Source organism: Pseudomonas chlororaphis (genome assembly GCA_001023535.1).
GTDB lineage: Bacteria > Pseudomonadota > Gammaproteobacteria > Pseudomonadales > Pseudomonadaceae > Aquipseudomonas > Aquipseudomonas chlororaphis_E.
The window spans coordinates 5751563-5809233 of the sequence record CP011020.1 but is presented as its reverse complement, the minus strand read 5'-3'; the positions used below and the strand labels follow the sequence as shown (position 1 = coordinate 5809233).

The window sequence follows — 57671 nt, the reverse complement described above, 5'->3', positions numbered from 1 at the left end:
GCGACAGTTGCGGTGATCGTCGGCCAACTGGGCATGGGCATGCTGATCGACAACTTCGGCTGGCTGGGCAACCCGGCCATCGAGTTGTCCGGCAGCCGGATGTTGGCCATGGTCTGCCTGGCACTGGCGCTGGTGTTCATGTATCGCAGCAGCGCGCGGCAGGCCTGAGCGCCTCAGTCGGGTTCGACGTCCAGTTGCAGGCTGTCGTCGGCCAGGCGCTCGGTGCGTCGGACGATGCCGCTGATGCGCCGGCCCTCGGCGCTGAACACCACGATCTGAGCCTTGTGCAGGTCCTCCGGCAGCGGCGGCCTGACGTGCAGCGCGAACCAGGGTGGTTCGCCGTCGTCGAGGCGCTTGACGTCGAGCTGGCACTCGATGGTTTTGGTTTCGCGGCCAAACAGGGTGTCCAGACCGTAGTCAAGGTGAGTGCTGTCGGCGGCGGCAGGGGCATTGGGCATCGCAGTCTCCTGGATGGGTACGCTGGGATGATGTTCAAGTGATCCCCCGGGCAATGGAAAATTCCATCGCAGTGAGGTCGGCGGGGCTGTGAGGGCTAGCCGGGATCGATGCCCGCGTCGCAACGCCCTCCACAGACGCGAGGATCAGGACCTGGGCACCCCGTGCTCCCAGGTCGACCAGTGCTTGACGATGTCCTGCACCAGCGGGTTGCCGGTGCGGAACAGGTTTTCCAAGGCAGGGACGAACGCGCCCTGGTCGGCGTACTTGAGCAGGTTGTCCACTTCATTGCCGCCGGGCTCGGGTCGATCGAAGTCGGAGCCGGCGCGCAGCACTGCGAGCCGATTGATGTCCACCCGACCCTCACGACTGGCCCGCAACAAGGCCTCGTAGGTGGAGTTGTCTTCCTGCTGGGTGGTGCAATACACGCCTTTGTTATCGGTGAGCAGGCGGGTCCAGACTTCGGCCCGTTCGCTCAGGCGCGTCCCGGAAAACCAGGTGTTGCCCGCCAGCGTGTCGCAGCGGGTCACCACCGGTGGCTGGTTGGCCGGAGCGTAGGGGTATTTCACGCGCCAGGCTGCCGACGCCTCGCTTTCCGTCAGGCTCACGTTCTGGCTGAGGGCAAAGGCCTTGGCTTGCAGCGCGGGGTTGAGTTCGAAGACTTCGGTCTTGTAGTCCAGCGGCGGCTTTTCGTTGGGACCCTTGGTGTTGATGCCCAGGTAGCCGGTGGGCCAGTCCTTGGGCACGTCCCGCGAGTCGAGCTCCCACTGGGTGCCAAATTCCACCAGGTAATGGGCCCAGGCGGTCGTGCCCAGGGTGCCGTGATGCGGGTTGATCCCAGCGATCCCGGCCACCAGGAAATAACTCTTGCGCAGGTCGACGCGGGGCGACAGGGCCAGGGCCAATGTCGAGGCGGCGGCGTTGGTCTGGCCCATGCCGGTGATCATCAGACAGACCCGTTCGGTGTTGCAACGGATCGTCGGGTACTCGGCCGACAGCCCGGGGATGCGGATTTCATCCTTGAGCGCCAGGCGCTCGATCCAGTTTTGTGCCTCGGGGGCAAACATCGTGATCAGCATGACCTTGGGCTGCAGCGGCGGGGCTGCTCCGGCGGTCGTGCTGAACAGGGCGGCCGTTGCCAGGCCGAATGGAACACACAGGCGATTGATCATGCTTTCGTGACCTCCGTGGAATCGAAACAGATGCTTTTGTGGGCAGGTATCGGATCAGAATTGATAGCCAACCCCCGCGTAATACCCCCAGCCATCGGATCGGGCGCGGAAGCTGCCTTCGCCAAAATCAAGCTCGCTGCCGTCCTGCCAGTTGCCCCCGTTGTGGAAATAGCGGCCCACCAGGGTAAAGCGCAAGTGCGTGAACGAGTACAGCAGGACATTGGTGGCGACCGTGGCGTTGGCGGTGCGCGCCGGGTTGTCCTTGTGCAGGTCCGAACCGAAGTCGAAATTGGTGAAGCCGATGTAGGTCAGCGAAGCGCCGTTGCTGAACTGGCTGATCGGCACGATGTACTTGAGCTGGGCGCGGTAGCCGTCCCAGGAATACTCATTGCTGGCGCCGTAGTTTTCCCATTGGTAGCGAGCATAGAGGTTAGCCGACAGGTTGACCCTCGAATGGGTGTCGATGTCGGTGCCCAGGCCGCTGTACAAGGTGTTGGCGCGATTGGCGCTGTTGCTGCCGTGATCGTAGATCCAGTCGAACGCCACGTACCATTCCTTGAACGGTCCGATGGCCAGGCTGCGTCCGGCCAGGATATCGATGGAAATGCGCGGCTCATGCTCCATGAACACCGGCGAGCCATGGTCCCACACGCCTTTGTCGTGGCTGTTGCCGATGGTGAAGAGCTTCGGGATGTCGACGTAGCCGTACAGTTCGAACGGGCCCTTGCGACCGAAATATTCGTACTCCAGGTACACGTCGTCGGTGGGTTGTGGGCCGAAGCTGATGTCTTTGCTGCCAATGATCGTCAGGTCCTGGTTGTACCAGTCTGACAGGTAGACGCCTTTTTTCGGCGGGGTGGCCTCGGGGCTGAGGGCTTCGCCCTGGGCGGACGTTTCGTTCGTCTGCGCCAGGGTAGTAGTGCTGAGTAGTCCGGTAACGGCGGTCAGTAGCAGGCAGGCTGCCCAAGGACCGGGCGAGGTGCAACGCCGGGAAGTGTGGTGCATGGAAAATCCTTGTCCGAGCGGGCCGAAGCCCGTGTTCCGTGATTGAAGAAACCGTCGTCGTTTCGCGGCGAGCGACTGGCTTCGCAAACGTTTGCATATCCTGTACCAGATTTTCGTACAGGCTTGAAAAACAAAGGGAACGGCCGTTTTTTCTGGCCTTTTGGTCAATCTTCATGCCGTGGTCACCGTGCCGCCATTTGAAGAGGCACCAAAGGGTGGCAGGCCCTGTTGCCTGGCACTCATCGTGTGCGGCGCTGGGGCACGGGGGATGCTGGTAGACTCGGTCACCTTGACTGACAAGAGGTATGCCCATGAGCGAGCCTATTCGCCTGACCCAGTACAGCCACGGTGCTGGCTGCGGCTGCAAGATTTCGCCCCAGGTACTGGAAGTGATCCTGGCCGGCAGCGGTGCGCAGAACCTCGACCCCAACCTGTGGGTCGGCAATGCGTCCAGGGATGACGCCGCGGTATACGCCATCGACGAAACCCGCGGGGTCGTCTCGACCACCGATTTCTTCATGCCGATTGTCGATGACCCTTTCGATTTCGGACGCATCGCCGCCACCAATGCCATCAGCGACATCTACGCCATGGGCGGTGATCCGCTGATGGCTATCGCGATTCTCGGCTGGCCCGTGAACGTGCTGGCCCCGGAAATCGCCCGGGAGGTGATTCGCGGCGGGCGTTCGGTGTGTGACGAGGCGGGCATTCCCCTGGCGGGCGGGCATTCGATCGATGCACCGGAGCCGATCTTCGGCCTGGCGGTCACCGGCCTGGTGCAAAAGCGCCATATGAAACGCAACGACACCGCCACTGCGGGGTGCCGCTTGTACCTGACCAAGCCCCTGGGCATCGGCATCCTCACCACCGCTGAAAAGAAGGGCAAGCTGCGGGCCGCCGACGTTGGCCTGGCCCGTGACTGGATGTGCACCCTGAACAAGCCTGGCAGCCGTTTCGGCAAGCTCGATGGCGTAACGGCGATGACCGACGTCACCGGCTTCGGCCTGCTCGGGCATCTGGTGGAAATGGCCGATGGCAGCCAGGTGACGGCGCGCATCCGCTATGACGCGGTGCCGCGCCTGTCGAGCGTCGAGTATTACCTCGACCTGGGCTGTGTGCCGGGCGGCACGTTGCGCAACTACGACAGCTACGCCAGCCGGGTGGGCCGGGTCCAGGAGTTGCACAAGCGGGTCTTGTGCGACCCACAGACCAGTGGCGGGCTGCTGATCGCCGTCACCGCGCAGGGCGAAGCGGAGTTTCTGCGGGTCGCCGCGGAGCTCGGCCTGGCGCTGGAGCCGATTGGCGAACTGGTCGAGCGACAGACCCACGCGGTCGAGGTGTCATGATGGCCGATGACATCACCGATTACCGCGACATCTTCCTCAACGACCGGCCCATGATGGACACCCGGGCGCCCATCGAATTTATCAAGGGGGCCTTCCCCGGCGTGGTCAACTTGCCGCTGATGACCGACAGCGAGCGGCAACGCGTCGGTACTTGCTACAAGCAGCAAGGGCAGCAGGCGGCGATCGTGCTGGGTCATCAGCTGGTGTCCGGCCAGACCAAGGCACAACGCATCCAGGCCTGGGCCGAGTTTGCCCACACGCATCGCGAGGGTCTTCTGTACTGCTTTCGCGGCGGCTTGCGTTCGCAGATCGTCCAGCAGTGGCTCAAGGACGAAGCGGGCATCGAGTACCCCAGGGTGGCCGGCGGCTACAAGGCCATGCGCACGTTCCTGCTGGAGACGGTCGAGCAGGCGGTCAGCCAGTGCGACCTGGTGTTGCTGGGGGGCATGACCGGCACCGGCAAGACCGACGTGCTGGCCCAGCTGGAAAACAGCCTTGACCTGGAAGGCCATGCCAACCATCGCGGTTCGAGTTTCGGCAAGCGCGCCACTGGGCAGCCGTCCAACATCGATTTCGAGAACCGCCTGGCGGTGGACGTGTTGAAAAAGCGCGCGGCGGGCATCGAGCACTTCGTGCTGGAAGATGAGAACCGCATGATCGGCAGTTGCGCCTTGCCCCTGTCATTGTTCCAGCGCATGCAGCAGGTGCCGATGGTCTGGTTGCAAGACAGCGTTGAGCGGCGGGTCGAGCGGATCCTGCGGGACTACATCGTCAACCTGTGCGCCGAGTTCGTCGCGGTCCAGGGCGAACAGGGGTTCTCAGCGTTTGCCGAGCGGCTGCTGGCGAGCCTGGGCAACATCCAGAAGCGCCTGGGGGGCGACCGTCACCGGCGCTTGATGGGCATCCTGGAAGCTGCCCTGGCGGAGCAGGCTCGCAGCGGCGCGGTCGACCTGCATCGGGATTGGATCGAAGGCCTGCTGCGTGAGTACTACGACCCGATGTACGTGTACCAGCGGGAAAAGAAGGGCCTGCGCATCGAGTTTGCGGGTGATCAGCCGGCGGTGCTGGAGTATTTGCGGGAGCGGGCGGCGAGCGTGGGTCAGCCTCAACCGTGAATTTCACCGCAACCCCATGTGGGAGCGGGCTTGCTCGCGAAAGCGGTGTGTCAGCTCGCATCTCTTTTGAATGTGTCGACGCCTTCGCGAGCAAGCCCGCTCCCACAGGGTTTGTGGCTGTCCGGCATTCAGGTGCCAGCCTGCTAGAGCACCACCGCCCCAATCAACCCGCAAACAATCCCCACCACCATGGTCAGCAGCGCCACGGTCACCAGCACGCGGGCATCGAAGTCCTTGCGCAGCATCAACAGCGACGGCAGGCTGATGCTCGGCAGGGTCATCAGCAACGCGACGGCGGGGCCGGTGCCCATGCCGAGGGTCATCATGGTCTGCACGATCGGGATTTCCGCCGCGGTAGGAATCACGAACAGCGTGCCGACAATGGCCAGCGGTACCAGCCACACCAGGCTGTCGGCCATGGCGCCGTCGACGTGGGGGAACAGCCAGACCCGCGCCGCGCCCAGCACCAGCACTGCCAGCACGTAGATCGGGATGGTGCTCCAGAACAACTGCCACAAGGTCCGGCCCCAACGGATCAGGAACGGCTGCGCATCCACCGTGCTGGCTTCGGCCACCGCTTCCACGGCGGCTTCGGGCAGGGCCTCGGGGCGGGCAATGCGCTGGGCTACCATCGACACGCCGAACACCAGCACGATACCGGCCACCAGACGCAGGGCGGTGAAACCCCAGCCCAGCACGAAGCCCATGAACACCAGCGTCGCCGGGTTGAGGACCGGGTTGCCGATCCAGAAGGCCAGTGCCGCGCCCACCGAAACGTTCTGCCGACGCAGGCCGGCCGCCACTGGCGCGGCGCAGCACGAGCACATCATGCCGGGCAGCGCGAACAGCCCACCGCGCAAGGTCGAGGCAAAGCCGGCCCGGCCGAACAGGCGCAGCAACCAGTCACGGGGGATCAACACTTGCAGCAGGGAGCCGAGGATCACCGCCAGCACCGCCGCCTTCCAGATGGCCAGGAAGTACACCTGGGCGTAGGCCAGGGCCGCTGTCAGCGGCGCGGTCTGGGCATCATTGAGGATCGAGCCGCCGATGCTGTGGTTGTCGGCGGCGACAAAGGCCTTGAGGTAGTAGGGCGACCACTTGACGTAATAGAGGCCGACGCAGGCCACCAGCAGGAATAGGGCAGGCTTGCACCAGAACGACCAGCCCCGGTGAGCAGCGGCAGAGGATGAAGACATGGAGAAAATCCGGGTAGCGGGAGAATGGCTGCATCATACCCCGCGGCACTGACTCCCGCCGAGCGCAACGTCCTCCCGTCGGTCAGGACCTGACGCCCCCGCCACCGCGGCTGATGCCTCAGGTCGGGCAGGTTTCCTGGCCGTTATCCAGGCCTTGCTTGTAGGTCCGGCTGGAGAGGCTGGCCTTGCCGTTGTGCCAGGTCAGGGTCAGCACATACAACGAATCGAAATCCCCGGATTCCCAGTCTTCGGTAATGGTCTGCTTCTTGCCGACGGCCTCGCCGGCGACCTTGTTGATCAGCTCCGGCAGGTAGCCATGGGACCAGGCGGTGTAGATGGTGGCGTTGTGGTACTTGTCGTGCAGCAACTCATCCGCCAGGTCACTGGTGTCGTTGGCCGAATAATTGATGTTCACCGGCAGCCCGAGCTTGATGGCGCTGGGGCTGATGGTCATCAGCGGGCGAATGTAGCTGTAGGAGTTATCCAGTTCGCCCTCTTCGACGTTGCGGGTCGGGTTGGCCGCGAACACATAGTCGGCCTTGCCGAATTTTTCCGGCAGCAGGGTGGCCAGGTCGATGGCCCGGTTGAGGCCCTGGCAATTGAGTTGGCCCAGGCCGCCGGCCGGTTTTTCGGCATGGCGCAGGAACACCAGGGTCTGGACACCGTCGACTGGCTGGGCGCGACTGACGCTGGACTCCAGCGACAGCGCCAGGCCGCAGACCACCAGTAAGGTCGGCAGCAGCAGCCACGAACGGTGCTGCAGGCGCTTGGCGAAATTCAGTGGGTTCATCATCGGATCGATTCTTCAGTCTTCTTTGAGTCAGGCTGACAAACCCTGGCACCACGAGGCGGATGGCCTCGGGTGTTTTCCTTGTCATGACGCCGCCTCGGTTCCCTTAAGGGCATTGCTCAGAGTCCATTGAGGCCCTTTGGTTCGATCCTGCGGCCGGTTCCTTCCCAGCGATGCACTGAACATTAGCGACAGGATGTTGCGAAATTAAGAACAGCGCAGGGCCCGATCACGCCTATGAGGTCTTTCCGGATTTGGATTATCCTCGCTCATCCATTCTTCTCGGAACCTGCGACCATGGCTGACCTGAATCCATTTCCCATCACCCGCAAATGGCCCGCTCAATACCCTGAGTGGATCCAGCTCTATTCGCTGCCGACCCCCAACGGCGTGAAAGTCTCGATCATGCTCGAAGAGATCGGCCTGCCGTACGAGCCTCATAAAGTGGACTTCGGCAGCAATGATCAGTTATCCCCCGAGTTCCTGTCCCTGAACCCCAACAACAAGATTCCGGCGATTCTCGACCCCCACGGGCCGGGGGATAAGCCGCTGGCGCTGTTCGAGTCGGGGGCGATCCTGATCTACCTGGCGGACAAGAGCGGCCAGTTGCTGGCCCAGGACTCGGCGGCGCGCTACGAGACGATCCAGTGGCTGATGTTCCAGATGGGCGGGATCGGGCCGATGTTCGGGCAGCTGGGGTTCTTCAACAAGTTCGCCGGCAAGGACTACGAGGACAAGCGCCCCCGTGACCGTTACGTCGAGGAAAGCAAACGCCTGCTCAAAGTGCTCGACGGGCGCCTGCAAGGACGCGACTGGATCATGGGCGAGCGCTACACCATCGCCGACATCGCGACCTTTCCATGGGTGCGCAACCTGATCGGCTTCTACGAGGCCGGTGACCTGGTGGGCATCCAGCACTTTCCCAACGTGACGCGGGTATTGGAGCGCTTCCTGGCGCGACCGGCGGTGGTTCGTGGGCTGAAGATTCCGGAATGAGCGGCTGATGACGCCCGGGCAGTGCTGGGGTGATTTGCATCAATGGCACGTTGGCCCTGTAGAGCGATTATTGCCCGGCCGGTAACACTCTGTTTTCCAGCCGGCGTTTGTGCCCGGGTCGACCAGGGCATAAGCTTTGCCCCCTGTGATCGAGCCCCCAATTGCCCAGGAGTCCCATGTCCAGCCAGTTCCCCGAAGCACGTCCACGCCGTCTGCGTCGCAATGCCAGCTTGCGCAGCCTGTTCCAGGAAACCGAGTTCACCCTGAACGACCTGGTGCTGCCGATTTTCGTCGAAGAGGAAATTGACGACTTCGTGCCGATCAAGAGCATGCCGGGCGTGGTGCGCATCCCTGAATCGAAACTGGCCAGCGAGATCGAACGCTACGCCCGGGCCGGCATCAAGGCCGTGATGACCTTTGGCGTCTCCCACCACCTGGACGGCGACGGCAGCGATACCTGGAGCGAGCGTGGCCTGGTGTCGCGCATGGCCGGCATCTGCAAGGACGCCGTGCCGGAAATGATCGTGATGTCCGATACCTGCTTTTGCGAGTACACCGATCATGGCCATTGTGGCGTCCTGCACGGGCACGAAGTGGACAATGACCGGACCTTGGTCAACCTGGGCAAGCAGGCCGTGGCAGCGGCCCGCGCCGGCGCCGATGTGATCGCCCCGTCGGCGGCCATGGACGGCCAGGTCCAGGCCATCCGCAGGGCCCTGGACGAAGCCGGTTTCAGCCAGACGGCGATCATGGCTTACTCGACCAAATTCGCCTCGGCGCTGTATGGGCCGTTCCGCGAAGCCGGCGGCAGCGCCTTGAAGGGCGACCGCAAGAGCTACCAGATGAACCCGATGAACCGCCGCGAAGCCCTGCGCGAATCGCTGCTCGATGAGCAGGAAGGGGCCGATGCGTTGATGGTCAAGCCGGCCGGTGCCTACCTGGACATCATCCGCGACATCCGCCAGGCGTCGAACCTGCCGCTGTCGGCTTATCAGGTCAGTGGCGAATACGCGATGATCAAGTTCGCCGCCCAGGCCGGCGCCATCGACGAAGCCCGGGTGGTCCGTGAAAGCCTGGGGGCGATCAAGCGAGCAGGGGCCGACCTGATCTTCACCTATTTTGCGATGGACCTGGCGTCAAGCGGGATCTGACCACGGATCCAGAGTGAAAACACCTGCGGGAGCGAGCTTGCTCGCGAAGGCGTCGGCACATCCCGCCAGGGTGCAACCGGTCGATTCCGAGGGGAGGGTGTGGTGACCCGTCGTCCCGAGCGAGCGAACGTAGCCTCGTCCGGCATTTGGTCGTATGGTGGCTGCGGACCAACGGACCTCATGGGGCAACATGCAACTCAGTCGATGGATGATCAGCCTTGTCGCATTACTGGCCCTGGCCGGTTGCGGCAGTCGCCAAGCCCAGGAGCCTGAACGCCAACCGGACGAGGTCAAACGGCAGATCGTGCGGTTGCTGCCGTCAAAGACCGCGGATCGCGAAGGGTGGGCCAATGACATCTATGTGGCCTTCTCGGCCCAGCAGATCTCGACCACGACGCAGAATATCTGTGCAGTCCTGGCGGTGACCGAGCAGGAATCAACCTTCCAGGCCGACCCCAGCGTGCCGGGGCTGGGCAAGATCGCCCGGGAAGAGATCGATCGCCGCGCAGCGAAGATGCACATTCCCAGGCTGTTGATCAGCGGTGCGCTTGAGCTGCGCTCGCCCAACGGCAAAAGCTACGCCGACCGGCTCAACGCGGTGCGCAGTGAGAAGGCGTTGAGCGAGATCTTCGATGATTTCATCGGCATGGTGCCGCTGGGCAAGACGCTGTTCGACGGCTTCAACCCGGTGCACACCGGTGGGCCGATGCAGGTCAGCATCGCCTTTGCCCAGGCCAATGCCCGCAATTACCCCTACACGGTGGATGGCTCGATTCGTCGCGAAGTGTTCAGCCGTCGCGGCGGCCTGTATTTCGGCATCGCCCATCTGTTGGGCTATCCGGTGAGCTACACCGAGCCGCTGTACCGTTTCGCCGATTTCAATGCCGGGTGGTACGCCAGTCGCAATGCGGCGTTCCAGCATGCGGTGAGTCGGGCGTCGGGCATTTCCCTGGCGCTGGACGGTGATCTGATCCTGCATGACGCCATCATGCCGGGTAGCACGGAGCTGGCGGTACGCACGCTGGGCAAGTCGTTGGGAATGCGCAACCCGACCATTCGCGATCAACTGGAGCTGGGGGACAGCCTGGCGTTCGAGGACAGCAAGCTCTACAAGCGGGTGTTCGAGCTGGCCGAAAGTGCGGAAGGCAAGCCGTTGCCGCGGGCGGTGTTGCCGGGGATCGTGCTCAAGAGCCCGAAGATCACACGCACGTTGACGACGGCGTGGTTTGCCAAGCGGGTGGATGAGCGTTATCAGCGGTGTATGGCGCGGGCGTCGGGGCGGTAGCGATGACGCGAGGTCGATGGCGGGGCTTGGGTATTTGAGAAGAGACCGTGGCGAGGGTGCTTGCTCGCGGTTATTGTCGGGGGCTGCGTTGCAGCCCAGCGGGAGCAAGCTCCCTCGCCACGGTGGGTGTTGCATTGTCTGGGGCCTGGGTTGCATGGGCCTCCTTCATGCGCGGTTCTCGATCAGGCGATCGGAACCACCTTCGGCGACACGGCGTTCCAGCAGGCGATCGGAACCACCTTCGGCGACGCGGCGTTCCAGCAGGCGATCAGCACCACCTTCGGCGACGCGGCGTTCCAGCAGGCGATCGGCGCCACCTTCGGCGACACGGCGTTCCAGCAGGCGATCGGCACCGCCTTCGGCAACGCGGCGTTCCAGCAGGCGATCGGAACCACCCTCGGCGACGCGGCGTTCCAGCAGGCGATCGGCACCGCCTTCGGCAACGCGTTTTTCGATCAGGCGATCGGAGCCGCCTTCGGCGACAACAGGTTGGGCGGTGGCGGCGAATACGTTGGCGGCCAGGACCGAGAAAGCAAGGCTGAGGATGATTTGGCGTTTCATGAGGGTGTGCTCCGGGGGTGCAGTGGTTGGTGTGGCGCCATTGTTGCGTCCGACCACCGTCAATAAGAACTTCATTGAAATGATGGTGGATATCGACGGGGGTGATAACTCGTCGGCGTGCAGCTGGTCAGCCTGATACTGCAAACAGCGGCGTCGGTTTGAACGTCGGTGGGCTGACGGGCTCTACCCAATACCCCCTTTGAGGAGTCCCTCATGTATCAGTTGTTTGGTCATCGCCAGTCCGGGTCGGCGGCGGTGGAGATCGCGCTGGAGTGGTGCGGCGTGCCGTTTCGCCGGATCGATGCCTATTCGACCGAGGACAGCGAGGCAACGCGCGAGCTCAAGACATTGAACCCACAAGTCCAAGTGCCCACCCTGCAATTACCGGATGGCTCGGTGCTGACCGAGGCGGCCGCGATCCTGATTCACCTCGGGCTGAGCTTTCCCGCGTCGAAGCTGCTGCCTGACGATCCCCTCGAACGCCCGCAAACCCTGCGCGGCCTGGTCTATGTCGCCGCCAATTGCTACACGCCCATCGGCATCATCGATTTTCCACAGCGCTGGCTGGACGGTGGTGATGGCGCCTGCGCCGAGTCATTGGTCCGAGGTACCCAGCAACGGCTGTATCGCAACTGGGCCTTGTTTGCCGACCAGTTCGCGGCCAGGCCTTTTTTCGGCGGTGCCGAACCGGGAGCCCTGGATGTCCTGGCCGCGGTGATCACTCGCTGGAGCGGCACGCGGGAAGCGATGCTGAGTGCTCGTCCCGAGTTCCACGGCTTGCTGGCGCGCATCGACCGCCATCCACGGGTGGCGCCCGTGTTGTCGCTGCACTGGGCCGAGTGAATCAGGGGCAGGCGTTTGCCGTGGCGGCCTGCTCGATGAGGCCCACCAACTGACGGACGTTGTTCTGATGGGCGCTCACCAGCGCGTCGATGCTGCCACCCGCCGGCGTTTGCAGGCTGCTGCGGCAGGTGAGGGTGGGGGATTGCGTGCCCCGCAGTCGCCATTGCACATCCATGCGGGCGTAGCGACCGGGAATCGAGTCGAAGCGCTTCACGTCCACGCGCAGCAAACGCTTGGCCGCGCCGGGATTATTCAACTGTTCGTCCAGGCTGCTGTGCAGTTCATCGGCCAGGCTGGCGCCCCACCATTCGGTTTCCAGGATCGCCAGGGCACTGTTGCCCTGGCGGATGACCATCTGGGTGCGATCCACCTGGGGCGGTACGCTGACTTGCTCGACCTGGATGTCCGCGTTGGACCGCGACGGGCCGGCCGGCTGGGCGGGGCTCAGGGTGTGGTAGTGGATAGGATCGCTGCGACAGGCGACGAGCAACAGGGCGATGGCGAGCCCTATGAGTTTCAGCGGCATCAGGTGTGCTCCTGTGATCATTCGTTTGGCGGCAACGTGAGGTTCTGCGCCGGAGCATCCTTGGGACGTCCACGCAGCAGCGATTCGGGATGGCGGCTCAGGTAGTCGGACAACTCGCGTAGCGAGCGCGACATGCGGCCCAGGTCGTCGAGGGTCTCGGTCAGTTGTTCGCGCTGGGGTGAATCCTCGGCGAGGGTCGAGTTGGCCGATTGCAGGGTCTTGCTCACGTCCTGCAAGGTGCTTTGCACGCCGGGCAGGGTCTTGCCGTTGATCTGTTTCAGGCCCTTGCGCAGTTCCACCAGGTTGCCGTCCAGGTTGCTGGCGATGCTCTCCAGCGGCAGCTTGTTGATCCGTTCCACCATTGAATGGAGCTGTTCCTGCAGTTGCTGCAGGCTGCCCGGAATGGTCGGGATACGGACCGGCCGGGCATTGGGGTCAAAGGCGACTTTTTCCGCCTTGGGGTAGAAGTCCAGTGCGATGTACAACTGCCCGGTCAGCAGGTTGCCGCTGCGGGCCTGGGCGCGCAGCCCGCGCTCGACGAAACTGCCGATCAGGCGTGCGCCAGCGGCTTCGTCGTCGGGGTTATGATTGAGGGCCTTGAGCAGTTTCTCATGGGCCTTGCCCAGGCGTTGCGGGTAGATCACCACACCGACGTTGACCGGAAAGCTGCGTTGTTTCTCGTCGAAATCCAGGTTGATCGCCACCACCCGGCCGACCTCCACACCGAGGAATTCCACCGGCGCATCGACCCGTAAGCCGCGCAGCGCCTGATCGAAGCGCAACGCCAGGTATTGCGCCTTGCCGTTGGGCGGCGCGAGTGCGCTCTGCTGGTCGGCGAACAGTTCGAAGGTCTTGTCCGCGCTGGCCGGGCTGTCGTTGGGGTTGTAATCCGGGGCCCGGAAGGCGATGCCGCCCAGCAGCAGGGCCGAGAGGGATTCGGTCTTGACCGCGAAACCGTTGGCGCCGACGTTGACGTCCACGCCGCTGACGTTCCAGAACCGGGTGTTTTCGGTGACGTAGGCGTCGTTGGGCGCGTTGACGAACACATCGATGTCGACGCCCTTGCCCTCGGCGTCCAGTGCGTAGGACACGACCTGGCCCACCGGGATCTTGCGCAGGTACACCGGCGAGCCGATGTCCAGCGAGCCGAGGTCCTGGGAGTGCAGGGTGAAGCGCTTGCCCGGTTCGCCGTAGGTGATCGGCGGCGGGGCTTCCAGGCCGGTGAAGGACTTGGCGCGCACCTTCGACTGGCCGGCGTCGGCGCCGATGAAGTCACCGGACAGCAAGGTGTCGATCCCCGAGATCCCGCCGGCGCCGATGCGCGGCCGAACCACCCAGAACACGGAGTCTTCGTGGGTGAAAGTGTCGGCGTTCTTGGCCAGTTTGACCGTGGCGGTGACGTTTTTCTGGTCGTTGCTCAATTGCACGTCGGTGACCTGGCCGATGACCACATTGCGATATTTCACCTCGGTCTTGTTGGCGGTCAGGCCCTGGCCGGTCTTGAAGGTGATGGTGATGGTCGGGCCTTCCTGCAGCCAGTCGTGGACCACCAGGGACAGCCCCACCAGCACCGCGATGATCGGCACGATCCACACCAGCGAAACGGTCCAGCGGCGGGTGGTGACGTTGGCGCGTCCTGGCCCGGGCCGTTGCCCGTCAGTGGCTTGCGTTTTCATCCAGCGCCTCCTCGCAGGGTTGGGTGTCCCAGATCAGCCGGGGGTCGAAACTCATGGCCGACAACATGGTGAACAGCACCACCAGGCCGAAAAACAGAATGCCCGGGCGCGGCTCGATGTCGCTCAGGGCCTGGAACTTGACCAGCGCGGCCACCAGGGCCACCACCAACACATCGAGCATCGACCAGTAGCCGATCACCTCCACCAGCCGGTAGAGCTTGGCCCGCTGGACCTGAGCCCAGGTGCTGCGGCGCTGGACGGTGACCAGCAGCAAGGTCAGCACGACAAACTTGATGCCCGGCACCGCGATGCTGGCGATGAAAATGATCAGGGCGATGTCCCAGGCGCCGCCTTGCCAGAACTCGATGACGCCGCTGATGATGGTGCTGTCGGCACCGTCGCCGAGCATCTGGGTATTCATGACCGGCAGCAGGTTGGCCGGGATATAGAACACCAGCGCGGCCAGCATGTAGGCCCAGGTGCGGGTGATGGGGTTGGGTTTGCGGCGATGCAGGTCGGCGTCGCAGCGTGGGCAGGCCTGGGGTTCGTCGCTCATGTCGCAGGCCAGGCCGCAGCCGTGGCACAGGCACAGGTTCAGGTCGTCGGCCTTGGGCGGGTCGGCTGACGGCAGGCCGTTCACAGGCTGTCCCACAGGTCGCGGACATCGCGCCCGGCAATGCGGATCATCAGCAGGCTCAAGGCCGCCAGCGTAAACAGGCCGATGCCGGGGAGCACGTCCAGCAAGCCGGCAAGCTTGATCACCGCCACCAGGGCACCCAGCAGGCACACTTCGAGCATGCTCCAGGGCCGCAGGCTCTCCAGGCTGCGCATGCACAGGTTGAAGCCGGGCGCCCGTCGGTTGGCGTGGGCGTAGCCCAGTACCCAGAGCAGCAGCGCCAATTGCAGGGCCGGTGCGACGATGATTGCGACGGCGGCCACCAGGGCGATGAAGGTCATCGGCCCTTGGCTCAGGGCGACGATGGAGTCCCACAGCGTGGCGCTGTTGCTCAGGCCCTTGAACCGGATGCTCATGATCGGATAGACATTGGTGAACGCCCACAGCACCGCGGCCGTGAGGGTCAGGGCCAGGCGTTGCTCGATGCTCAGGCCGTTGTAGCGCTGGATGACCGCGTGGCAGCGCACGCACGAGGCTTTTTGATGCCGCACGAGGACCACCGGCTCGTACACCGCATCGCAATGCTCACAGATGATCAGTCGGGCGGAGGTGGCCATCGAGAGGCTCGGGCAGAGGCAACCCCTTCAATATAGAAGTGAACGGCCAATCAGCAAGCTGTGGCAGTGACGCTGGCAGCGAGCCCGCTCGCTCCCAGTGTGTTGACCCTGCTGCGACCGGTCATTCGCCGCGGATGTACTGCTCCAGTTGTCGGATCAGGTCGGCCTGTTCGGCGATGGCTTCCTTGACCAGGTCGCCGATGGACAGCAGGCCGACGAGCTTGCCGTCGTCCACCACCGGCAAGTGGCGCAGGTGCTTTTCAGTCATGATGCTCAGGCAGGTCTCGACGTTCTGGTGCGGGTCGATGGTGATCACCGGGGATACCATGATGTCGCTGACCTTGGTCCCCACCGACGAGCGCCCGTGCAGGACCATTTTGCGCGCGTAGTCACGTTCGCTGATGATCCCCAGCACTTCCCCGTTCTTCACCACCAGCAAGGCGCCGACGTTCTTCTCGGCCATGCGCATCAGGGCCTGCAATACCATGTCGTCCGGTGAGATGGTGTGCACTTGCTGGTTCTTCTCATCTTTTATCCGGAGCAATTGCGCGACGGTTTTCATGGTGGGCCTCGGTTGTTTTTGCAGGTGTGCTTAAAGAATCGTAGACCCGGCGGCGCAGAGCAAGCGGGAAAGCGGCGGCCAGTCGTCAAATAACGTCATGGGCAAGCAAAATTTCCCCTGATGGCATGTCATTCACCTTGTGGCGAGGGAGCTTGCTCCCGCTGGGCTGCGCAGCGGCCCCAAAGCGGCCAAGCATCAGATGAACACCTTCGGGGCTGCTTCGCACCCCAGCGGGAGCAAGCTCCCTCGCCACAGTGCCACAGTGCCACAGTGCCACAGTGCCACAGGAATACGGTGGCTATGTCGGTTGGGCAGGTGAAGATCTCTCGCCACAGGTAGAATCCCTTCTCACATAGAACACGAGGTTGCAGTGGTGGATCTACAGCAGGGCTTCGTCCTGACCCGGCATTGGCGCGACACCCCGGCCGGCACCGAAGTCGAGTTCTGGCTGGCCACCGATGCCGGGCCCCGGCGCGTGCGCCTGCCGGTGCAGCCGTCGGTGGCGTTCGTGCCGCAGGCCCAGCGCGACCAGCTCCAGGACCTGTTGCAAGGGGAGAAGGACATCGAGCTGCGGCCCCTGGACCTGCTGGATTTCCAGCACCGCCCGGTGCTGGGCCTGTATTGCCAGCAACACGCCCAACTGATGCGCCTGGACACCACGCTGCGCCGTGCCGGTGTCGAGGTGTTCGAGGCCGACATCCGGCCGCCGGAGCGCTACCTGATGGAGCGCTTTATCACCGCGCCGGTGTGGTTCGGTGGCACTCCGGGGGCCGATGGCCTGCTGCTGGAGGCGCAGATGAAACCGGCGCCCGGTTACCGTCCGGCGCTGCGCCTGGTGTCCCTGGACATCGAGACCACCGCCCAGGGGGATCTGTACTCCATCGCCCTGGAAGGCTGCGGCGAGCGCCAGGTCTACATGCTCGGGCCGCCCAATGGCGACGACAGCAGCGTGGATTTCCAGCTCGAATACTGCGAATCGCGCACGCTGCTGCTCAAGAAACTCAACGAGTGGTTCGCCCGCTTCGACCCCGACGCCATCATTGGCTGGAACGTGGTGCAGTTCGACCTGCGCGTGCTGCATGAACATGCCCGCCGGTTGGCCGTGCCGTTACGCCTGGGGCGCGGCGGTGAAGAGATGCAATGGCGCGAGCATGGCGCGCGCAATAATCACTTTTTCGCTTCGGCGGCGGGCCGGCTGATCATCGACGGCATCGAGTCGCTGCGTTCGGCCACCTGGAGTTTCCCCTCGTTCAGCCTGGAAAACGTCGCCCAGACGCTGTTGGGGGAGGGTAAGTCGATCGATAACCCGTACCAGCGCATGGACGAGATCAACCGCATGTTCGCCGAGGACAAGCCGGCGCTGGCGCGTTACAACCTCAAGGACTGCGAACTGGTGACACGGATTTTCGCCAAGACCGAACTGCTGACATTCCTGCTGGAGCGGGCCAGCGTCACCGGCCTGCCGGCGGACCGCAGCGGCGGATCGGTGGCGGCCTTCACGCATCTGTACATGCCGCTGATGCACCGCCAGGGCTTCGTCGCGCCCAACCTGGGACAACGCCCGCCTGAGGCCAGTCCGGGTGGTTTTGTCATGGATTCACAACCGGGGCTCTACGAATCGGTGCTGGTGCTGGACTACAAGAGCCTGTACCCGTCGATCATCCGCACCTTCCTCATCGACCCGGTGGGCTTGATCGAAGGCCTGCGCCACCCAGGCGAGCGCGAGTCGGTGCCGGGCTTTCGCGGAGCACGCTTCTCCCGCACCCGGCATTGCCTGCCGGCCATCGTGGCGCGGGTCGCCGAAGGCCGGGAGACGGCCAAGCGCGAACACAACGCCCCGCTGTCCCAGGCCCTGAAAATCATCATGAACGCCTTTTATGGCGTGCTCGGCTCCAGTGGCTGTCGCTTCTTCGATCCGCGGCTGGCTTCGTCCATCACCTTGCGCGGCCACCAGATCATGCAGCGCACCCGACAGTTGATCGAAGCCCAGGGGCACGTGGTGATCTACGGCGACACCGACTCCACGTTCGTCTGGCTGCGGCGCGCCCATGGCCAGGAGGAAGCGGCGAAGATCGGCCGCGAACTGGTGGCACACGTCAACCAGTGGTGGCGCGAGCAGGTGCGTGACGAGTTCGGGCTGGAGAGTGCCTTGGAGTTGCAGTTCGAAACCCACTTCAAGCGCTTCCTGATGCCGACCATCCGCGGCGCGGAAGAGGGCAGCAAGAAACGCTACGCCGGGCTGGTGACCCGCGCCGACGGCCATGACGAAATCGTCTACAAGGGGCTGGAGACCGTGCGCACCGACTGGTCGCTGCTGGCCCGGCAGTTCCAGCAGGAGTTGTATGAGCGCATCTTCCACCGCAAGCCTTACCAGGATTACGTGCGTGATTACGTGCGCCAGACCCTGGCCGGCGCGTTCGACGAACGCCTGGTCTACCGCAAACGCCTGCGCCGTCCGCTGGACGACTACGAACGCAACGTGCCGCCCCACGTGCGTGCGGCGCGGCTGGCCGACGAGTTCAACCAGCGCCAGGGCCGCCCGCGGCAATACCAGAATGGTGGCTGGATCAACTACGTCATCACCGTCGCCGGCCCGGAACCGCTGGAAGCCCGCAGCGCCCCGATCGATTACGACCACTACGTGAGCAAGCAGCTACAACCGGTGGCGGACGCGATCCTGCCGTTCGTGGACGATGACTTCTCGACGTTGGTGGGTGGGCAGATGGGGTTGTTCTAGAGAACGTTCATTGGTTTGCCGACCCTGTGGCGAGGGGATTTATCCCCGTTCGAGTGCGCAGCACTCGTCTATTTGGTAGGTGGCTGCGATGTTCTTTGGGGGCGCTACGCGCCCCATCGGGGATAAATCCCCTCGCCACAGAGCTATTGTGTGTCTCGCGATTGCCCCGCCAATCAAACCATCGCCAGCCGCTGCTTGCCCTGGGGTTGCGCAAACGTCAGGTCCAGGGCCGCGAGGTCCTGGGGGGCCAGTTGCAGATCGGCCGCTTCGGCGTTCAGCCGCACGTGCTCGGGCTGCACCGCCTTGGGAATGGCAATGACATTGTCCTGGCGCAGGAGCCAGGCCAGCGCGATCTGCGCCGGTGTCGCGCCGTGGCGCTCGGCGATCTGGCGCAGGGTGTTGTCCTTGAGCAGGCGCCCGCCCTGGCCGACCGGACAGTAGGCCATGATCGGCATGCTGCGCTGTTGGCACCAGGGCAGCAGGTCGAATTCGATGCCGCGTGCTTGCAGGTTGTACAGCACTTGGTTGGTGGCGCAGGCCGGCGCAGCCAGTTCTTCGAGGTCGGCGACATCGAAGTTCGACACACCCCAGTGGCCGATCTTGCCTTCCTCGCGCAGGCGCTCGAAAGCCTCGACGGTTTCCTCCAGCGGGTACTGCCCGCGCCAGTGCAGCAGATAAAGGTCGATGTAGTCAGTGTCGAGCCGTCGCAAGCTGCGTTCGCAGGCCAGAGGAATGCCTTTGCGACTGGCATTGTGGGGGTAGACCTTGCTCACCAGGAACACCTGGTCGCGCAGGCCGGTGATCGCCTCGCCCACGACAGCCTCGGCGCCGCCTTCAGCGTACATTTCCGCGGTGTCGATCAGGGTCATCCCCCGTTCGATGCCCAGGCGCAGGGCGGCCACTTCCTGCTTGTGCTGGGACGGTTCCTCGCCCATGTGCCAGGTGCCTTGGCCGATCACGGGTACGGATACGCCGGCCAATTCCAGAGTCTTCATGACTGTCTCCTGTGTGGTTGAACGTCAGGCATGTGGCAGCAGGATAGACCAAGGGTTCAAGGCCTGTGGGAGTGAGCCTGCTCGCGAAGCGGTCTGTCTGCGCCGACCTCTTCGCGAGCAGGTTCGCTCCCACAAAGGTGATTCAGGCGGTGGCGAATGTTGCGGTCAACGCCTCTTCCCTGTGGGAGCGGGCTTGCCCGCGAAGACGGCGGTACATCCAAAATCGATTCGAGCTGATCCACCGCTTTCGCGAGCCAGCCCGCTCCCACAGGTTGGCGGCTTGAGCCGGACCCATGGGGGCGAGCGGGGGGATTACTTGGTGGAGAACTTCAGCACCATGGTCTGGGTGTAGGTCTGGCCCGGATCAAGGCGCGTCGACGGGAAGTTCGGCTGGTTGGGCGCATCCGGGTAGTGCTGGGTTTCCAGGGTAAAGGCGCCCCAGTGCGGGTAGACCTTGCCTTGCTTGCCCTTGATCGTGCCATCAAGGAAGTTGCCGGTGTAGAACTGCACGCCAGGCTCACTGGTAAAGAGCTGCAAGTAGCGTCCCGATTGCGGGTCGTAGGCATCGGCGGCGAGTTTGCCCACGTCCCCCTTGGCGTCCAGCACCCAGTTGAAGTCAAAGCCGCCCTGTTTCGGTTCGGCGAACTTGAGTTGTGGGTGATCGGCCTTGATGTGGGTGCCAATGGCGGTGGGTTGGGTGAAGTCCATCGGTGTGCCGGCCACGGGGGCCAGTTCGCCGGTGGGGATCAGCTTGCCGTTCACCGGGGTGTAGCGGGCTGCGTGCAGGGTGGCGACCTGTTTCAGGATGTCACCGTTGCCGGCACCGGCCAGGTTGAAATAGCTGTGGTTGGTCAGGTTCAACACCGTCGGCTTGTCGGTGGTGGCCTTGTACTCGATGCGCAATTCGTTCTTTTCGTTGAGGCTGTAGGTGACGTCGGTCTTCAGCGCGCCGGGAAAACCCATCTCGCCGTCCGCCGACAGGTAGGTCAGGGTCACGCCCACCGAATCCTTGCCCTCATGGGGTTCGGCTTTCCATACCCGCTTGTCGAACCCTTGCGGGCCACCGTGCAACGCGTTGCCGTGGTCGTTCTGCGGCACTTGATAACGCTTGCCGTCCAGTTCGAAGGCCCCGTCGGCCAGGCGGTTGCCAAAGCGGCCGATGGTTGCGCCGAAGTAGACGTTGCCGTTCTTCTGGTAACCCTGCACATCGTCGAAGCCGAGCACCACGTCGGCGGGCTTGCCGTGTTTGTCCGGCACGATCAGCGACTGGAGAATCCCGCCGTAGGTGATGACCGTGGCTTCCATGCCGTGGCTGTTGCGAAGCACGAATTTTTCCACGGCCGTGCCGTCGTCGGTCTTGCCGAACGCTGCGCGCTGTTGAGTCAGGCCGGCGGCCTGGGAGGCAGAGGTGGCGATCATCAGAGACACTCCGAGGGCCGTGAGCAGATGTCTGGATTCAAGCATGGTTTGACCTTCCTTCCTGTTGTTTTGTTGTTGTTTTGAACGCGGGTCGAGTCCGTTACTGGTCGGACGACGATGAAGGCTTTGCTGTTCAGTAGTCTTTCTATTTGTCGATGGAAACTGGATTTATAGCCATAAATTGGGATTTATCAATTAAAAAGTAAGACTAATTGACGTTTGGGAGATTTCCTTCAGAGGACGGTGTTGCACCGTCCACTGCACTTTTACGGTTTTTGTCGCTCTATCCATGGCCTGGAAGCGGCGACCCCCGCCGCGTCCCCCTGCCCAGACCGAGATTCGATGGCCGGTGCTTTTTATTCGATGCGTGCGTTGCGACGACGCAGCGCAGCAGTGTTGATCGGTGTGCTGGCCCTGCTCAGCGGCTGCAGCCACCAGCAAGGCCAGGACATGGTCACGCAGTTGGGTAACACCCGTCCCCAGGAGTTCCTGCAGACCAGCGTCGACCGCATGGCGACGTTGGCGATGCATGACAACCTGCAAAGCCTTTACCTGTTGATGAGCAAGTTGTACCTGCGCAACCCCGACGAACTGCGCAAGTCGGGCTTTCTCGACGCTCGTACCGCTGAAAAACAGGTGCGCATGGCCATCGAGCAGCAGCAGCCCTTGCCGACCCTGGGAGGCAAGAAGGATCTGGCGGCGTTGAGCTATGCGATGAGTCCGGAATTCCTCGGGGACCGGGTCGGGGCCTTCATCTATGCCATCGGCAGCATGCTGGTCACGGCCCATGGCAATCGCCTCGAGTTCTACATGACCGATAGCATCGACCCGCGCTTCGTCAGCAATGCCGCGCGCAACATCGAGAAAGCCACCTGGATCCTGAGCCAGCGCCAAGGCAAGGACGGCAAGCCGCTGCTGTTCTCCAACGAGATCTCGGAGGAAGGCAGCAACCTGAGCTTTGCCGTGGAGTTCGGGAAAATTGTCGCGCGGTTGGACCTGTTGACGCAGATGCTGGACGAGCGCTATCGCCGGATCGGGCTCAACTATGCCCAGAGCCTGCTGTTCCTGAACTTCCTGCCGGTTCAATAGCGACCGTTAAAAAAGGAATAAAGATAGATCACATCGATATAGGGGGTTATAAGAAAAATCGCTATGCTCGCGGCCAGATTTTCCACGCGGTTGCGCTGAGACGGGTTTGATGGATTTCGGTAATGTCGGTTTAGTCGTAGCGGGCCTGGTGGTCGGCTTCATCGTCGGGATGACTGGCGTCGGCGGTGGTTCGTTGATGACGCCCATTCTGCTGTGGTTTGGCATCAACCCGGCGACGGCGGTGGGCACTGACCTGCTGTACGCGGCCATTACCAAGTCGGGCGGTGTGCTGGTCCACGCCAAAAATCGCAATATCGACTGGGCCATCACCGGTTGGCTGACCTTGGGCAGCGTGCCGGCGGTCGGTTTGACCCTGTGGTTTCTCAGCAGCCTGCACAGCTCGCCCGACGCCATGAACGCGGTGATCAAGCAGGCCCTGGGCTTCGTGCTGTTCGCCACGGCCCTGGCGATCCTGTTCAAGAAGCGCCTGCTGCAATTCGCCCACGACCGCGCTGGCGGTCACTACAACCCGTCCGGCTCGCGCCTCAACGTGCTGACCGTCATCACCGGCCTGATCCTGGGCACCATGGTTGCGCTGACCTCCATCGGTGCTGGTGCCTTGGGCACGGTCGCGCTGTTCATCCTCTATCCCTTCCTGGTCACCAAGCGCCTGGTGGGCACCGAAATCGCCCACGCCGTGCCGCTGACCCTGGTCGCTGGCCTCGGCCATGCGAGCATGGGCAACATGGACTGGCACATCCTCGGTTTCCTGCTGGTCGGCTCGTTGCCGGGGATCTACCTGGGCAGTCATTTGTCGGGGCGTATCTCCGATGAACTGCTGCGCCCGTGCCTGGCGGTGATGCTGGCGATGATCGGGTTCAAGCTGGCGTTCTGAGGCCTGCCGGTGAGCACGTGCCTGCACGGCACACCGCTTTGCCGAGCAGGCTCGCTCCCACAGGGTTTCTTCCCTGGCGGTCCATGCTGGCCGGTCCATGCCGGCTTCGCACTCAGTTGCGCAATGAACCCGCTGGCCTAAGCTTCAACACAGGCGGGCGCAGTATTGGCCGACTCGCGGAACAATTGCCGCCATGCGCAATCAGTACAGCGTAGATATCAAAAGGAGAGGCGCATGCTCATTCGGTCGTTGACCTTCGCTACCTTGCTGGCCGTCGCCAGCCCGCTGTTCGCCGCTGATGGCGACTCACCCCTGGTGGCGGAGGTGGGCAGGACCCGCCCCTTGATCGTCATCGCGCCCAGCACGGTAGACCCGGCCTGGGTCAGCCTGAAGAAAGCGTTGGAAGAACCAGCCGGCAAGCAAGGTTTTGCAGAGCGCAACATGGTGCTCTACACGGTGCTCAACACCATCGGCCAGCGGGACGGCAAGGACCTGGACCCGCAAAGCACCATGTCCCTGATCCGTTCACTCAAGCTGGGCGCCGGTGCCCAGACCAAGATCATCCTGGTGGGCAAGGACGGGGAAAAGAAGCTTGAGCATTCCGGGGCGATCGAGCTCAAAGACGTTTTCGACACTGTCGACAAACTGCCGGCCGCGGAAAAGGAAGCGGCCGCCCCAACACCTCCTCCTCCCGCGCCAGAAACAGCCCCGGCCAAGGATGCCAAAGGCGCCAAGCCTGGCAAGGCGAGCAAACCTGCGGCGGCGCCGAAGCCGTTGGATGATTGATGACAGATCCATAGGCTTCTGTTTGTGGCGAGGGAGCAAGCTCCCTCGCCACGGTCGATCATTGCTTATCCAGCGCCGTCAGTATCCGATACGCAACCTTCACCCGTTCCTCGATCGGATAATTCTTGTTCGCCAGCAACACGATCCCCATGTGCCTGCCCGGCACGAACGCCGCGTAAGCGCCAAAGCCGCCGGTCGAGCCGGTCTTGTTGATCCAGGCATCGTCCGGCGCCGGGCGGGGCGGTTCGAGGGGCTGCACCTTGTTCGGCTGCATGGCGACCTCCACTGAGTTACCTGCCAGCAGTGCGTCCAGTGTCACCGGGTAGGGGTAGAACTCCCAGCCCAGGCCCTGGGTCATGCCGCCCATCGTGTAGAAACCGCTGTGGGTGGTGGCGATGGCCTGGCGCAGGTCGGCGTCCAGTTTTTCCGGCTGCAGGTTGGCCTCGACGAAACGAATCAGGTCCGCTGAGTTGGTCTTGACCCCGTAGGCCTGCGCATCCAGCGCCCCCGGCCCGACCCGCACGGGCTTGCCATCCTTCGCGTAGCCTTGGGCATAGCGCTCCAGTTGGTCTGGCGGTACCCGTACATAACTGTGCGTGAGGCCCAGCTTCGGCATCAGCGTCTGCTCCATCGCTTGCTCGAACGGTTGGCCCAGGCTGCGGGCTGCCAGGTAGCCGAACAAACCGATGCTGGGGTTCGAGTAGAGCCGCTGGGTGCCGGCCGGGTAGAGCGGTTTCCAGGCCTTGAAGTAGTCGAACATCCGCTCCGGATGGTCCGCTTCCTGGGGGAACTGCAGCGGCAGGCCGCCGGCGCTATAGGTGGCGAGGTTGAGCAGGCTGATGCCGTCGAAGGCGCTGCCGCGCAGCTCGGGAGCAAAGCGGCTGGCGGGGTCCGACAGCGACAGCTTGCCTTGGGCCAGGGCATAGGCGCCGAGCGTCGCGGTGAAGGTCTTGCTGACCGAGCCGATTTCGAAGAGGGTCTGGTCGGTGACCGCCTGCCGGGTGTCCTTGGAGGCCACGCCATAATTGAAGAAATGACGTTGCCCGTCGAGGGTGATCGCCACCGCCATGCCGGCGATGTCCTGTTGCTTCATCAAGGGCTCGATGGCGGCGTTGACCGTCTCTTCAATGCGGTCCTGGGCGAAGCCCGTGGTTGCCCCGCAAAGCAGCAGGAAAGCGCCGGCGAGGGTTGATCTGGCCATGTGCATGTCGGACCGTCTCCTTGGGTGTCCGGTGCCTGGGGTGCACCTGAAGGGGCGTCAATCTAGGCCGTTTTCCGCGGCTCGGCAATCGGTGGCCGGACGTTGCCAGGCGTGGTTCCGAGTTGTCTGGCCTGGGCGTCGGAAAGATCCTACGAAATCGCTGCGAATCCCAGGCCATTGGCCATGCATGGCAAACCACACAAATTCCTGGCCGCCGGGTAAACTTGCGCTCTTTCTAAAGGAGTTCACATGAGTTACTACCAGCCTGGCATTCTCGCCACCCCTGTTCCGCCTCAGGCCCGTCATCTGTTTTTTGCCCTGGAATCGGTCGAGGCACTGCCGGCTGCGATAGACAAACTCGTGTTGCTGCTGGATGAGCGCGCGGTGATCGGCTTTGGTGAGCCGCTGGTGAAGGCCCTGGGCGCCCAGATCGAAGGTTTGCGGGCCTTTCCCGCGCTGGCCGGCGTGGGCGTCGATAACCCCTCCACCCAGCATGCGCTGTGGTGCTGGCTGCATGGCGAAGACCGCGGTGAGTTGCTGCACCGCAGCCGCGCCATCGAGGCGGCACTGGCCCCGGCCTTGTGCTTGGTGCAGATGAACGAAACCTTCCGCCACATGACCGGCCATGACCTCACGGGTTACGAGGACGGCACCGAGAACCCCCACGACGAAGCGGCCGTCGCGGCCGCCCTGGCCCAAGGGACAGACGGCCTGCGCGGGGGCAGTTTCGCGGCGATCCAGCAATGGCAGCACGACCTGGATGGCTTCGCGGCGATGTCGCCCGGTGAGCGCGACAACATCATGGGCCGGCGCCTGAGCGACAACGAAGAAATCGACGAGGCGCCGGAGTCGGCCCACGTCAAGCGCACTGCCCAGGAGAGCTTCGCGCCCGAAGCTTTCGTCGTGCGCCGCTCCATGCCCTGGATCGAAGGCGACCGCGCGGGCCTGATGTTCCTGGCGTTCGGTTTCTCCCTCGATGCCTTCGAGGCGCAATTGCGCCGCATGAGTGGCCTGGAGGACGGCATTACGGACGGCCTGTATCGCATGAGCCGGCCGATCACCGGGGGCTACTACTGGTGCCCGCCACGGCTGGACGCACGCCTGGACCTGCGCGCCCTGGCTCGCTAAGCGCAACGGTTTGTGCAAAGCGTGAGGTGAACGCTATTCTTGGGCCGGACCTCTATCCGTGGAACGGGAGAAGCAAGCGTGGATAAAGTCATCGTCATCACGGGGGGCGGCCGCGGGATCGGGGCTGCCACGGCGCTGCTGGCTGCCGAGCTGGGGTATCGGATCTGCATCAACTACCAGTCCGATGAAAGCGCTGCCCTGGAGGTGCTCGCACAGGTCCGGGCCAAAGGCGTGCAGGCGATTGCCGTGCGGGCCGACGTGAGCATCGAGGACGAAGTGATCGCGCTGTTCGACCGGGTGGATGCCGAGTTGGGCCGCGTTACCGCCCTGGTGAACAACGCCGGCACCGTCGCCCAGAAGGCTCGCCTCGATGAAATGTCCGAGTTCCGCATCCTCAAGGTCATGCGGACCAACGTGATGGGGCCGATCCTATGCGCCAAGCACGCGGTGCTGCGCATGTCGCCACGGCATGGCGGGCAGGGCGGGAGCATCGTCAACGTCTCCTCGGTGGCCGCGCGCCTCGGCTCGCCCAGCGAGTACGTCGACTACGCGGCCTCCAAGGGCGCCCTGGACACCTTCACCATTGGCCTGTCCAAGGAAGTGGCCGGCGAAGGCATTCGCGTCAACGCGGTGCGGCCAGGCTACATCTACACCGATTTCCATGCCCTCAGCGGCGACCCGGACCGGGTCAGCAAACTTGAGTCGGCGATCCCCATGGCAAGGGGCGGGCGGCCGGATGAAGTGGCCGAAGCGATCATCTGGTTGCTGTCGGACAAGGCATCGTACGCCACCGGGACGTTCGTGGACCTGGGGGGCGGGCGCTGAGCTCAGCCTGTCTGTTGCGGCGCTTTCGCGACCCTGCTCGCGTCCACATGGATCGTCTGCGATAACGATCCGTTGTGGGAGCGAGCTTGCTCGCGAAGGGCGCTACCCTGATCTCAGAACGAGCGGATAATCCGCCCCAATGTTTCCATGGCCTTTTCCGACGCCTCGGTCCAAGGGCTGCCGTAGTTCAGGCGAATGCAGTTCCTGAACCGCCGGGTCGGTGAAAAGATCGGCCCCGGCGCGATGCTGATGCCTTGGGCCAGGGCCATCTGGAACAGCTTCAGCGAGTCCATCTGCTCGGGCAGTTCCAGCCACAGGAAGTAGCCGCCCGCCGGCTGGCTGACGCGGGTCTGGGCCGGGAAATAACGGGCGATGGCGGCGCGCATCGCACTTTGCTGTTCTTCCAGGGCATAACGCAACTTGCGCAGGTGACGGTCGTAGCCACCGTGTTGCAGGTAGTCGGCGATGGCCGCCTGGGCCGGCATCGAGGCGCACAGGGAGGTCATGAGCTTGAGCCGTTCGATCTTCTGCGCATAGCGCCCGGCAGCGACCCAACCGATGCGATAGCCCGGTGCCAGGCTCTTGGCGAAGGAGCCGCAATGCATCACCAGGCCCTCGGTGTCGAATGCCTTGGCCGGTTTTGGGGCCTGTTGGCCATAGTAGAGTTCGGCGTACACGTCGTCTTCGATCAGCGGCACCTGGTGGCGGCGCAGCAACTCGACCAGCGCTTGCTTGCGGGCCTCGGGCAGCGTTGCGCCCATGGGGTTCTGGAAACTGGTCATGCACCAGCAGGCCTTGATCGGGTGGCGTTCCAAGGTTTGCGCCAGCACTTCCAGGTCAAGGCCGTCGCGCGGGTGGACGGGGATTTCCACTGCCTTGAGCTTGAGCCGCTCCAGCACCTGCAGGCTGGCGTAGAACGCCGGTGCTTCGATCGCCACCAGGTCGCCGGGCTCGGTCACGGCTTGCAGGCACAGGTTCAGGGCCTCCAGCGCGCCATTGGTCACCAGCAGTTCCTCCATCGGCAACATCAGCCCGCCGACCATGTAGCGCAGGGCGATTTGCCGGCGCAACTGCGGATTGCCCGGCGACATGTCCGTGACAACCACTCGCGGGTCCATGTCTCGGGTGGCACTGGACAGAGAGCGCGACAACCGATGCAGCGGAAACAACGTCGGGCTGGGGAACGCCGAACCGAAGGGCACCGTGGTCGGGTCCTTGATCGATTCCAGCACCGAGAACACCAGTTCGCTGACGTCGACTTCGGTGGACTCGTGCACGGGGCTGCTGATCGCCGGCTCGGAAAACGGCGTCGGCGCATGGGCGTTGACGAAGTAGCCCGAGCGCGGCCGGGCCCGGATCAGGCCTCGCCGCTCCAGCAGGTAATACGCCTGGAACACCGTGGACGGGCTGACGCCATAGGTCTGGCTGGCGTAACGCACTGAGGGCACTCGCTGGCCCGGCCCCAGCATGCCGGAGCGGATCAGTTCAGCGATGTCGTCGGCGAATTTCTCGTAGCGTTTCATGGCGAGCCCATTTTGCAGCGGTTCGAGGTCAGACTGGAGCTGTGCGTCGGGCATCTTATCGCCTCACCGGTTCATCGGCGCGACAAAACGGCTCTTGGCCACGCTGTGGGTGCGCGGCTCGTCGCTGTCGGTCACTTTGAAGGTCAATTCCTGGGAACTGCTGCTCGGACGCTCGCTGAGCATCGCCACCGACACCGGTACGTCGACGATTTCACCCGGCGCCAGGCTCAGGTGCGTCTTGCCCTGCAAGGTGAAGCCTTCGCCATCTTGCAGCGACAGGGTGTAGGCCTGGCGCTGCTGGGTCTTGTTGATGATCTTCAGGCTGTAGATGTTCTCGATCTGGCCCTGGTTGTTCTCGCGGAACAGGCCGCGGTCCTTGCTTACGTCCAGGGACACCATAGGCCGCTCCACCAGTGCCACGGCCAGTGCACCGATCATCACCAGCAGCACGGCGGTGTAGCCGATCAGGCGTGGCCGCAGCAGATGGGTCTTGCCACCTTGCAACTGATGCTCGGAGGTGTATTTGATCAGCCCGCGGGCGTAGCCCATCTTGTCCATGATCGAGTCACAGGCATCGATGCAGGCTGCGCAGCCGATGCATTCCATTTGCAGGCCGTCGCGGATGTCGATGCCGGTGGGGCAGACCTGCACGCACATCTGGCAATCGATGCAGTCACCCAGGCCGATGTTGGCCGGCTTCACGTCGCGCTTGCGCGGCCCGCGGATCTCGCCACGGGCGGCGTCATAGGAAATGGTCAGGGTGTCCTTGTCGAACATAACGCTCTGAAAGCGCGCGTAGGGGCACATGTGCATGCACACCGCCTCGCGCAGCCAGCCGGCGTTGAGGTAGGTGGCAGCGGTGAAGAACAGCACCCAGAACAGGCTGACGCCGCCGATCTGCAGGGTCAGCAGCGCTTCGGCCAGCGGCCGGATCGGGGTGAAATAGCCCACGAACGTCAACCCGGTGAGCAGGCTGATGGCCAGCCACAAGGTGTGCTTGGCCGAACGGCGCAGGAGTTTGTTCAGGCCCCAGGGCGCGGCCTGCAGCTTGATCCGCTGGTTGCGTTCGCCTTCGGTGACTTTCTCGCACCACATGAAGATCCAGGTCCAGGAGCTCTGCGGGCAGGTGTAGCCGCACCACACGCGACCGGCGAACACGGTGATCGCGAACAGGCCGAAGGCGGCGATGATCAACAGCGCCGACAGCAGGATGAAATCCTGGGGCCAGAAGGTCGCGCCGAAAATATGGAATTTGCTTTCGGAAAGATCCCAGAGCACCGCCTGGCGGCCGCCCCAGTCCAGCCACACCGTGCCGAAGAACAGCAGGAACAGCACGCCCGCGCCGCTCAGGCGCAAGGTGCGGAACAAACCGGTGAAGCTGCGGGTGTGGATCAGGTTGTCGGTGGTCCTGGCCTTTATCTTCGCCGGCGCAGGTTCGAAGGTCTGTATCAACTGGACGGGGATTCTATCGCTCATGGTCGGTCGCTCATCAGCCGTTATCTGGCCGGGGCACTATGACCATCGAACTGTTTGCATAACAGACTCAGGTGAATCGATAAAAACCGGATCAGATGCCCTGCAGGCCAAGCCCTGCGACAGTTTGATGCAGGGCTGGCGGAGCAACATTCCCCTGTTCCGTGGGTCCAGGCGGCAGGCCCACGGAGCAGCGGGGCAGGTTGGCTAGATCACCGAACCGCTGTCGGTCGCCTTGAGGTTCTGGCGCCCGTCCACCGCGCCGGCCACCGTCAGGGCATCGGCTTCGGCCTCGGTGATGTAGACCCGGGCGCCATTGAGATCGACCGCCGACATGGCTTTTTCCTCGCAGGTGATGATGGTGAGTTCGCCAGCGGCGCGTTGTTCCTGGCCGTTGGGGGTGTCGAAGTAACAGGTCTGGTCAACGATTCGCACAGTCATGGTGGTGCTCCTTTCTTGGGGGCTTGTGCGTTAGGCGCCTGGCGGTACGCAGGGTTCGTTGCGCCGGATCAGCGGTCGGGCGCACCTCTGGCGCCGCTTGCGGTCCATCGTTTAACGAATGGAAGGAGCGTGGTCGATGGAAACCTGGTGGCAACGAATCTGGATGACCCTGCAAGCGGAATTCGCCGACATTGCCGATGTGGAACAGATGACCCGCGTTACGGTGCGCCTGCTGATGGCCGCGCTGCTTGGCGGCATCCTGGGTTTCGAGCGCGAACACAAGGGCAAGGCCGCCGGTGTGCGCACGCATATGCTGGTGGCGCTGGGCGCTGCGCTGTTTGTCCTGGTGCCGCAACTGTCCGGCTCCCAGGCCGACGCCATGAGCCGGGTCATCCAGGGGGTGGTGGCCGGCATCGGCTTTTTGGGCGCCGGTACGATCTTGAAGAACACCGAGGGCGATGTCGGCCATGTCAAGGGCCTGACCACCGCCGCGGGGCTGTGGATGACCGCGGCCATCGGCGTCGCCGCAGGCTTGGGCCGCGAAGCCACGGCCGTGGTGAGTACGATACTGGCGCTGGTGATCTTCAGTGTGATGCCGCTGATTGTCCGGGCACTGGAAAACGACGACCAACCTTAGGCTCTGTTTGAAAAGTCTTGAGGCGAAGGTCAGGCAAGGCGAAAACCGGCGAGGAACGGCCGGGGTCGCGCTCGACTTTACTGGAGTAAATGAGCATTCCGAGCCGGTTTTCAACGCAGCATGAACGAGTATCAAGGCTTTTCAGACAGAGCCTAGGAACGGATACCAACGCATCCCCGTGGGAGCGAGCTTGCTCGCGAAGGCGTCCGACCAGAAAGCGTTCACCTCAACTGACTACACCGCTATCGCGAGCAGGCTCGCTCTCGCAAGTCTCCTACTAAGCTTGAGCATCAAACCCGTTCCGGGGGCGCCTCGCTGGGTGGGTCGCCCAACGGCGGCTGGGGATCCAGCGGCGGGTCTTTCTCGGGGATGGGCTCCGGATCAGGCCCCGGTGGGGGCAGGGTGGGGTCGTCGATATTGGGGTCCGGGGTTTCGGCCGGGATCGGAATATTCATCAGGACGGGTCTCCGTAATACAGATGGCTTGAGTCGTGCTTATGGTTGTTGACCCCCTTGCGCCAGGTTTTATCCCCAGCGCATCGCGGGCCAAATCTTGCTGAACTTTTGGCCGTCGATTCGGTTCGGAGTTTAAGTGAGTTTTTTCACGGGACCCGTTGGGCCTTTACCGCCACAAGCGCGTCCATTGGGCGTAAAAGGAGCGATGCTCGATGACTGCTGAACAGCCGACCGACCTTGTGTACAACCCGCACTTGCCATTGTCTCAGGCCTTGTTGTTGCCTCGGATTGCGATTGAAAACACCATGCCGACGATCGATGGCGGACAGTTTGCCGCCAAGGTCGTGGCCGGGCGGGACGTAACGGTGACCAGCAAGGTGTTCACCGACGGACACGACAAGCTGGCGGTGCGCATCCGCTGGCGGTCGCTGCAAGCGGAACGCTGGAACAGCGAGGTCATGACCGACCTGGGCAACAACGGGTGGCGCGGCCAGTTCACTGTGCCGGAGCAGGGACGCTACGTGTTTTGCATCGAGGCCTGGTTCGATCAATACGCCAGCTTCTGTTATGAGCTGGAGAAGAAGTACGGCGCCGGCGTGCCCATCGCCCTCGAACTGCAGGAAGGGCGCAATCATGTGCACCTGGCGGCCGAGCGCAGTGACGGCGAGTTGCGCGACCAGTTGAGCGCGCTGCACGATGAGCTGTCCGGCCTGTTGCCGGCGGAGCAGGTGGCGTTGTTTTTGGCGCCGCGCAGCGCCGACCTGATGGCCCAGGCCGACCACCGGCCATACCTGAGCCTCAGCCCCGAATACCACCTGGACGTCGAGCGTCCGCTGGCCGAGTTCGCCAGTTGGTACGAGCTGTTCCCGCGCTCGATCACCGATGACCCCAAGCGCCACGGCACTTTCAACGACGTGCACTCACGGCTGTCGATGATCCAGGACATGGGCTTCGACGTGCTGTACTTCCCGCCCATCCATCCCATCGGCCGCAGTTTCCGCAAGGGGCCCAATAACTCCCTCACCGCAGGCCCCGAGGACCCCGGCAGCCCTTATGCCATCGGCAGCGAGGCGGGCGGGCACGAGGCGATCCACCCGCAACTGGGGACCCGCGAGGATTTCCGCCGGTTGGTCGCGGCCGCCGCCGACCACGGCCTGGAAATCGCTCTCGACTTCGCCATCCAGTGTTCCCAGGACCACCCCTGGCTCAAGCAGCATCCGGGCTGGTTCAGTTGGCGCCCGGACGGCACGATCAAATACGCCGAGAACCCGCCGAAGAAATACCAGGATATCGTCAATGTCGACTTCTATGCGGCAGATGCGATTCCCAGTCTGTGGCTGGAGCTGCGGGACATCGTGGTCGGTTGGGTCAACGAGGGCGTGAAGATTTTCCGCGTCGACAACCCCCACACCAAGCCGTTGCCGTTCTGGCAATGGTTGATCGCCGATGTCCGGGCCGAGTACCCGGAGGTGATGTTCCTGGCCGAGGCGTTCACTACCCCGGCGATGATGGCGCGCCTGGGCAAGGTCGGTTATTCCCAGAGCTACACCTATTTCACCTGGCGCAATACCAAGGCCGAGCTGGCTGCCTATTTCACCGAGCTCAACGAGTCGCCGTTGCGCGAATGCTATCGGCCGAATTTTTTCGTCAATACCCCGGACATCAACCCGGCGTTTCTCCATCACTCCGGGCGCGCCGGTTTTCTCATCCGTGCCGCCCTGGCGACCATGGGCTCGGGCTTGTGGGGCATGTATTCGGGGTTCGAACTGTGCGAGTCGGCGCCGGTACCGGGCAAGGAGGAATACCTCGACTCGGAGAAATACGAGATCCGCCCCCGGGACTTCACCGCGCCGGGCAACATCATTGCCGAGATCGCCCAGCTCAACCGCATCCGCCGCCAGAACCCGGCGCTGCATACGCACCTGGGGCTGACGGTCTACAACGCGTGGAACGACAACATCCTCTATTTCGGCAAGCGCACGCCCGACGGCAGCAATTTCATCCTGGTGGCGGTGAGCCTTGACCCGCACAACCCGCAAGAAGCCAATTTCGAGTTGCCGCTGTGGGAAATGGGCCTGCCGGACGATGCCCAGACCCAGGGCGAGGATTTGATGAACGGGCATCGCTGGACCTGGTATGGCAAGTACCAGTTCATGCGCATCGACCCAGGGTACCAGCCGTTCGGGATCTGGCGCATCAGTGTGTCTTGAGGCAAACAAGCCTGTGAGCCAAGTGGGATTTAACTGTGGCGAGGGGATTTATCCCCGTTGGGTTGCGAAGCAGCCCCAAAGCAAGGCACCTCGGTGTGTCAGCCAGATTGCATTGAGCTTTTTTGGGGTCGCTTCGCAACCCAGCGGGGATAAATCCCCTCGCCACAAAGACCTCGCAAGCCCGTCCCAGCGGCTTTATTGAATTGATCAGGAGTTGCAAATGGCGAAGAAACCCCGGTCTGCCACCTTTATCAAAGACCCGCTCTGGTACAAGGATGCGGTGATCTACCAGGTCCACGTGAAGTCCTATTTCGACTCCAACAATGACGGAATCGGCGACTTTCCCGGCCTGATCGAGAAGCTCGACTACATCGCCGACCTGGGCGTCAACACCATCTGGCTGTTGCCGTTCTACCCGTCGCCACGGCGCGACGACGGCTACGACATTGCCGAGTACCGTGGCGTGAGCCCCGACTACGGCACCATGGCCGATGCAAGGCGGTTCATTGCCGAGGCTCACAAACGCAACCTGCGGGTGATCACCGAACTGGTCATCAACCACACCTCCGACCAGCATCCTTGGTTCCAGCGCGCCCGCAAGGCCAAGCCCGGCTCCAAGGCGCGGGACTTCTACGTCTGGTCCGATGACGACCACAAGTACGACGGCACCCGGATCATCTTCCTCGACACCGAGAAGTCCAACTGGACCTGGGACCCGGTGGCCGGCCAGTACTTCTGGCACCGCTTCTATTCCCATCAGCCGGACCTCAACTTCGACAACCCGCAGGTGATCAAGGCGGTACTGTCGGTGATGCGCTATTGGCTGGACATGGGTATCGACGGCCTGCGCCTGGATGCCATTCCGTACCTGATCGAGCGTGACGGCACCAACAACGAGAACCTGCCCGAAACCCACGACGTGCTGAAGTTGATCCGCGCCGAGATCGATGCCAACTACCCCGACAGGATGCTGCTGGCCGAAGCCAACCAGTGGCCCGAAGACACTCAGTTGTATTTCGGCGATGTGGATGCCCAGGGCCTGAACGGGGACGAATGCCACATGGCGTTCCACTTCCCGCTGATGCCGCGCATGTACATGGCGCTGGCCCAGGAAGACCGGTTCCCCATCACCGACATCCTGCGCCAGACGCCGGAGATCCCGGCCAATTGCCAGTGGGCGATTTTCCTGCGCAACCACGATGAGCTGACCCTGGAAATGGTCACCGACAAGGAGCGCGATTACCTGTGGAACTACTACGCGGCTGACCGGCGCGCGCGCATCAACTTGGGCATCCGCCGGCGCCTGGCGCCATTGGTGGAGCGCGACCGGCGTCGCGTGGAACTGCTCAACAGCCTGCTGCTGTCGATGCCCGGCACGCCGACCTTGTACTACGGCGATGAGATCGGCATGGGCGACAACATCTACCTGGGCGACCGCGACGGCGTGCGTACGCCGATGCAGTGGTCGATCGACCGCAACGGCGGCTTCTCCCGCGCTGACCCGGCCAGCCTGGTGCTGCCGCCGATCATGGACCCGCAGTACGGCTACCAGTCGGTCAACGTCGAGACCCAGGCCGGCGACCCTCATTCGCTGCTCAACTGGACCCGGCGGATGCTGGCGGTGCGCAAGCAGTCCAAGGCCTTCGGCCGTGGCACCCTGAAGATGCTGTCGCCGAGCAACCGCCGGATCCTGGCCTACACCCGCGAATACACCGGCCCCGATGGCAAGCACGAAATCATCCTGTGCGTGGCCAACGTGTCACGCAGTGCCCAGGCGGCCGAACTGGACCTGTCGGCCTACGCCGGCATGGTGCCGGTGGAGATGCTCGGCGGTAATGCGTTCCCGCCCATCGGCCAGCTGAATTTCCTGCTGACCCTGGCGCCGTACGGTTTTTACTGGTTCGCCCTGGCGGCGGAAAACCAGATGCCGAGCTGGCACGTCGAGCCGGCCCAGAGCCTGCCGGACTTCACCACCCTGGTGCTGAAAAAACGCCTGGAAGAGTTGCTCGAAGCGCCGTCGCGCACCACGTTGGAGCAAAGCATCCTGCCGAGCTGGCTGCAAAACCGGCGTTGGTTCGCCGGCAAGGACAGCGCCATCGAGAAGGTCGACATCGTTTATGGCGTGCGTTTCGGTGACCCGCAGCATCCGGTGCTGCTCAGTGAGATCGACGTCACCAGCGGCGGCCAGACCCTGCGTTATCAACTGCCGTTCGGGCTGCTGGCCGAAGACCAGGTGGGCGCGGCGTTGCCGCAACAACTGGCATTGTCGCGGGTTCGGCGGGTCCGCCAGGTCGGGTTGATCACCGATGCCTTCAGCCTGGAAAGCTTCATCCGGGCGGTGTTGCAGAACATGCAGGCCGGTACGGTGCTGCCGTGCGCCGAAGGCGAATTGCGTTTCGAACCCACCGAAGGCCTGGCGGCTTTGAACCTGGGGGACGAACCGGAGGTGCGCTACCTGTCCGCCGAGCAATCCAACAGTTCGGTGGTGGTCGGTGGCAGCCTGGTGCTCAAGCTGATCCGCAAGGTCGCCTCGGGCGTCCACCCGGAACTGGAAATGAGCGCCTATCTGACCGCCGCGGGCTTTAGCAACATTTCGCCGTTGCTCGGTTCGGTGGTACGTCGCGACGCCGAGGGCGAAGACGCGCTGCTGATGATCGCCCAGGGTTACCTGAGCAACCAGGGCGACGCGTGGGAGTGGACCCAGAACAATCTGGAGCGCGCGCTGCGCGACGAGTTGGCGGACGCCGTGTCCGAGCAGGAGCAGCACTACAACGCTTTGGGCGAGTTGAAGGACTTCGCCGGCATGCTCGGCCAGAGGCTGGGAGAAATGCACCAGGTGCTGGCCCAGCCGACCGATGACCCGGACTTCACCGCGCAGACCACCACGGCCAAGGAAGCCCAGGCCATTGGCAAGGATGTGGCTGCCCAGGTGGAACATGCCCTGCGCCTGCTCAAGCAGCACCAGGGCCAATTGAACCCCACCGACCAGGCCATGGTCGCACGCTTGCTGGAGCACAAAAAAACCGTCCTGGCCCATGTCCAGGAGCTGGCTGGCAAGGCGGTGGGTGGCTTGCGTATCCGCGTGCATGGCGACTTGCACCTGGGGCAGGTGCTGGTGATCAAGGGCGATGCCTACCTGATCGACTTCGAAGGCGAGCCGGCGCGGCCGTTGCATGAGCGTCGGGGCAAGCACAGCCCGTACAAGGACGTCAGCGGGGTGCTGCGGTCCTTCGATTATGCGGCGGCGATGGCGATCCACTTGCACACGGTCGACAGTACGGCCGACGCCGATGCGGCCCGGCAACGGGTGGCCGAGCGTTACCTCAAAGAGGCTCGTCAGGCATTTGTCGAGGCATACCGGCTGGCGGCAGCTAGTCTTGCCCATGAATGGAAGGATGCTGAAGGCGAAGACGCCGCGCTGGCGTTGTTCGGCCTGGAGAAGGCGGCCTATGAAGTGGCCTATGAAGCCGAGAATCGCCCCGCCTGGCTGCCCGTGCCGTTGCACGGTCTGTACGGGTTGTTGAGTGGGCTGGAACCCTTTTCCGATTTAGCCGGACCGATTTAGTGGAGAGAATCATGAGCGTCTCGAACAAAGAACCCCAAGGGCAGCCCAAGGACGTGTTGCTGCCGTCCGCCAAGGACATCGACGCGCTGGTGCGTGCCGAACACCACGACCCGTTTTCCATCCTCGGCCCCCACGGCGACGGGGCCGGCGGGCAGTTCATCCGCGCCTACCTGCCGGGTGCGCTGAGCGTGCATGTGCTGGCCCGCGACGGTGGCCAGGAACTGGGGGAGCTGCAACTGACCGAAACCCCGGGCCTGTTCGTCGGGCATTTCGACCATGCCCAGGCGTACCTGCTGCGTACCCGCTGGGCCGGCGGCGAGCAAGTGGCCGAAGACCCCTACAGTTTTGGCGCCTTGCTCGGGGAGATGGACCTTTACCTGTTTGCCGAGGGCAACCATCGCGACCTCAGTTCCTGTCTTGGCGCGCAGTTGACCACGGTGGACGGCGTCGACGGCGTACGCTTCGCCGTGTGGGCGCCGAACGCGCGACGGGTCTCGGTGGTGGGGGATTTCAACGTCTGGGACGGTCGTCGGCACCCGATGCGCATCCGGTATCCCTCCGGCGTGTGGGAGCTGTTCATTCCCCGACTGGGCGCGGGCGAAGCCTACAAGTATGAAATCCTCGGTGCCCACGGCATCCTGCCGCTCAAGGCCGACCCGGTAGCGTTGGCCACGCGGATGCCGCCAGACACCGCCTCGAAAGTCGCCTCGCCATTGAAGATCGACTGGCAAGACGATGACTGGATGCAACGGCGCCGCGAGCGGCAATTGCCCGGCGCGCCGCTGTCGATCTACGAGTTGCACGCCGGTTCCTGGCAATGCGAGACCGACGAGGCGGGGGAAGTTGCCCGGCAATACAACTGGCATGAAATGGCCGAGCGCCTGGTGCCTTACGTCAAGGACCTGGGCTTCACCCATATCGAGCTGATGCCGATCATGGAACACCCGTTCGGCGGGTCCTGGGGCTACCAGCCGCTGTCGCAGTTCGCGCCGACCGCACGCTTCGGTTCGCCGGATGATTTCGCCGCGTTCGTCAACGCCTGTCACCAGGCTGACATCGGGGTGATCCTGGACTGGGTGCCGGCGCATTTCCCCACCGACACCCACGGCCTGGCCCAGTTCGATGGCACCGCGCTGTACGAATACGGCAACCCGCTGGAGGGCTTCCACCAGGATTGGGACACCCTGATCTACAACCTCGGGCGCACCGAGGTCCACGGCTTCATGCTGGCGTCGGCGTTGCATTGGCTCAAGCATTTCCATATCGATGGCCTGCGTGTGGATGCCGTCGCCTCGATGCTCTATCGCGACTATTCGCGCAAGGCTGGCGAGTGGGTGCCCAACCGCCACGGTGGCCGCGAGAACCTGGAAGCCATCGATTTCCTGCGTCATCTCAACGACGTGGTGGCGCTGGAGGCGCCGGGCGCGCTGGTCATCGCCGAGGAGTCCACCGCGTGGCCGGGCGTCAGCCAGAGCACGCAGCAGGGCGGCCTGGGCTTTTCCTACAAGTGGAACATGGGCTGGATGCACGACTCGCTGCACTACATCCAGCAGGACCCGGTGTACCGCGCCCATCACCACAATGAACTGAGTTTCGGCCTGGTGTACGCCTGGTCGGAACGCTTCGTCCTGCCGATTTCCCATGATGAAGTGGTCCATGGCAAACGTTCGCTGATCGACAAGATGCCCGGTGATCGCTGGCAGAAGTTCGCCAACCTGCGCGCCTACTTAAGCTTCATGTGGGGGCATCCGGGCAAGAAACTGCTGTTCATGGGCTGCGAGTTCGGCCAGTGGCGCGAGTGGAACCACGATCAGCAACTGGACTGGTACCTGCTGCAATACCCTGAGCACCGCGGTGTCCAGCAACTGGTCAAGGATTTGAACCGGTTGTACCGCGAGGAGCCGGCCCTGCACGACCAGGACGATGCGCCCCAGGGTTTCCAATGGCTGATTGGCGACGACGCGATGAACAGCGTCTATGCGTGGCTGCGTTGGAGCAAGGAAGGCCGGCCGGTGCTGGTGGTCGCCAACTTCACCCCGGTGCCGCGCGAGGCCTACCGGGTGGGCGTGCCGTTCCCTGGGCGTTGGGTGGAACTGCTCAACAGCGATGCCGCGACCTACGCCGGGTCCAACTATGGCAACAGTGGCGGTGCCAGCACCGAAGAGGTGCCGAGCCATGGCCAGTCCCTGTCGCTGGAGCTCAACCTGCCGCCGTTGGCGGTGCTGATCCTGCGGCCGGAGGGTTAGGGGTTACATAAAGGCCAACTGTGGCGGTTACAGAATTAAAGATCACCGCAGTTCCAATGTGGGAGCGGGCTTGCTCGCGAAGAGCGGTCTGACGGTCAATATCGATGCTGACTGTCAGGCCCTCTTCGCGAGCAAGCCCGCTCCCACATGGATGTGCTCACCTGAAGGACTTTTGTGATTCCTTCAGCGCACCAGGCACGGCCGCTTGTTGTTGAACGTCCAGCCCGGAATCAGGTACTGCATCGCCACCGCATCGTCCCGTGCCCCGAGGCCCATGCCCTTGTACAGCTCATGGGCCTTGGCCAGTTGATCGGTGTCCAGCTCGATCCCCAGCCCCGGTTTTTTCGGCACTTGCACGCAGCCGTTCTGGATCTGCAAGGGCGCCTTGGTCAGCCGCTGGCCGTCCTGCCAGATCCAGTGGGTATCGATGGCCGTGATGTCGCCCGGCGCGGCGGCGGCCACGTGGGTGAACATCGCCAATGAAATATCGAAGTGATTGTTGGAGTGAGAACCCCAGGTCAGGCCCCATTCGTTGCACATCTGCGCCACGCGCACGGAACCCTGCATGGTCCAGAAGTGCGGGTCGGCCAGGGGGATGTCCACGGACTGCAAGGTGATGGCATGGCCCATCTCGCGCCAGTCGGTGGCGATCATGTTGGTCGCGGTCTTGAGGCCGGTCGCGCGGCGGAACTCGGCCATGACCTCCCGGCCGGAATAGCCCTGCTCGGCACCGCAAGGGTCTTCGGCATACGCCAGGACCTTGTGCTGGTCGCGGCACAGGCGGATCGCTTCCTTCAGTGACCAGGCGCCGTTCGGGTCGAGGGTGATGCGTGCCTGGGGAAAGCGTTCGGCGAGGGCCGTGACCGCTTCGATTTCTTCGTCACCCTTGAGCACGCCGCCCTTGAGCTTGAAGTCTTGGAAGCCATAGTGGGCATGGGCGGCTTCGGCCAGGCGGACCACGGCGTCGGCGTCCAGGGCCTTTTCGTGGCGCACGCGGAACCAGTCGATGTCGGCGTCCGGCTCGCTGCGGTAGGCCAGGTCGGTCTGCTGGCGGTCGCCGACGTAGAACAGGTAGCCGAGCATCTTCACTTCGTCGCGCTGCTGGCCTTCGCCGAGCAGGGCTGCCACCGGCACGTCCAGATGCTGGCCGAGCAGGTCCAGCAGGGCGGCTTCAAGGCCGGTCACTGCGTGGATGGTGATGCGCAGGTCGAAGGTCTGCAGGCCGCGGCCGCTGGCATCGCGGTCGGCGAACGCATGACGCACAGTGTTGAGGATCTTCTGGTAGGTGCCGATGGGGCTGCCGACCACCAGCGAGCGGGCGTCTTCGAGGGTCTGGCGAATGCGTTCGCCGCCGGGCACTTCGCCGACGCCGGTGTGGCCGGCGTTGTCCTTGAGAATGACCACGTTACGGGTGAAGAACGGGCCATGGGCGCCGCTGAGGTTCAGCAGCATGCCGTCATGACCGGCCACGGGCACGACCTGCATGCTGGTGATGATCGGGGCGTTGCTGGTTTCTTGAGAATTCATGGTGCGAGTCCTTGAGCAATCGAATGGTCAGACGTGGCTGGCGGCCGAGTGGGTAGGCGTCGTTGCCGACTTGGCCTTGGGCGTATTGCGGGCGGCGAAGACGATGATCGCGGCGATGATCGAGGTGGTCGCCAGGCCATAGAGGCCGCCCTGGATCGAGCCGGTGTGCTGTTCCAGCAGACCGAACGTGGTGGGGGCGACGAAGCCGCCGAGGTTGCCCACGGAGTTGATCAGGGCGATCACGCCGGCGGCGATCCGGGCGTCGAGGTAAGCCTGGGGAATCGGCCAGAACAGCGAGGAGGCCGACTTGAAGCCCAGGGCCGCAAAGCAGATGGCGACGAACGCGAACACCGGCCCACCGGTAGTGGACATGAACATCCCGGCCGCGGCGATCAACAGGGCGGCGGCCACCCAGGCCTGCTGGAATTTCCACTTCGACGACAGCGAGGCGAAGGCGTACATGCCGACGATCGACAACAGCCACGGGATCGAGTTGAACAGGCCGACCTGGATGTCGCTCAGGTCACCCATCTTCTTGATGATGCTCGGCAGCCAGAAGGTGGCGGCGTAGATCGTCAGTTGGATGAAGAAGTAGATCAGGCAGAACAGGAGGATCTGGCGGTCCTTGAGCAGTTGGCCGATGGACAGTTTGATCGGCGTGGCGGCCTCGCGGGCCCGTTGCTCATCGTCGATGGCGTTTACCAGTGCGTCCTGCTCTTCGCGCTTGAGCCATTTGGCGTCGTGGGGCTTGGAGTCGAGCCAGAACCAGACGAAGGCGCACAGGCCGACCGAGAACATCCCTTCGATGAAGTACATCCACTGCCAGCCGTGCATGCCCAGGCCGTTGATTTGAAGCAGTAGCCCTGACAGTGGGCCGGAGATCAACGACGCAATGGCCGAGCCGCTGAGGAAGATGGCGATGGCCTTGCCGCGTTCGGCGCCTGGCAGCCAGCGGGTGAAGTAGTAGATCACCCCCGGGAAGAAGCCGGCTTCGGCCACGCCGAGCAGAAAACGCAGGATGTAGAAGTGGGTTTCGTTCTGGATGAACGCCATGCCGGCGGCCACCAGGCCCCAGGTGAGCATGATGCGGGTCAGCCAGATGCGGGCGCCGATGCGTTGCAGCAGGATGTTGGAAGGTACTTCGAACAGTGCATAGCCGATGAAGAACAGGCCGGCACCAAAGCCGTAGGCCGCGGCGCCGATGCCTAGGTCGTGCTCCATGTGGGCGCGCACGAAACCGATGTTCACCCGGTCGATGTAATTGACGATAAACATGATGACGAACAGCGGCAGGATGTGGCGCTTGACCTTGGCGATGGCCGAAAGCAGCACGGGATCCGCACCGGCGTTGGCCTGGGGGATGGATGTGTTCACTGGTTTTTCTCCCACTCGTTATTTTTATGCGGGGCATCGTGCAGGTGCCGATGTTGCTAGACATCATACAACTCGATTTTTTTCGCTGACAAGCGCTTTTTGATGATGATTGGCTCGGGTGGGATGGGTTCTTATGCCGTATTTGTTAGGTTTTTTTGGATGGTAACATTGGCGGAGTTGAGTGGGGGAGCGGCAAGGGCCGCGAATTTTAAAGGCGAGGTTCACAGTATTTCGTAGGTTTTCAGTATGTTGTCATACAAGTTGGACCTTGCATTGCCGATTACTCGCCTTACCACTGGTGGTAGGATCACTCAGCCTGTCTTCGAGGAACCCCGGCGATGCAAGACACCGAAGCGCCCCTGCGCAAGCGTACCCATAACCTGGCCCACGACCTGGTCGCGAAGCTGAGCCAGAGCATTCTGCTGGGGCAGTTGAAGCCAGGAGAGAAGTTGCCGTCCGAAGGGGCGATCGTGCGCGAGCATGGCGTCAGCCGCACGGTGGTGCGCGAGGCGATCTCCAAGTTGCAGGCCTCGGGGCTGGTGGAAACCCGTCACGGCATCGGGACGTTTGTGCTCGAGCCCACCGGCGAGCCAGGGTTGCGGCTCAACGTCGACACGGCGGCGGGGGTGCGTGGCATCCTTGAGTTGCGCCTGGGCCTGGAAACCCAGGCCGCCGCCCTGGCTGCCCAGCGGCGCAGCGAAGACCACCTGCAGCAGATGCGCCAAGCGCTGGATGACTACCAGCGGTTGTCCAGCAACAACGACAGCTGCGTCGAAGCCGACCGGCGCTTTCACCTGCTGATTGCCGAAGCCACGGACAACGCCTGTTTTGTCGAGATCATGCAGCACCTGGGCAGTGCGATGATCCCCAGGACCCGGGTGAACGTGATCGAGCGAGGCCAGGCGGACCTGGGCAAGCTGGCGCAATTGGCGAACCTGGAGCACGAGGCGATCTTCAACGCCATCAAGCGCCAAGACCCGGACGCCGCCCGCGCAGCCATGTGGTTGCACCTGACCAACAGCCGCGACCGGTTTGGCGCCAGGTCCTGAGATCCCCTTGCGGGAGACTGGAGAGGTGTGCCCACCACAGATCCCCTTGTGGGAGCGGGCTTGCTCGCGAAAGCGATGGTCCATCCAGCACCGGAGCAAACTGACCCACCGCCTTCGCGGGCAAGCCCGCTCTCACAGTGTTGTTTTGTGGACTGGAGAGGTGTGCCCGCCACAGATTCCCTTGTGGGAGCGAGCTTGCTCGCGATGGGGCCGGCAAGTATCCCGCTAAACACACGGGCAAAAAAAACCGGCGCAACCGAGGTTGTGCCGGTGGTGTTGTCGGTCGCGGCGCGGATGTTCGTGGGTCCGCGCAGCCACCGTTGAACCGGGTGTGACTAGGCTCGCTCAAGCGCCAGGGCAACGCCCTGGCCGCCGCCGATGCACAGGGTCGCGAGGCCTTTCTTGGCGTCGCGCTTGATCATTTCATGCAGCAGCGACACCAGCACCCGGCACCCGGATGCACCGATAGGGTGGCCCAGGGCAATGGCGCCACCGTTGACGTTGACCTTGGCCAGGTCCCATTCCAGTTCCCGGGTCACGGCCAGCGACTGGGCGGCGAAGGCCTCGTTGGCTTCGATCAGGTCCAGTTGCTCCAGCGACCAGCCGGCCTTGTCCAGGCAGCGGCGGGTGGCCGAGACCGGGCCGATGCCCATGATGGCCGGGTCGACGCCCGCATTGGCATAGGCACTGATTTTCGCCAGCACCGGCAGTCCCAGCGCCTTGGCTTTTTCAGCGCTCATCAACACGACTGCGGCGGCGCCGTCATTGAGCGACGAGGCGTTGCCGGCGGTGACGCTGCCGTCCTTCTTGAAGGCCGGCTTGAGCTTGCCCAGGGATTCGGCGGTCGTGCCGGCACGCGGTTGTTCATCGGTGGCGAAGGCCACCGGGTCGCCTTTGCGCTGGGGAATCAGGATCGGCGTGATCTCATCGGCAAACCGACCGGCCTCGATGGCCGCGACGGCTTTCTGTTGGGACGCGGCGGCAAAGGCGTCCTGCTCCTGGCGACTGATGCCGTATTTGTCCACCAGGTTTTCGGCGGTGATGCCCATGTGGTAGTCGTTGAAGGCATCCCACAAGCCATCGGTGATCATGCTGTCGATCATTTTCGCGTGGCCCATGCGCAGGCCGGTGCGGGCGGCCGGGAGCACGTAGGGCGCCAGGCTCATGTTCTCCATGCCGCCGGCGATGATCACCTCGGCGTCGCCACAGCGTATCGCCTGGGCACCGAGGTGCAGGGCCTTGAGCCCCGAGCCGCAGACTTTATTCAGGGTCAGCGCCGGCACCGCGTGGGGCAGGCCGGCGAGGATCGACGCCTGGCGGGCCGGGTTTTGTCCGGAGCCTGCGGTCAGCACCTGGCCGAGGATGACTTCGTCCACCTGCTCGCCGGACAGGCCGGTCTGCTCCAGCAGGCGCCGGATCACCGCGGCGCCGAGTTCCGGCGCAGGAATGGAGGCCAGCGAACCCTGGAAGCTGCCGATGGCGGTACGGGTAGCGGCGACAATCACGACTTCTTGCATCGAATCTCTCCTCACTGGGCAGCGAACTGCATTTCAGGGACGTGGTCCGGCACGATCAGTTTGCCGGCGGTCTTGGTGACGATTTCCTCGACGCTGACGCCCGGGGCGCGTTCTTTCAGGATGAAGGCGCCGTCCTGGATTTCCAGGTAGGCCAGGTCGGTCAGCACGCGCTTGATGCAGCCGGCACCGGTCAGCGGCAGGCTGCAACGGGGCAGCAGTTTCGACTCGCCGTCCTTGGACGCATGGGTCATGGTCACGATGATGTTCTCGGCACCGGCCACCAGGTCCATCGCACCACCCATGCCCTTGACCAGCTTGCCGGGGATCATCCACGAGGCAATGTTGCCTTCGACGTCCACCTCGAACGCACCGAGCACGGTCAGGTCGATGTGGCCGCCGCGGATCATCGCAAACGATTCGGCCGAAGAGAAGATCGAGGCGCCGATGCGCGCGGTGACGGTCTGCTTGCCGGCGTTGATCATGTCGGCGTCGACTTCGGCTTCGGTAGGGAAAGCGCCCATGCCGAGCAAGCCGTTTTCCGATTGCAGCATGACTTCCATGCCTTCGGGGATGTAGTTGGCGACCAGGGTGGGAATGCCGATGCCCAGGTTCACGTAGTAGCCGTCCTGCATTTCGCGGGCGACGCGTTGAGCCATTTGTTCGCGGGAAAGTGCCATGTTGTTATTCCTTCATTCGGGCCGCAGGGCAGGGGATTATTTGCGTACGGTGCGCTGTTCGATGCGCTTTTCGAACGTGCCGCAAATGATCCGGTCGACGTAGATGCCGGGGGTATGGATCTGCGTCGGGTCCAGCTCGCCGGGCTCGACGATTTCCTCGACTTCCACCACGGTGATCTTGCCGGCCGTGGCCGCCAGCGGGTTGAAGTTCTGCGCCGTGTGGCGGTAGACCACGTTACCGAAATGGTCGGCTTTCCAGCCCTTGACGATGGCGAAGTCGCCCGTGATGGACTCTTCCATCAGGTATTGGCGGCCATGGAATTCGCGTACTTCCTTGCCTTCGGCCACTGGCGTGCCGACGCCGGTGGCGGTGAAGAAGGCCGGGATGCCTGCGCCGCCGGCGCGCATTTTTTCCGCGAGGGTGCCCTGGGGGGTGAGCTGGACTTCGATTTCGCCACTGAGCAGTTGCTGCTCGAAAAGGGCGTTTTCGCCCACGTAGGAGGCGATCACCTTGCGGATCTGCCGGTCTTCCAACAGCACGCCCAGGCCGAAACCATCGACGCCGCAGTTGTTGGAGACGACGGTGAGGTCGCGGATGCCCTTGCGTTTGATCTCGGCGATCAGGTTTTCCGGGATGCCGCAGAGGCCGAAGCCGCCGGCGATGACGGTCATGCCGTCCTTCAGGCCTTCCAGGGCTTGCTCATAGGAGCTCACGCGTTTGTCGAAACCTGCCATAGACACCTCTTTTATTCTTGATGGGGTCGCAATGAAGTGCAGTGTTGCGCCAAGTCATATATTTGTTAAGTTGATTTTTAGGTTGGATTAATTGATAAATCTCAATAGTCGCCGCCGTCCACTTGCGGCTCGAAACTTACGGCTTGCCGCTGGAGCGAAGCGATCCCCATGACCCTCAAGCAGATCCGCGCCTTCCTCGCCGTGGCCCAGAGCCTGAGCTTTGCCGTGGCGGGCGAGCGTTTGCACCTGTCCCAGTCGGCCTTGAGCCTGACCATCAAGGCCTTGGAAGAAGGCCTGGGCGGGCGCCTGTTCAGCCGCAATACTCGTAACGTTGCGCTGACGCCCGAAGGTGAATCCCTGTTACCACTGGCGCGCCGGCTGGTGGCGGACTGGGACAACGCCGAGGATGAAATGCGCCAGCGCTTCACCTTGCAGCGGGGCCGGGTAACACTGGCGGCGATGCCCTCGTTCGCCGGCAACCTGTTGCCACCGATCCTCAAGACCTTCCGCGCCCGCTATCCGAATGTCAATGTCACGGTCAACGACGTGATCAACGAGCAGGTGCTGGAAATGGTCCGCGATCGGCATGTCGAACTGGGCGTGGCGTTCGAGCCGCTGCAAGGTTCGTCGCTGGCGTTCACGCCGTTGTACCTCGATCGTTTCGTCGCGGTGGTGCCGCAGGATTCAGCGCTCGCCCAGCGCCGTGACGTCGATTGGAAGACCTTGCTCGAACAGCCGTTCATCACCCTGCAACGGCCGTCCACCGTCCGTGTGATGCTGGAAGAGCACTTGCAGGCGCGGGGCATGAAGCTGCCGGTGGAGTTCGAGAGCCATCAACTGGCGACGGTCGGACGGATGGTCGCCAGTGGCCTGGGGGTGAGCGCGGTGCCGGCGCTGTGTGTCGGCCAGATGCACGAGCTGGGTGCCCGTTGCATCATCTTGAGCGATCCGGTGGTGGAGCGGGCCATCGGTGTGCTGACCAAGCCTGGGCATGAACTGTCGGCGGCGGCCCAGGCGCTGTTCGATACCTTCAAGGACCAGGAGTTGGCCACTCAGCCCTGTGGGAGCGGGCTTGCTCGCGAAGACGCTGGCGCATTCAACATCGATGTCGGCTGACAGTCCGCCTTCGCGAGCAAGCTCGCTCCCACAGGGTTTGGGTGATCAGGTGAGCGTGCGGGCCAGCAACGGCAACAGCGCCTCGCACGGCTCCTCCAGTTTCAGATCGAGCAATTCGTCGGCGCGGGTCTTGCCCCGGTTGATCGCCAGCAGGGGCTTGCCCTGATCCTTGATGCTGCGGCACAGACGAAACGCCGAGTAGGCCATCAGTGACGAGCCCACCACCAGCAGGCCGTCCGCGGCCTCCACGGCCTGACTGGCGCGTGCGGCGGTTTGCGGGGCGACGTTCTCGCCAAAGAACACGACGTCGGGTTTCAACCGGTTGCCGTTGCAATGGGGGCAATAGGGCACCTGGAAGCGCGCCTCGAAGGCCGGGTCCAGCAGCGTGTCGCCATCGGGCGCCTGGACCGCATCGACGCCGGCCAGGTAGGGGTTTTGCGCTTCCATCAATTGCTGGATCTGCTGTCGCTCGCTGCGTTGGTTGCAATCCAGGCACAACACCCGGTGCAGGCTGCCGTGGAGTTCGATGACGTCGTGGCTACCGGCCTGGTCATGCAGCGTGTCGACATTCTGCGTGATCAGCCCGGTGATGCGCTGTTGAGCCTGCAATTGGGCCAGGGCCTCGTGGGCTGCGTTCGGCCTGGCCTGGCGCACCCGTGGCCAGCCGAGCATCGCCCGCGCCCAATAGCGCCGACGGGCGTCGGCCTGGGCGAGGAACTCCTGGTACATCATCGGCTGTCGCCCCCGTCGCACACCTTCGCTGTCGCGGTAGTCGGGGATGCCGGACGGCGTGCTGATGCCCGCACCGGTGAGCACCAGGAAACGGCGTCCGCTCATGTGCGCCAGCAATCGATCGAGCGGTTCGAGGTGAAGGTCGTCGGGCATGGGAGGTCTCCGTTGGCCTGGAGCGGTTGAGGTTAGCATTCCAACGCGCGGGAGCGCTTGCGGCGCCTTTCGTCGCCCTGTCTCGCGGTCTTTTCAAACTTTCCCCGACGCCGCGCTATCCATTTTTATGTGCGGTACTTCAGAACCGTCGCGCTGCGCGGCAGTGTCGACCACGGCTAAAGGAGAAAGAAATGGCAACGCCAAAAGAGAACCTGTTGGATTGGCTCAAGGACGCCCATGCCATGGAGCAGCAGGCGGAAAAGATGCTCAAGGCCCAGGCCGAACGTCTCGAACATTATCCGGTGCTGAAGGCGCGAATCGAGGAGCATCTGCAAGAAACCCTGGGTCAGCAGAAGCTGGTGGAGCAATGCATCGAGCGCCTGGGCGGCAGCACATCGACGCTCAAGGATCTGGCTGGCAAGCTCATGGCCTTCGGCCAGGCGGTGGGCGGCATGACCATGAGCGACGAAGTGGTCAAGGGCGCCATGAGCGGTTACGTCTTTGAGAACCTCGAAATCGCTTCCTATACCGTGCTGATCGAGGCCGCGAAAGTGGCCGGCGATGTGGAAACGCAGCGAGCTTGCGAGCAGATCCTGCCGCAGGAAATCGCCATGGCCGAGTGGCTGCGTGACCATTTGCCACAGATCACGCAGGCGTTTCTGGAACGTTCGGACAATCCCCACACCGAAGCCAAGCGCTGAGGTAAGCAGCGACCGGCCGGTGTCGGTCGCTGTTGAAGCTGCCGAGAAGGGCAAACGTATGAAGCAGACCACAGGTGAAGTACGGGCCATCAATCGACAGAGCGCAATGGTCGGTGTGTACGTGGCGCAGGAGGACGGTCACACCGTACTCGAACTGCGTTCTGCCAGTGATATCGACATTGGCGACATCCTGGAATGGGGCAGCGGCACGGCCTTGGGCACCCAGGCCTATCACAACCTGACCAAGGGCTGGACCGCCGACGTGTACGTCGCCAACCACGGTGTGGCGGCAGCGAACCTGGAGGTCCAGTTGTTGGTGGGGTCTTCCTGAGGGCACCGCCGTTCCATTGTTTCACCGTGACTATCTCTAAATCCGGATATCGGCGACAGGGTATCCGGACGCCGCAAGCCGGTCAGTGCGGTGGTGCAGGATAACGCCGGCAGCCCGCGAGTTTTGGCTTCCTGGAACGGCGCGAGGCCAGGGTGACGAAACCGGTGCAGTGGGGTGCCGGCGTCATCCGGCCTTTGGCGGACAGCGTGGAAAGACACGCACTGTTTTTTGTGGACGATCAATAGCGGGTGTACCGCTGCGCAGGCGGCGTTGAAGTTATTTATCATCCGCCGCTTGTTTGATAGTTCGTTGTTATATGAATGACGCTGCGTAATTAAAACAAACGGTCAATTGACCGTTCGTCGCCGCTGGCGGTTTTTGTTCAAACCTTCGAGGCGTCGGATTTTCCGAATAAGACGAGCCATCGAAGGTTCGTTACATCAACTAACGAGGTGAATGAAATGGCTAACACAGGAAATAAAAACCCTGGCAATTTCGCTAACGATCGTGAGAAGGCATCGGAAGCCGGGAAGAAAGGTGGACAGGCCTCCGGCGGCAATTTCGCCAACGACCCGGGCCGTGCATCTGAGGCCGGGCGCAAGGGCGGACGGGCCTCCGGCGGCAATTTCGCCAATGACCCGCAGCGCGCAGCCGAGGCGGGCCGCAAGGGCGGGCAAGCCTCCGGTGGCAACTTTGCCAATGACCGGGAGAAGGCATCCGAGGCCGGTCGCAAAGGCGGTGAAAACAGCCGCGGTGGTGGACGCACCTCGTAACTTCCATGACTTCGCCGGCCTGTGCCGAGATACGGGGTCTGGGCCGTTCATGTTCATTGGTTGAGCGTTGGCATTCAAGTCGGATGTTTCATTGATTAAATTACCTGCCGTCTCCCAGCGGGGGTGATGGGCCATTCGTCTTGTTTGTCGAATAAAAAACAAATTTTATTCATTTAACTTTTTCAGAAACTTGAGGGCATTGCTTTTCTGGCAGTGCTCTCGCGTTTGTGTGCCTTGATGAGGAGTTTCAATCATGTTTCTACATAATAAGCGGCTGCAATACACCGTACGTGTGGCTGAACCCAATCCAGGACTTGCCAACCTGTTGCTCGAACAATTCGGCGGTGCCCAGGGTGAACTGGCGGCCGCCTCGCGGTATTTCACCCAGGCGTTGTCCGAAGATGATCCGGGCCGCAAGGATCTGCTCATGGACATCGCCACCGAAGAGCTCAGCCACCTGGAGATCATCGGTTCGATCATCGTGATGCTGAACAAGGGCGCCAAAGGCCAGATGGCCGAAGGCGTGGAAAAGGAAGGGCAGTTGTACCGGGATATCAACGGTGCCGGCAACGACTCCCATATCACCAGCCTTTTGTATGGTGCCGGTTCACCCCTGACCAACTCGGCGGGTGTGCCCTGGACCGCAGCCTACATCGACACCATTGGCGAGCCGACCGCGGACATGCGCTCCAACATCGCCGCCGAGGCCCGGGCGAAAATCGTCTATGAACGGCTGATGAACGTCACCGACGATCCAGGCGTAAAAGAGGCGCTGGGTTTCCTGATGACTCGGGAAATCGCTCACCAGATGTCTTTTGAAAAAGCCTTGCATTCCATCCAGCCCAATTTCCCTCAGGGTAAATTGCCGGGCATGCCGGAGTTCACCAACGTGTACTTCAACATGTCCCAGGGCGAGCCGGCTGTACGCGGCCCATGGAACCAGGGCGACGACTGGGAGTTCGTCGAAGACCCCACGCCGGCCGTGGATGGCGGCGATGGCCTGGCCAGCGTACAGCTGAGTAAAAAAGACGAAGCCTTGCTGATGGATATGAAGGCGCGGACGATGTCCAACCCTGAAAGCGATCCCACCACTGGTGCAGACTTGGGTTCGGGGATGCAAGGTGACAAACTGTAAAAACTTGGCGAGGGGGCAGGGCTCCCTCGCCTGGACATCACGCCTGATCGCTCCCACCGTTTGGAGAAGCGATCAGGCATTGCCTGGCCAGAGCCAGTAAGGACATTCGATGGACCAGCCCACCTCCCGGATCCGCTCCCCCTGGCGCACTTGGCTGGACCCGGTGCAAAACAATCTGGTGCTGGGGGTAAGCTTCTGGCTAGGGCTGGCCGTGATCACCGCGCTGTTGCTCTACAGCGGCTACAACGCATTGGTCGGTGCTGACCGACACAACCTGGGCTACGCAGTACTGGGCGGAACGTCCGGCTTTGCCGCCACCGCCCTGGGCGCGGTGATGGCCGTGGTGCTGCGGGACATCTCGTCGCGCACCCAGGACATCATGCTGGGTTTCGCCGCGGGCATGATGCTCGCCGCCAGTTCTTTCTCGTTGATCCTGCCGGGGATCGAAGCCGCCCAGGTCATCTGTGGCAATCGATTGCTGGCGGCGTTTGTCGTGGTGGTAGGCCTCGGGCTGGGGGTGGCGCTGATGATCGGCCTGGACCGCTTCGTGCCCCACGAACACGAATTGAGCGGTCGACGCGGCCCTCAGGCCGAACGCATCAACCGCGTCTGGTTGTTCGTGCTCGCGATCACGCTGCACAACTTGCCTGAAGGCATGGCCATCGGCGTCAGTTTTGCCGACGGCGATTTCAAGGTTGGCCTGCCGCTGACCACCGCCATCGCCCTCCAGGACATCCCCGAAGGCCTGGCCATTGCCATGGCCTTGCGGGTCACCGGTATCAGCACCCTGCGGGCTGCGCTGATTGCGGTCGGGTCGGGGCTGATGGAGCCGTTGGGCTCGGTGATTGGCCTGGGCATGTCGTCCGGCGTGGCAGTCGCGTATCCCATCAGCCTCGGGCTGGCAGCGGGGGCGATGATTTTCGTGGTGTCCCATGAAGTGATTCCCGAGACCCACCGCAACGGTCACGAAACCCCGGCCACCCTCGGGTTGATGATGGGGTTTGCGGTGATGATGTTCCTCGATACGGCGCTGGGTTGACGGCCTGCCGAACGGTGGGGATGGCTGGATGCTGTGGGTGTTCACGATCCCGTGTGGGAGCGAGCTTGCTCGCGAAGGCGTCGGCACTTTCTACATCACCGTTATAGGCAGACCGCTTTCGCGAGCAAGCCCGCTCCCACAGGTTAGGTGGGGTGGCTGGATACTGTGGGTGTTCACGATCCAGTGTGGGAGCGGGCTTGCCCGCGAAGGCGTCGGCACTTCCAGCATCACCTTTACAGGCAGACCGCTTTCGCGAGCAAGCTCGCTCCCACAGCTTAGGTGGGATGGCTAGATGCTGTGGGTGTTCACGATCCCGTGTGGGAGCGGGCTTGCCCGCGAAGGCGTCGGCACTTCCAGCGTCACCGTTATAGGCAGACCGCTTTCGCGAGCAAGCTCGCTCCCACAGGTTAGGTGGGGTGGCTGGATGCTGTGGGTGTTCATGATCCCGTGTGGGAGCGAGCTTGCTCGCGAAGGCGTCGGCACTTTCTACATCACCGGTACAGGCAGATCGCTTTCGCGAGCAAGCCCGCTCCCACAGGTTAGGTGGGACGGCTGGATACTGTGGGTGTTCACGATCCCGTGTGGGAGCGGGCTTGCCCGCGAAGGCGTCGGCACTTTCTATATCACCGGTACAGGCAGACCGCTTTCGCGAGCAAGCCCGCTCCCACAGGTTAGGTGGGACGGCTGGATACTGTGGGTGTTCACGATCCCGTGTGGGAGCGGGCTTGCCCGCGAAGGCGTCGGCACTTTCTATATCACCGGTACAGGCAGACCGCTTTCGCGAGCAAGCCCGCTCCCACAGGGTGTTGGCGGTGCCCGCAGATTCGAAGGCTGGCAGAGATGGCCTTGGGCTGCGAGGCCTATACTCATCTCGTGGGGTGACCTGAAACCGGGGTGGCGCGACTGTGTGGCGTTCGCTGATGGTGGCCGTTTTGCTCGTTCTGGCGGGGTGCGCCACGCCGCAGCGCGGACAACAGGCCGTTACTGTGGCTATTTCCCAGGAAACCTGGCGGCAGGTTGACCGGCAGATCATCGCCGCGTCGAAAAGCGCCATCGAACAGGCTGGCCTCTATGCCCGCGGTTCGATGGAGCATTGGCGGGTGCTGGTGTACGAGCGCACCGAGGCCGAGTTCATCCCCTGGTTCAGCAGCTACTGGACCCAGGAATGGCTGGCGGTGAAGGTCAGCTGGTACTCGGCCAGTGCCCAAGGCGAGGACGATGCCTCTGCCAGGCGCCTGGCGCTTTATCTGCAAGAGCAGTATCGCGAGCGGGTCCTGGCACCGGTGGCGGTGGACATCGATCCCGAGGCGATCAGGGCAAGCGCGACCGACTACTACCTGCGCCTGCTCAATCAGCAGGTCCAGGTGATCGCGCTGCGCAATCAAGTCCCGAATGAGCTGATGAATCGGCGCCTGCATGGCATTCCCGCCATCAATCTGGGGCCGCCGGCGGCGCGCAATGCGTCGTTGTACGAGATGGTCCACGCCCAACCGCTGAACACCTTGCCGGCCTATGCCGCGCTGATCGATCACGTCAACAAGGCCGCCGCCACCGGTTCGGGCCCGTCGGACGCCGTCATTGCCACGGTGGCGCAACGCACCAGTGAAAAAATCCAGGCACAATTCGCCACGCGAGGGGCGACCAGCGCGGCGGCGGCCGTGGCCGGGAAGGCGGCAGGGGCGCTGATTTCCGTGGGCGTGGCCGGTATTCGCGCGATCATTCATGAAGGCGAGCGGCCGGGAATGGAAGCACAGATCCGCAAGAGCCTGAGCGCGGCGTTCGACGAGGCCTGGTTCAAGTCGCTCAAGCATCCCCTCAGCGGGGTGATGGCGCCGGTGTACTACCTGGACGAGGAAATCGAAGGCAATCTGGTGGAAACGGACCTGGCCAACCGGGCGGTGGTCCTGCCGCCGCTCACGCCATGAGCGGGCGGCTCATTGCACGTCGAGGGTGACGCGACATCCCTTGCGATGGCGGATCTCTTCGTCCGAGGGCCGCTCCTTGACGAATTCGAAGCGCGGCTCGCCTTCGCTGTAGATCACCAGCCATCCCCATTCCAGCTCGCTTTCATCCTGCCCCGGTTGGGGCGGCGAGGCCCACCAGGGTTCTTTGTGCATGATCTGGCGCATCGGTCACCTCCGTTCGGTTGAGCCTTTGAACTATAGACCGCTCGATTTGCGGCCCGCACATCGATGTGCTTCGGTCCCGTCGATCAGCGTCTAGCGTCTGTATCCCCGCACTCGAACGGGGAATGACTGGACCCCGCGTTTATGCAAGCACTGTTGAACGAGATCCTCGATGCGGTTCGCCCCCTGATCGGTCAGGGCAAGGTTGCCGACTACATTCCGGCCCTGGGGACCGTGGCGCCCAATCAATTGGGTATTGCCGTGTATAGCAATGACGGCGAAATGTACTGCGCAGGCGACGCCGAAACGCCGTTTTCGGTGCAGAGTATTTCCAAGGTCTTCAGCCTGGTGCAGGCCATCGAGCATTCTGGCGAGGCGATCTGGGAACGGCTCGGCCATGAGCCGTCCGGCCAGCCCTTCAATTCGCTGGTGCAACTGGAGTTCGAACGGGGCCGACCGCGCAACCCGTTCATCAACGCCGGCGCCCTGGTGATCTGCGACATCAATCAGTCGCGCTTCGCCGCTCCGGCGCTGTCGATGCGCGATTTCGTCCGGCGCCTGTCGGGCAACCCGCTGGTGATGGTGGATGGCAAGGTCGCCGATTCGGAATACCAGCACCGCGCACGCAACGCAGCGATGGCCTATCTGATGCAGTCTTTCGGCAACTTCCACAACGACGTGGAAGCGGTGCTGCGCAGTTACTTCAGCCACTGCGCCTTGCGCATGAACTGCATCGACCTGGCCCGGGCCTTTTGCTTTTTGGCCAACGACGGGTTCTGCAAGCACAGCGGCGAACAGATCCTGAGCGCGCGGCAGACCCAGCAGGTCAACTCGATCATGGCCACCAGCGGGCTCTACGACGAGGCCGGCAACTTTGCCTATCGCGTGGGCCTGCCGGGCAAGAGCGGCGTGGGAGGCGGGATCGTCGCCGTGGTGCCGGGGCAGTTTTCGGTGTGCGTGTGGTCACCTGAACTCAACACCGCCGGCAACTCCCTGGCGGGCATGGCGGCGCTGGAATTGCTCAGCCAGCGGATCGGCTGGTCGGTGTTCTAGGGTCGACGAAAAAGGGCCCGTTCCGGGTGACGGAACGGGCCCTTTCATTCAGGCGCAATCAGCAGAGGCGATCGATGACCTGTACCTGCGAGGTGTTGTGCATCGACTGCCAGGCCTGGGTCAGCGTCTGCAGCACGCGACCGATGAAGTCTTTGTCGGCGGCAGCCTTCTTGCCAACGTAGCCCTGGCCACGGCGGTACATCTTCAACCGGGCACACAGCTCCTGCTTGTTCCTCTCGAACTCGCCTTCCTCGGTGAAGGGCGACAGGCAGTCCATGTGCACCTGGCCTGTCTTGCTGATCCACAGGATATGGCTGTCCAGGGTGTCTTTGTGTGCTGCGAACATGCGAGCCAGTTCATCAATAGTTGGTTGATCATTCAGATTCATGTGTAAGCCCCTTGACCATTTGGTTGATCTGTCTGGTAGTTCGCAAAACTTCGCTATCGGTAAGTGCCTGCCTGGTACCGAAACCAGGTCGTCAGCATTCGTCCGTCAGACGTCGACGGGGTCATGCAGTGGTTATGTAGTGTTATCGAAGGGCTGCTACGCAAATGCGCTACAACGAAGAGAAACAGCGAAGAATCTTCAGTCAGTGTCAACCTTGCAGGGTCGACCACGTGCGTCATGAGGATCTTCACCGACGTTTCTCGTCCTTGTTACCGGACGGTCAGGCCAGGTCAGCACCTTCAATCTGCCTTGTGGGCAGTCCCTTATCCAAAAAACAGCTCGGCGGTCAGACGAGCTTGCTCCAACGGTTGCCTGTACTCCCGATCGGGGAGACGTCTGCATCATGCAAGGGCAAATCGTAGGCGTCAACGGTTTTGTAGTGATTATTTTTGGTCACTACATATTGTCGGACAAAATGGTTTGGGTATGAAAAATCTTGAGGAGTGCACTGGGGCAGGGCAGGTTTTGGACTTACCTGTGGCGAGGGGATGAATCCCCTCGCCACAGGTACTGTCAGGTCGCCTTGGCTTTGGCGGCCTTGCGCTTGGCCGGCTTGCGTTTGTTCTTCCACGGGGTGGCGCCACGGCCGGCCGGGCTGGCGGGGCCGCTGATGGTCAGGTTCATGCCCTGGCAGCGGGCGACGTGCTTGCTCATCCAGGCGGCCTGGCGGGTGACGAATTCTTCCAGGCTCATCTCACCGCTTTGCACCATGTCCAGGGCCTGTTCCCAGATGGCGGTGGTGCCTGGATCGGCGATGGCCCGAGGCACGGCATCGATCAGGCTGAAGGCCGCCGGGGTGGCGGACAGGGCCTTGCCGTTCTTCACCAGGTAACCGCGATCAAGCAGGCCCTGGATGATCGACGCCCGGGTCGCTTCGGTGCCGATGCCGGTGGTGTCCTTGAGTTTTTGCTTGAGCAGCGGATCCTCCACCAGTTTGGCGACGTTCTTCATGGCCTTGATCAGGTCGCCTTCGGTGAATGGCTTCGGGGGCTGGGTCCACAGGTCCTTGAGCCGGACCTCGTCCACCGCGCAGTCAAGCCCTTCGACCAGTGCGGGAAGCGTTTGCGGCGCGGGCGCTTCGCGGCCCTTGGTCGGCGCCAGGGCCTCGGGCAGGGCGCGCTTCCAGCCAGGCTCGATGATTTGCTTGCCCACGGCACGCAGGGCCTGGCCGGCACAGTCGAAGTCGGCCTGGGTCCGGTCGTATTCGTGGTTGGGCAGGAACTGCGCCAGGTAACGTGCGCGAATCAGCGTGTAGACGGCCCGCTGCTTGCTGGCGAGTTTATCGAGGTTTTTTGCCGCCGCGGTGGGAATGATGCCGTGGTGGGCGCTGACCTTGGCGTCGTTCCAGGCCCTGGATTTGCGCTGCGGTTGCAGGTGTTCACGCAAGGGCGCAAGGCTCGGGTCGGCCTGGGCGAGGGCGGCCAGGATGGCCGGCGCCTCGCTGTGTTGGCTCAGGGGCAGGAAACCGCAGTCGCTGCGCGGGTAGGTGATGAGTTTGTAGGTTTCGTAAAGCGATTGGGCAATGTCCAGGGTTTCCTGGGCACCCAGGCCGAGCTTCTTCGAACAGACTTCCTGCAACGTGCCGAGGTCGAATGGCAGCGGTGGCGCTTCGCGCAGACGCTCGGTGCGCACCTTCAGGGTCCGGGC

At 63.1% G+C, this 57671-nt stretch carries 51 protein-coding genes and 1 pseudogene (2 of these 52 running past the window's edge); 26 read left to right on the top strand and 26 right to left on the bottom strand.

Translation table 11 applies throughout. From position 1 onward, the window contains the following. On the top strand, positions 1 to 168 hold the 3' portion of the coding sequence (locus VM99_25325) for a membrane protein (protein AKK01221.1). It extends 285 nt beyond the left edge of the window; the window shows 168 of its 453 coding nt (coding positions 286-453); the start codon falls outside the window, past its left edge; the stop codon is at positions 166 to 168. 5 nt (positions 169 to 173) lie between these two features. Here VM99_25325 and VM99_25320 read toward each other — a convergent pair whose 3' ends face one another. The 3 genes from VM99_25320 to VM99_25310 all read right to left on the bottom strand — a co-directional run bounded on the left by VM99_25320 (position 174) and on the right by VM99_25310 (position 2633). Further along, on the bottom strand, positions 174 to 458 hold the full coding sequence (locus tag VM99_25320) for a hypothetical protein (GenBank protein ID AKK01220.1): 285 nt from the start codon (positions 456 to 458) through the stop codon (positions 174 to 176). A 144-nt stretch (positions 459 to 602) separates the two neighbouring features. Then, positions 603 to 1628, bottom strand: coding sequence for a purine nucleoside permease (locus tag VM99_25315; GenBank protein AKK01219.1), 1026 nt, complete (start codon positions 1626 to 1628; stop codon positions 603 to 605). Positions 1629 to 1682: 54 nt separating this feature from the next. Beyond that, positions 1683 to 2633 carry an ion channel protein Tsx gene (locus VM99_25310; protein ID AKK01218.1) on the bottom strand — a complete coding sequence of 317 codons (951 nt, stop codon included), beginning with the start codon at positions 2631 to 2633 and terminating at the stop codon, positions 1683 to 1685. Positions 2634 to 2944: 311 nt separating this feature from the next. On the opposite strand from VM99_25310, the gene VM99_25305 reads away from it, so the two are divergent. Together VM99_25305 and VM99_25300 are read left to right on the top strand one after the other, a co-directional pair. Further along, the gene (locus VM99_25305) at positions 2945 to 3979 is read left to right on the top strand and encodes a selenide, water dikinase (GenBank protein ID AKK01217.1); all 1035 of its coding nucleotides are present in this window, start codon (positions 2945 to 2947) and stop codon (positions 3977 to 3979) included. After that, on the top strand, positions 3979 to 5094 hold the full coding sequence (locus VM99_25300) for a tRNA 2-selenouridine synthase (GenBank protein AKK01216.1): 1116 nt from the start codon (positions 3979 to 3981) through the stop codon (positions 5092 to 5094). Before VM99_25305 ends, VM99_25300 begins: the two co-directional genes overlap by 1 nt. Before the next feature lie 143 nt (positions 5095 to 5237). Here VM99_25300 and VM99_25295 read toward each other — a convergent pair whose 3' ends face one another. Then, positions 5238 to 6290 (bottom strand): membrane protein, encoded by a 1053-nt coding sequence (locus VM99_25295; GenBank protein ID AKK01215.1) that lies wholly within the window; start codon positions 6288 to 6290, stop codon positions 5238 to 5240. Between the two features lie 118 nt (positions 6291 to 6408). Beyond that, the gene (locus VM99_25290) at positions 6409 to 7083 is read right to left on the bottom strand and encodes a GTP-binding protein (GenBank protein ID AKK01214.1); all 675 of its coding nucleotides are present in this window, start codon (positions 7081 to 7083) and stop codon (positions 6409 to 6411) included. A 294-nt stretch (positions 7084 to 7377) separates the two neighbouring features. Between VM99_25290 and VM99_25285 the strand changes: the two genes are divergently transcribed. From VM99_25285 to VM99_25275, 3 genes are all read left to right on the top strand, one after another. Further along, positions 7378 to 8076 carry a glutathione S-transferase gene (locus tag VM99_25285; GenBank protein ID AKK01213.1) on the top strand — a complete coding sequence of 233 codons (699 nt, stop codon included), beginning with the start codon at positions 7378 to 7380 and terminating at the stop codon, positions 8074 to 8076. Positions 8077 to 8252: 176 nt separating this feature from the next. Then, positions 8253 to 9227, top strand: coding sequence for a delta-aminolevulinic acid dehydratase (locus VM99_25280; protein ID AKK01212.1), 975 nt, complete (start codon positions 8253 to 8255; stop codon positions 9225 to 9227). A 190-nt stretch (positions 9228 to 9417) separates the two neighbouring features. Then, entirely contained in the window at positions 9418 to 10512 is a 1095-nt protein-coding gene (locus VM99_25275) for a lipoprotein (protein AKK01867.1), read from the top strand. Between the two features lie 165 nt (positions 10513 to 10677). Here VM99_25275 and VM99_25270 read toward each other — a convergent pair whose 3' ends face one another. Next, positions 10678 to 11073, bottom strand: a complete 396-nt coding sequence (locus tag VM99_25270; GenBank protein AKK01211.1) for a phage infection protein — start codon at positions 11071 to 11073, stop codon at positions 10678 to 10680. Between the two features lie 213 nt (positions 11074 to 11286). On the opposite strand from VM99_25270, the gene VM99_25265 reads away from it, so the two are divergent. After that, the gene (locus VM99_25265; GenBank protein AKK01210.1) at positions 11287 to 11916 is read left to right on the top strand and encodes a glutathione S-transferase; all 630 of its coding nucleotides are present in this window, start codon (positions 11287 to 11289) and stop codon (positions 11914 to 11916) included. A 1-nt stretch (position 11917) separates the two neighbouring features. Here VM99_25265 and VM99_25260 read toward each other — a convergent pair whose 3' ends face one another. The 5 genes from VM99_25260 to VM99_25240 all read right to left on the bottom strand — a co-directional run bounded on the left by VM99_25260 (position 11918) and on the right by VM99_25240 (position 15913). Then, positions 11918 to 12442 carry a hypothetical protein gene (locus VM99_25260; protein ID AKK01209.1) on the bottom strand — a complete coding sequence of 175 codons (525 nt, stop codon included), beginning with the start codon at positions 12440 to 12442 and terminating at the stop codon, positions 11918 to 11920. 17 nt (positions 12443 to 12459) lie between these two features. Continuing rightward, complete coding sequence (locus tag VM99_25255; protein ID AKK01208.1) at positions 12460 to 14118, bottom strand: mammalian cell entry protein; 1659 nt, start codon at positions 14116 to 14118, stop codon at positions 12460 to 12462. Then, positions 14099 to 14758: a paraquat-inducible protein A gene (locus tag VM99_25250; GenBank protein AKK01207.1), complete on the bottom strand. Its 660-nt coding sequence runs from the start codon at positions 14756 to 14758 to the stop codon at positions 14099 to 14101. Before VM99_25250 ends, VM99_25255 begins: the two co-directional genes overlap by 20 nt. After that, positions 14755 to 15351 carry a paraquat-inducible protein A gene (locus VM99_25245; GenBank protein AKK01206.1) on the bottom strand — a complete coding sequence of 199 codons (597 nt, stop codon included), beginning with the start codon at positions 15349 to 15351 and terminating at the stop codon, positions 14755 to 14757. The genes VM99_25250 and VM99_25245 overlap by 4 nt, the downstream gene beginning before the upstream one ends. Before the next feature lie 121 nt (positions 15352 to 15472). After that, on the bottom strand, positions 15473 to 15913 hold the full coding sequence (locus VM99_25240) for a histidine kinase (GenBank protein AKK01205.1): 441 nt from the start codon (positions 15911 to 15913) through the stop codon (positions 15473 to 15475). 370 nt (positions 15914 to 16283) lie between these two features. Between VM99_25240 and VM99_25235 the strand changes: the two genes are divergently transcribed. Beyond that, positions 16284 to 18650, top strand: a complete 2367-nt coding sequence (locus VM99_25235; protein ID AKK01204.1) for a DNA polymerase II — start codon at positions 16284 to 16286, stop codon at positions 18648 to 18650. A gap of 173 nt (positions 18651 to 18823) precedes the next feature. On the opposite strand, the gene VM99_25230 is transcribed toward VM99_25235, so the two are convergent. Together VM99_25230 and VM99_25225 are read right to left on the bottom strand one after the other, a co-directional pair. After that, a complete protein-coding gene (locus VM99_25230; protein AKK01203.1) occupies positions 18824 to 19645 on the bottom strand; it encodes an oxidoreductase in 822 nt (273 codons plus the stop codon). 312 nt (positions 19646 to 19957) lie between these two features. Further along, positions 19958 to 21109 (bottom strand): aldose epimerase, encoded by a 1152-nt coding sequence (locus VM99_25225; GenBank protein AKK01202.1) that lies wholly within the window; start codon positions 21107 to 21109, stop codon positions 19958 to 19960. A 297-nt stretch (positions 21110 to 21406) separates the two neighbouring features. On the opposite strand from VM99_25225, the gene VM99_25220 reads away from it, so the two are divergent. The 3 genes from VM99_25220 (at position 21407) to VM99_25210 (ending at position 23834) form a co-directional block, all read left to right on the top strand. After that, positions 21407 to 22153 (top strand): lipoprotein, encoded by a 747-nt coding sequence (locus tag VM99_25220; protein AKK01201.1) that lies wholly within the window; start codon positions 21407 to 21409, stop codon positions 22151 to 22153. Between the two features lie 109 nt (positions 22154 to 22262). Then, complete coding sequence (locus VM99_25215; protein AKK01200.1) at positions 22263 to 23048, top strand: membrane protein; 786 nt, start codon at positions 22263 to 22265, stop codon at positions 23046 to 23048. A 234-nt stretch (positions 23049 to 23282) separates the two neighbouring features. Beyond that, positions 23283 to 23834: a tyrosyl-trna synthetase gene (locus VM99_25210; protein ID AKK01199.1), complete on the top strand. Its 552-nt coding sequence runs from the start codon at positions 23283 to 23285 to the stop codon at positions 23832 to 23834. A 58-nt stretch (positions 23835 to 23892) separates the two neighbouring features. Here the strand turns inward: VM99_25210 and ampC are convergent, their stop codons facing one another. After that, positions 23893 to 25041, bottom strand: coding sequence for a beta-lactamase/D-alanine carboxypeptidase (gene ampC / locus VM99_25205; GenBank protein AKK01198.1), 1149 nt, complete (start codon positions 25039 to 25041; stop codon positions 23893 to 23895). Positions 25042 to 25284: 243 nt separating this feature from the next. On the opposite strand from ampC, the gene VM99_25200 reads away from it, so the two are divergent. Then, a complete protein-coding gene (locus tag VM99_25200; protein ID AKK01197.1) occupies positions 25285 to 26163 on the top strand; it encodes a peroxidase in 879 nt (292 codons plus the stop codon). A 78-nt stretch (positions 26164 to 26241) separates the two neighbouring features. Next, the gene (locus tag VM99_25195; protein AKK01196.1) at positions 26242 to 26988 is read left to right on the top strand and encodes an oxidoreductase; all 747 of its coding nucleotides are present in this window, start codon (positions 26242 to 26244) and stop codon (positions 26986 to 26988) included. 113 nt (positions 26989 to 27101) lie between these two features. Here the strand turns inward: VM99_25195 and VM99_25190 are convergent, their stop codons facing one another. From VM99_25190 to VM99_25180, 3 genes are all read right to left on the bottom strand, one after another. Further along, positions 27102 to 28511 (bottom strand): GntR family transcriptional regulator, encoded by a 1410-nt coding sequence (locus VM99_25190; GenBank protein ID AKK01866.1) that lies wholly within the window; start codon positions 28509 to 28511, stop codon positions 27102 to 27104. Positions 28512 to 28574: 63 nt separating this feature from the next. After that, positions 28575 to 29987 (bottom strand): (Fe-S)-binding protein, encoded by a 1413-nt coding sequence (locus tag VM99_25185; protein ID AKK01195.1) that lies wholly within the window; start codon positions 29985 to 29987, stop codon positions 28575 to 28577. A gap of 204 nt (positions 29988 to 30191) precedes the next feature. After that, complete coding sequence (locus tag VM99_25180) at positions 30192 to 30425, bottom strand: hypothetical protein (GenBank protein ID AKK01194.1); 234 nt, start codon at positions 30423 to 30425, stop codon at positions 30192 to 30194. Between the two features lie 136 nt (positions 30426 to 30561). Here VM99_25180 and VM99_25175 point away from each other — a divergent pair, with 136 nt between their 5' ends. From VM99_25175 to VM99_25160, 4 genes are all read left to right on the top strand, one after another. Further along, positions 30562 to 31062 (top strand): methyltransferase, encoded by a 501-nt coding sequence (locus VM99_25175; protein AKK01193.1) that lies wholly within the window; start codon positions 30562 to 30564, stop codon positions 31060 to 31062. Positions 31063 to 31729: 667 nt separating this feature from the next. Further along, positions 31730 to 33727 (top strand): alpha-1,4-glucan:maltose-1-phosphate maltosyltransferase, encoded by a 1998-nt coding sequence (locus VM99_25170; GenBank protein AKK01192.1) that lies wholly within the window; start codon positions 31730 to 31732, stop codon positions 33725 to 33727. A 220-nt stretch (positions 33728 to 33947) separates the two neighbouring features. Beyond that, positions 33948 to 37292, top strand: a complete 3345-nt coding sequence (locus VM99_25165) for an alpha-amylase (protein AKK01191.1) — start codon at positions 33948 to 33950, stop codon at positions 37290 to 37292. An 11-nt stretch (positions 37293 to 37303) separates the two neighbouring features. After that, positions 37304 to 39538, top strand: coding sequence for a glycogen branching protein (locus VM99_25160; protein AKK01190.1), 2235 nt, complete (start codon positions 37304 to 37306; stop codon positions 39536 to 39538). A gap of 183 nt (positions 39539 to 39721) precedes the next feature. On the opposite strand, the gene gudD is transcribed toward VM99_25160, so the two are convergent. Next, positions 39722 to 41065, bottom strand: a complete 1344-nt coding sequence (gene gudD, locus VM99_25155; GenBank protein AKK01189.1) for a glucarate dehydratase — start codon at positions 41063 to 41065, stop codon at positions 39722 to 39724. A 27-nt stretch (positions 41066 to 41092) separates the two neighbouring features. After that, positions 41093 to 42439, bottom strand: coding sequence for an MFS transporter (locus tag VM99_25150; protein ID AKK01188.1), 1347 nt, complete (start codon positions 42437 to 42439; stop codon positions 41093 to 41095). A 338-nt stretch (positions 42440 to 42777) separates the two neighbouring features. Here VM99_25150 and VM99_25145 point away from each other — a divergent pair, with 338 nt between their 5' ends. Then, positions 42778 to 43488, top strand: a complete 711-nt coding sequence (locus VM99_25145; GenBank protein ID AKK01187.1) for a GntR family transcriptional regulator — start codon at positions 42778 to 42780, stop codon at positions 43486 to 43488. A 335-nt stretch (positions 43489 to 43823) separates the two neighbouring features. Here VM99_25145 and VM99_25140 read toward each other — a convergent pair whose 3' ends face one another. The 3 genes from VM99_25140 to VM99_25130 are packed head-to-tail and all read right to left on the bottom strand — an operon-like array spanning position 43824 to position 46417. Further along, positions 43824 to 45005: an acetyl-CoA acetyltransferase gene (locus VM99_25140; GenBank protein AKK01186.1), complete on the bottom strand. Its 1182-nt coding sequence runs from the start codon at positions 45003 to 45005 to the stop codon at positions 43824 to 43826. An 11-nt stretch (positions 45006 to 45016) separates the two neighbouring features. Beyond that, complete coding sequence (locus VM99_25135; GenBank protein AKK01185.1) at positions 45017 to 45682, bottom strand: succinyl-CoA:3-ketoacid-CoA transferase; 666 nt, start codon at positions 45680 to 45682, stop codon at positions 45017 to 45019. Between the two features lie 36 nt (positions 45683 to 45718). Beyond that, on the bottom strand, positions 45719 to 46417 hold the full coding sequence (locus VM99_25130) for a succinyl-CoA:3-ketoacid-CoA transferase (GenBank protein ID AKK01184.1): 699 nt from the start codon (positions 46415 to 46417) through the stop codon (positions 45719 to 45721). 168 nt (positions 46418 to 46585) lie between these two features. On the opposite strand from VM99_25130, the pseudogene VM99_25125 reads away from it, so the two are divergent. Continuing rightward, a pseudogene (locus VM99_25125) lies at positions 46586 to 47470 on the top strand (LysR family transcriptional regulator). 108 nt (positions 47471 to 47578) lie between these two features. Here VM99_25125 and VM99_25120 read toward each other — a convergent pair. Continuing rightward, positions 47579 to 48418, bottom strand: coding sequence for an NAD-dependent deacetylase (locus VM99_25120; GenBank protein AKK01183.1), 840 nt, complete (start codon positions 48416 to 48418; stop codon positions 47579 to 47581). A gap of 191 nt (positions 48419 to 48609) precedes the next feature. Here VM99_25120 and VM99_25115 point away from each other — a divergent pair, with 191 nt between their 5' ends. From VM99_25115 to VM99_25090, 6 genes are all read left to right on the top strand, one after another. Beyond that, positions 48610 to 49119: a hypothetical protein gene (locus VM99_25115; GenBank protein AKK01182.1), complete on the top strand. Its 510-nt coding sequence runs from the start codon at positions 48610 to 48612 to the stop codon at positions 49117 to 49119. Positions 49120 to 49177: 58 nt separating this feature from the next. Continuing rightward, positions 49178 to 49450, top strand: coding sequence for a hypothetical protein (locus tag VM99_25110; protein AKK01181.1), 273 nt, complete (start codon positions 49178 to 49180; stop codon positions 49448 to 49450). Between the two features lie 461 nt (positions 49451 to 49911). After that, complete coding sequence (locus VM99_25105; protein ID AKK01180.1) at positions 49912 to 50223, top strand: hypothetical protein; 312 nt, start codon at positions 49912 to 49914, stop codon at positions 50221 to 50223. A 253-nt stretch (positions 50224 to 50476) separates the two neighbouring features. Further along, positions 50477 to 51358, top strand: a complete 882-nt coding sequence (locus VM99_25100; GenBank protein ID AKK01179.1) for an Mn-containing catalase — start codon at positions 50477 to 50479, stop codon at positions 51356 to 51358. Between the two features lie 109 nt (positions 51359 to 51467). Further along, positions 51468 to 52397, top strand: coding sequence for a membrane protein (locus tag VM99_25095; GenBank protein AKK01178.1), 930 nt, complete (start codon positions 51468 to 51470; stop codon positions 52395 to 52397). A gap of 920 nt (positions 52398 to 53317) precedes the next feature. Beyond that, positions 53318 to 54322 carry a lipoprotein gene (locus tag VM99_25090; GenBank protein ID AKK01177.1) on the top strand — a complete coding sequence of 335 codons (1005 nt, stop codon included), beginning with the start codon at positions 53318 to 53320 and terminating at the stop codon, positions 54320 to 54322. Between the two features lie 9 nt (positions 54323 to 54331). On the opposite strand, the gene VM99_25085 is transcribed toward VM99_25090, so the two are convergent. Continuing rightward, positions 54332 to 54526 carry a hypothetical protein gene (locus VM99_25085; GenBank protein AKK01176.1) on the bottom strand — a complete coding sequence of 65 codons (195 nt, stop codon included), beginning with the start codon at positions 54524 to 54526 and terminating at the stop codon, positions 54332 to 54334. Positions 54527 to 54667: 141 nt separating this feature from the next. Between VM99_25085 and VM99_25080 the strand changes: the two genes are divergently transcribed. Further along, entirely contained in the window at positions 54668 to 55576 is a 909-nt protein-coding gene (locus VM99_25080) for a glutaminase (protein AKK01175.1), read from the top strand. Positions 55577 to 55634: 58 nt separating this feature from the next. Here VM99_25080 and VM99_25075 read toward each other — a convergent pair whose 3' ends face one another. Next, positions 55635 to 55964 carry a hypothetical protein gene (locus VM99_25075; protein ID AKK01174.1) on the bottom strand — a complete coding sequence of 110 codons (330 nt, stop codon included), beginning with the start codon at positions 55962 to 55964 and terminating at the stop codon, positions 55635 to 55637. Positions 55965 to 56537: 573 nt separating this feature from the next. Further along, positions 56538 to 57671: the 3' portion of a DNA topoisomerase III gene (locus VM99_25070; protein ID AKK01173.1), read on the bottom strand. 792 nt of this gene lie beyond the right edge of the window; only the last 1134 of its 1926 coding nucleotides appear in the window; its start codon lies beyond the right edge, outside the window; it ends in the stop codon at positions 56538 to 56540.

Coding starts and splice junctions, on each gene's coding strand:
- VM99_25320 (AKK01220.1), bottom strand. CDS start 458: ATGCCCAATGCCCCTGCCGCCGCCGACAGCACTCACCTTGACTACGGT.
- VM99_25315 (AKK01219.1), bottom strand. CDS start 1,628: ATGATCAATCGCCTGTGTGTTCCATTCGGCCTGGCAACGGCCGCCCTG.
- VM99_25310 (AKK01218.1), bottom strand. CDS start 2,633: ATGCACCACACTTCCCGGCGTTGCACCTCGCCCGGTCCTTGGGCAGCC.
- VM99_25305 (AKK01217.1), top strand. CDS start 2,945: ATGAGCGAGCCTATTCGCCTGACCCAGTACAGCCACGGTGCTGGCTGC.
- VM99_25300 (AKK01216.1), top strand. CDS start 3,979: ATGGCCGATGACATCACCGATTACCGCGACATCTTCCTCAACGACCGG.
- VM99_25295 (AKK01215.1), bottom strand. CDS start 6,290: ATGTCTTCATCCTCTGCCGCTGCTCACCGGGGCTGGTCGTTCTGGTGC.
- VM99_25290 (AKK01214.1), bottom strand. CDS start 7,083: ATGATGAACCCACTGAATTTCGCCAAGCGCCTGCAGCACCGTTCGTGG.
- VM99_25285 (AKK01213.1), top strand. CDS start 7,378: ATGGCTGACCTGAATCCATTTCCCATCACCCGCAAATGGCCCGCTCAA.
- VM99_25280 (AKK01212.1), top strand. CDS start 8,253: ATGTCCAGCCAGTTCCCCGAAGCACGTCCACGCCGTCTGCGTCGCAAT.
- VM99_25275 (AKK01867.1), top strand. CDS start 9,418: ATGCAACTCAGTCGATGGATGATCAGCCTTGTCGCATTACTGGCCCTG.
- VM99_25270 (AKK01211.1), bottom strand. CDS start 11,073: ATGAAACGCCAAATCATCCTCAGCCTTGCTTTCTCGGTCCTGGCCGCC.
- VM99_25265 (AKK01210.1), top strand. CDS start 11,287: ATGTATCAGTTGTTTGGTCATCGCCAGTCCGGGTCGGCGGCGGTGGAG.
- VM99_25260 (AKK01209.1), bottom strand. CDS start 12,442: ATGCCGCTGAAACTCATAGGGCTCGCCATCGCCCTGTTGCTCGTCGCC.
- VM99_25255 (AKK01208.1), bottom strand. CDS start 14,118: ATGAAAACGCAAGCCACTGACGGGCAACGGCCCGGGCCAGGACGCGCC.
- VM99_25245 (AKK01206.1), bottom strand. CDS start 15,351: ATGGCCACCTCCGCCCGACTGATCATCTGTGAGCATTGCGATGCGGTG.
- VM99_25240 (AKK01205.1), bottom strand. CDS start 15,913: ATGAAAACCGTCGCGCAATTGCTCCGGATAAAAGATGAGAAGAACCAG.
- VM99_25230 (AKK01203.1), bottom strand. CDS start 19,645: ATGAAGACTCTGGAATTGGCCGGCGTATCCGTACCCGTGATCGGCCAA.
- VM99_25225 (AKK01202.1), bottom strand. CDS start 21,109: ATGCTTGAATCCAGACATCTGCTCACGGCCCTCGGAGTGTCTCTGATG.
- VM99_25220 (AKK01201.1), top strand. CDS start 21,407: ATGGCCGGTGCTTTTTATTCGATGCGTGCGTTGCGACGACGCAGCGCA.
- VM99_25215 (AKK01200.1), top strand. CDS start 22,263: ATGGATTTCGGTAATGTCGGTTTAGTCGTAGCGGGCCTGGTGGTCGGC.
- VM99_25210 (AKK01199.1), top strand. CDS start 23,283: ATGCTCATTCGGTCGTTGACCTTCGCTACCTTGCTGGCCGTCGCCAGC.
- ampC (AKK01198.1), bottom strand. CDS start 25,041: ATGCACATGGCCAGATCAACCCTCGCCGGCGCTTTCCTGCTGCTTTGC.
- VM99_25200 (AKK01197.1), top strand. CDS start 25,285: ATGAGTTACTACCAGCCTGGCATTCTCGCCACCCCTGTTCCGCCTCAG.
- VM99_25190 (AKK01866.1), bottom strand. CDS start 28,511: ATGAAACGCTACGAGAAATTCGCCGACGACATCGCTGAACTGATCCGC.
- VM99_25185 (AKK01195.1), bottom strand. CDS start 29,987: ATGAGCGATAGAATCCCCGTCCAGTTGATACAGACCTTCGAACCTGCG.
- VM99_25180 (AKK01194.1), bottom strand. CDS start 30,425: ATGACTGTGCGAATCGTTGACCAGACCTGTTACTTCGACACCCCCAAC.
- VM99_25175 (AKK01193.1), top strand. CDS start 30,562: ATGGAAACCTGGTGGCAACGAATCTGGATGACCCTGCAAGCGGAATTC.
- VM99_25170 (AKK01192.1), top strand. CDS start 31,730: ATGACTGCTGAACAGCCGACCGACCTTGTGTACAACCCGCACTTGCCA.
- VM99_25165 (AKK01191.1), top strand. CDS start 33,948: ATGGCGAAGAAACCCCGGTCTGCCACCTTTATCAAAGACCCGCTCTGG.
- VM99_25160 (AKK01190.1), top strand. CDS start 37,304: ATGAGCGTCTCGAACAAAGAACCCCAAGGGCAGCCCAAGGACGTGTTG.
- gudD (AKK01189.1), bottom strand. CDS start 41,065: ATGAATTCTCAAGAAACCAGCAACGCCCCGATCATCACCAGCATGCAG.
- VM99_25145 (AKK01187.1), top strand. CDS start 42,778: ATGCAAGACACCGAAGCGCCCCTGCGCAAGCGTACCCATAACCTGGCC.
- VM99_25140 (AKK01186.1), bottom strand. CDS start 45,005: ATGCAAGAAGTCGTGATTGTCGCCGCTACCCGTACCGCCATCGGCAGC.
- VM99_25135 (AKK01185.1), bottom strand. CDS start 45,682: ATGGCACTTTCCCGCGAACAAATGGCTCAACGCGTCGCCCGCGAAATG.
- VM99_25130 (AKK01184.1), bottom strand. CDS start 46,417: ATGGCAGGTTTCGACAAACGCGTGAGCTCCTATGAGCAAGCCCTGGAA.
- VM99_25120 (AKK01183.1), bottom strand. CDS start 48,418: ATGCCCGACGACCTTCACCTCGAACCGCTCGATCGATTGCTGGCGCAC.
- VM99_25115 (AKK01182.1), top strand. CDS start 48,610: ATGGCAACGCCAAAAGAGAACCTGTTGGATTGGCTCAAGGACGCCCAT.
- VM99_25110 (AKK01181.1), top strand. CDS start 49,178: ATGAAGCAGACCACAGGTGAAGTACGGGCCATCAATCGACAGAGCGCA.
- VM99_25105 (AKK01180.1), top strand. CDS start 49,912: ATGGCTAACACAGGAAATAAAAACCCTGGCAATTTCGCTAACGATCGT.
- VM99_25100 (AKK01179.1), top strand. CDS start 50,477: ATGTTTCTACATAATAAGCGGCTGCAATACACCGTACGTGTGGCTGAA.
- VM99_25095 (AKK01178.1), top strand. CDS start 51,468: ATGGACCAGCCCACCTCCCGGATCCGCTCCCCCTGGCGCACTTGGCTG.
- VM99_25090 (AKK01177.1), top strand. CDS start 53,318: ATGGTGGCCGTTTTGCTCGTTCTGGCGGGGTGCGCCACGCCGCAGCGC.
- VM99_25085 (AKK01176.1), bottom strand. CDS start 54,526: ATGCGCCAGATCATGCACAAAGAACCCTGGTGGGCCTCGCCGCCCCAA.
- VM99_25080 (AKK01175.1), top strand. CDS start 54,668: ATGCAAGCACTGTTGAACGAGATCCTCGATGCGGTTCGCCCCCTGATC.
- VM99_25075 (AKK01174.1), bottom strand. CDS start 55,964: ATGAATCTGAATGATCAACCAACTATTGATGAACTGGCTCGCATGTTC.